General features: G+C 73.0%; 51 protein-coding genes and 7 tRNA genes (2 of these 58 only partly in view). 22 read left to right on the forward strand and 36 right to left on the reverse strand.

Features of this window, described 5'->3' with window-relative positions:
• Positions 1-206, reverse strand: partial view of an HIT family protein gene (locus tag ACWDAS_RS00530; protein WP_450386036.1) — the 5' end (the start) only. It extends 355 nt beyond the left edge of the window; only the first 206 of its 561 coding nucleotides appear in the window; its start codon is at positions 204-206; its stop codon lies beyond the left edge, outside the window.
• Positions 207-272: 66 nt separating this feature from the next.
• Between ACWDAS_RS00530 and ACWDAS_RS00535 the strand changes: the two genes are divergently transcribed.
• Complete coding sequence (locus ACWDAS_RS00535; RefSeq protein WP_450386038.1) at positions 273-950, forward strand: potassium channel family protein; 678 nt, start codon at positions 273-275, stop codon at positions 948-950.
• 33 nt (positions 951-983) lie between these two features.
• On the opposite strand, the gene thrS is transcribed toward ACWDAS_RS00535, so the two are convergent.
• From thrS to ACWDAS_RS00550, 3 genes are all read right to left on the reverse strand, one after another.
• Positions 984-2,966, reverse strand: coding sequence for a threonine--tRNA ligase (thrS, locus tag ACWDAS_RS00540; RefSeq protein WP_450386040.1), 1,983 nt, complete (start codon positions 2,964-2,966; stop codon positions 984-986).
• Between the two features lie 132 nt (positions 2,967-3,098).
• Positions 3,099-4,289 (reverse strand): hypothetical protein, encoded by a 1,191-nt coding sequence (locus tag ACWDAS_RS00545; protein WP_450386042.1) that lies wholly within the window; start codon positions 4,287-4,289, stop codon positions 3,099-3,101.
• A complete protein-coding gene (locus ACWDAS_RS00550) occupies positions 4,289-4,855 on the reverse strand; it encodes a DUF4365 domain-containing protein (RefSeq protein WP_450386044.1) in 567 nt (188 codons plus the stop codon). Before ACWDAS_RS00550 ends, ACWDAS_RS00545 begins: the two co-directional genes overlap by 1 nt.
• A 172-nt stretch (positions 4,856-5,027) precedes the next feature.
• Between ACWDAS_RS00550 and ACWDAS_RS00555 the strand changes: the two genes are divergently transcribed.
• Positions 5,028-5,771: an exonuclease domain-containing protein gene (locus ACWDAS_RS00555; RefSeq protein ID WP_450386046.1), complete on the forward strand. Its 744-nt coding sequence runs from the start codon at positions 5,028-5,030 to the stop codon at positions 5,769-5,771.
• Between the two features lie 54 nt (positions 5,772-5,825).
• On the opposite strand, the gene ACWDAS_RS00560 is transcribed toward ACWDAS_RS00555, so the two are convergent.
• Together ACWDAS_RS00560 and ACWDAS_RS00565 are read right to left on the reverse strand one after the other, a co-directional pair.
• A tRNA-Val gene (locus ACWDAS_RS00560) sits at positions 5,826-5,897 on the reverse strand.
• 39 nt (positions 5,898-5,936) lie between these two features.
• Positions 5,937-6,413, reverse strand: a complete 477-nt coding sequence (locus ACWDAS_RS00565) for an SRPBCC family protein (RefSeq protein WP_450386048.1) — start codon at positions 6,411-6,413, stop codon at positions 5,937-5,939.
• 80 nt (positions 6,414-6,493) lie between these two features.
• Between ACWDAS_RS00565 and ACWDAS_RS00570 the strand changes: the two genes are divergently transcribed.
• Positions 6,494-8,839, forward strand: a complete 2,346-nt coding sequence (locus ACWDAS_RS00570; protein ID WP_450386050.1) for an SCO7613 C-terminal domain-containing membrane protein — start codon at positions 6,494-6,496, stop codon at positions 8,837-8,839.
• A 412-nt stretch (positions 8,840-9,251) separates the two neighbouring features.
• Here the strand turns inward: ACWDAS_RS00570 and ACWDAS_RS00575 are convergent.
• A tRNA-Val gene (locus ACWDAS_RS00575) sits at positions 9,252-9,323 on the reverse strand.
• A gap of 62 nt (positions 9,324-9,385) precedes the next feature.
• Positions 9,386-9,859 carry a TIGR02611 family protein gene (locus ACWDAS_RS00580; RefSeq protein ID WP_450386052.1) on the reverse strand — a complete coding sequence of 158 codons (474 nt, stop codon included), beginning with the start codon at positions 9,857-9,859 and terminating at the stop codon, positions 9,386-9,388.
• A 190-nt stretch (positions 9,860-10,049) separates the two neighbouring features.
• On the opposite strand from ACWDAS_RS00580, the gene ACWDAS_RS00585 reads away from it, so the two are divergent.
• Together ACWDAS_RS00585 and ACWDAS_RS00590 are read left to right on the forward strand one after the other, a co-directional pair.
• On the forward strand, positions 10,050-10,463 hold the full coding sequence (locus tag ACWDAS_RS00585; protein WP_003959770.1) for an SsgA family sporulation/cell division regulator: 414 nt from the start codon (positions 10,050-10,052) through the stop codon (positions 10,461-10,463).
• A 156-nt stretch (positions 10,464-10,619) separates the two neighbouring features.
• Complete coding sequence (locus ACWDAS_RS00590; protein ID WP_450386054.1) at positions 10,620-11,204, forward strand: CGNR zinc finger domain-containing protein; 585 nt, start codon at positions 10,620-10,622, stop codon at positions 11,202-11,204.
• Here the strand turns inward: ACWDAS_RS00590 and ACWDAS_RS00595 are convergent.
• Both ACWDAS_RS00595 and ACWDAS_RS00600 read right to left on the reverse strand, forming a co-directional pair.
• A complete protein-coding gene (locus ACWDAS_RS00595) occupies positions 11,183-11,317 on the reverse strand; it encodes a hypothetical protein (RefSeq protein ID WP_450386056.1) in 135 nt (44 codons plus the stop codon). The genes ACWDAS_RS00590 and ACWDAS_RS00595 overlap by 22 nt on opposite strands.
• A 146-nt stretch (positions 11,318-11,463) precedes the next feature.
• Positions 11,464-11,910: a hypothetical protein gene (locus tag ACWDAS_RS00600; RefSeq protein ID WP_450386058.1), complete on the reverse strand. Its 447-nt coding sequence runs from the start codon at positions 11,908-11,910 to the stop codon at positions 11,464-11,466.
• Positions 11,911-12,037: 127 nt separating this feature from the next.
• Between ACWDAS_RS00600 and ACWDAS_RS00605 the strand changes: the two genes are divergently transcribed.
• Positions 12,038-12,544 carry a DsbA family protein gene (locus ACWDAS_RS00605; protein WP_450386060.1) on the forward strand — a complete coding sequence of 169 codons (507 nt, stop codon included), beginning with the start codon at positions 12,038-12,040 and terminating at the stop codon, positions 12,542-12,544.
• A gap of 74 nt (positions 12,545-12,618) precedes the next feature.
• Here the strand turns inward: ACWDAS_RS00605 and ACWDAS_RS00610 are convergent, their stop codons facing one another.
• From ACWDAS_RS00610 to ACWDAS_RS00620, 3 genes are all read right to left on the reverse strand, one after another.
• Complete coding sequence (locus ACWDAS_RS00610) at positions 12,619-13,467, reverse strand: GNAT family N-acetyltransferase (RefSeq protein WP_450386062.1); 849 nt, start codon at positions 13,465-13,467, stop codon at positions 12,619-12,621.
• 84 nt (positions 13,468-13,551) lie between these two features.
• The gene (locus tag ACWDAS_RS00615; protein ID WP_450386064.1) at positions 13,552-14,415 is read right to left on the reverse strand and encodes an aminotransferase class IV; all 864 of its coding nucleotides are present in this window, start codon (positions 14,413-14,415) and stop codon (positions 13,552-13,554) included.
• On the reverse strand, positions 14,402-15,469 hold the full coding sequence (locus tag ACWDAS_RS00620) for a chorismate-binding protein (RefSeq protein WP_450386066.1): 1,068 nt from the start codon (positions 15,467-15,469) through the stop codon (positions 14,402-14,404). Before ACWDAS_RS00620 ends, ACWDAS_RS00615 begins: the two co-directional genes overlap by 14 nt.
• Positions 15,470-15,671: 202 nt before the next feature.
• Here ACWDAS_RS00620 and ACWDAS_RS00625 point away from each other — a divergent pair.
• From ACWDAS_RS00625 to ACWDAS_RS00645, 5 genes are all read left to right on the forward strand, one after another.
• A tRNA-Gly gene (locus ACWDAS_RS00625) sits at positions 15,672-15,744 on the forward strand.
• 27 nt (positions 15,745-15,771) lie between these two features.
• Positions 15,772-15,842: transfer RNA gene (locus tag ACWDAS_RS00630), tRNA-Cys, on the forward strand.
• A gap of 4 nt (positions 15,843-15,846) precedes the next feature.
• Positions 15,847-15,918: transfer RNA gene (locus tag ACWDAS_RS00635), tRNA-Val, on the forward strand.
• 47 nt (positions 15,919-15,965) lie between these two features.
• A tRNA-Val gene (locus tag ACWDAS_RS00640) sits at positions 15,966-16,037 on the forward strand.
• 29 nt (positions 16,038-16,066) lie between these two features.
• A tRNA-Val gene (locus ACWDAS_RS00645) sits at positions 16,067-16,141 on the forward strand.
• A 41-nt stretch (positions 16,142-16,182) separates the two neighbouring features.
• Here the strand turns inward: ACWDAS_RS00645 and ACWDAS_RS00650 are convergent.
• The 4 genes from ACWDAS_RS00650 to ACWDAS_RS00665 form a co-directional block, all read right to left on the reverse strand.
• Positions 16,183-16,473 carry a zf-TFIIB domain-containing protein gene (locus ACWDAS_RS00650; RefSeq protein ID WP_450386068.1) on the reverse strand — a complete coding sequence of 97 codons (291 nt, stop codon included), beginning with the start codon at positions 16,471-16,473 and terminating at the stop codon, positions 16,183-16,185.
• A 7-nt stretch (positions 16,474-16,480) separates the two neighbouring features.
• Positions 16,481-17,464 (reverse strand): phosphotransferase enzyme family protein, encoded by a 984-nt coding sequence (locus ACWDAS_RS00655; protein WP_450386587.1) that lies wholly within the window; start codon positions 17,462-17,464, stop codon positions 16,481-16,483.
• A 196-nt stretch (positions 17,465-17,660) separates the two neighbouring features.
• Positions 17,661-17,864 carry a hypothetical protein gene (locus ACWDAS_RS00660; protein ID WP_450386070.1) on the reverse strand — a complete coding sequence of 68 codons (204 nt, stop codon included), beginning with the start codon at positions 17,862-17,864 and terminating at the stop codon, positions 17,661-17,663.
• 264 nt (positions 17,865-18,128) lie between these two features.
• Positions 18,129-18,371 carry a hypothetical protein gene (locus tag ACWDAS_RS00665; protein WP_450386072.1) on the reverse strand — a complete coding sequence of 81 codons (243 nt, stop codon included), beginning with the start codon at positions 18,369-18,371 and terminating at the stop codon, positions 18,129-18,131.
• A gap of 207 nt (positions 18,372-18,578) precedes the next feature.
• Here ACWDAS_RS00665 and ACWDAS_RS00670 point away from each other — a divergent pair, with 207 nt between their 5' ends.
• Positions 18,579-19,826 (forward strand): protein kinase domain-containing protein, encoded by a 1,248-nt coding sequence (locus ACWDAS_RS00670; protein WP_450386589.1) that lies wholly within the window; start codon positions 18,579-18,581, stop codon positions 19,824-19,826.
• Positions 19,827-19,958: 132 nt separating this feature from the next.
• Here the strand turns inward: ACWDAS_RS00670 and ACWDAS_RS00675 are convergent, their stop codons facing one another.
• On the reverse strand, positions 19,959-21,464 hold the full coding sequence (locus tag ACWDAS_RS00675) for a PE-PGRS family protein (RefSeq protein WP_450386074.1): 1,506 nt from the start codon (positions 21,462-21,464) through the stop codon (positions 19,959-19,961).
• Between the two features lie 826 nt (positions 21,465-22,290).
• Here ACWDAS_RS00675 and ACWDAS_RS00680 point away from each other — a divergent pair.
• Both ACWDAS_RS00680 and ACWDAS_RS00685 read left to right on the forward strand, forming a co-directional pair.
• Entirely contained in the window at positions 22,291-23,475 is a 1,185-nt protein-coding gene (locus tag ACWDAS_RS00680; RefSeq protein ID WP_450386075.1) for an acyl-CoA dehydrogenase family protein, read from the forward strand.
• On the forward strand, positions 23,472-24,596 hold the full coding sequence (locus ACWDAS_RS00685; RefSeq protein WP_450386077.1) for an acyl-CoA dehydrogenase family protein: 1,125 nt from the start codon (positions 23,472-23,474) through the stop codon (positions 24,594-24,596). The genes ACWDAS_RS00680 and ACWDAS_RS00685 overlap by 4 nt, the downstream gene beginning before the upstream one ends.
• Position 24,597: 1 nt before the next feature.
• On the opposite strand, the gene ACWDAS_RS00690 is transcribed toward ACWDAS_RS00685, so the two are convergent.
• From ACWDAS_RS00690 to ACWDAS_RS00710, 5 genes are all read right to left on the reverse strand, one after another.
• Positions 24,598-25,416 carry a TrmH family RNA methyltransferase gene (locus ACWDAS_RS00690; RefSeq protein WP_450386079.1) on the reverse strand — a complete coding sequence of 273 codons (819 nt, stop codon included), beginning with the start codon at positions 25,414-25,416 and terminating at the stop codon, positions 24,598-24,600.
• A 46-nt stretch (positions 25,417-25,462) separates the two neighbouring features.
• A complete protein-coding gene (cobA, locus tag ACWDAS_RS00695) occupies positions 25,463-26,710 on the reverse strand; it encodes a uroporphyrinogen-III C-methyltransferase (protein ID WP_450386081.1) in 1,248 nt (415 codons plus the stop codon).
• A gap of 470 nt (positions 26,711-27,180) precedes the next feature.
• Positions 27,181-30,369, reverse strand: a complete 3,189-nt coding sequence (gene cobT / locus ACWDAS_RS00700; RefSeq protein WP_450386083.1) for a nicotinate-nucleotide--dimethylbenzimidazole phosphoribosyltransferase — start codon at positions 30,367-30,369, stop codon at positions 27,181-27,183.
• A gap of 251 nt (positions 30,370-30,620) precedes the next feature.
• The gene (gene cbiE / locus ACWDAS_RS00705; protein WP_450386085.1) at positions 30,621-31,844 is read right to left on the reverse strand and encodes a precorrin-6y C5,15-methyltransferase (decarboxylating) subunit CbiE; all 1,224 of its coding nucleotides are present in this window, start codon (positions 31,842-31,844) and stop codon (positions 30,621-30,623) included.
• Positions 31,845-31,944: 100 nt separating this feature from the next.
• Positions 31,945-32,580: a GNAT family N-acetyltransferase gene (locus ACWDAS_RS00710; RefSeq protein ID WP_450386086.1), complete on the reverse strand. Its 636-nt coding sequence runs from the start codon at positions 32,578-32,580 to the stop codon at positions 31,945-31,947.
• A gap of 212 nt (positions 32,581-32,792) precedes the next feature.
• Between ACWDAS_RS00710 and ACWDAS_RS00715 the strand changes: the two genes are divergently transcribed.
• The 4 genes from ACWDAS_RS00715 to ACWDAS_RS00730 are packed head-to-tail and all read left to right on the forward strand — an operon-like array spanning position 32,793 to position 35,405.
• Positions 32,793-33,560, forward strand: coding sequence for a class I SAM-dependent methyltransferase (locus tag ACWDAS_RS00715; protein ID WP_450386088.1), 768 nt, complete (start codon positions 32,793-32,795; stop codon positions 33,558-33,560).
• Positions 33,561-33,600: 40 nt separating this feature from the next.
• Entirely contained in the window at positions 33,601-33,978 is a 378-nt protein-coding gene (locus tag ACWDAS_RS00720) for an MmcQ/YjbR family DNA-binding protein (RefSeq protein WP_450386090.1), read from the forward strand.
• Positions 33,979-34,002: 24 nt separating this feature from the next.
• A complete protein-coding gene (locus tag ACWDAS_RS00725; RefSeq protein ID WP_450386092.1) occupies positions 34,003-34,593 on the forward strand; it encodes an LmrA/YxaF family transcription factor in 591 nt (196 codons plus the stop codon).
• Positions 34,590-35,405, forward strand: coding sequence for an MBL fold metallo-hydrolase (locus tag ACWDAS_RS00730; RefSeq protein ID WP_450386094.1), 816 nt, complete (start codon positions 34,590-34,592; stop codon positions 35,403-35,405). The genes ACWDAS_RS00725 and ACWDAS_RS00730 overlap by 4 nt, the downstream gene beginning before the upstream one ends.
• A 63-nt stretch (positions 35,406-35,468) precedes the next feature.
• Here the strand turns inward: ACWDAS_RS00730 and ACWDAS_RS00735 are convergent, their stop codons facing one another.
• From ACWDAS_RS00735 to ACWDAS_RS00745, 3 genes are read right to left on the reverse strand one after another with little or no spacing between them, the layout of a single operon-like run.
• On the reverse strand, positions 35,469-36,299 hold the full coding sequence (locus tag ACWDAS_RS00735) for a MetQ/NlpA family ABC transporter substrate-binding protein (protein ID WP_450386096.1): 831 nt from the start codon (positions 36,297-36,299) through the stop codon (positions 35,469-35,471).
• Positions 36,300-36,336: 37 nt separating this feature from the next.
• Positions 36,337-37,056, reverse strand: coding sequence for a methionine ABC transporter permease (locus ACWDAS_RS00740; RefSeq protein WP_450386098.1), 720 nt, complete (start codon positions 37,054-37,056; stop codon positions 36,337-36,339).
• Positions 37,053-38,090, reverse strand: coding sequence for a methionine ABC transporter ATP-binding protein (locus ACWDAS_RS00745; RefSeq protein WP_450386100.1), 1,038 nt, complete (start codon positions 38,088-38,090; stop codon positions 37,053-37,055). The genes ACWDAS_RS00740 and ACWDAS_RS00745 overlap by 4 nt, the downstream gene beginning before the upstream one ends.
• A 456-nt stretch (positions 38,091-38,546) precedes the next feature.
• On the opposite strand from ACWDAS_RS00745, the gene ACWDAS_RS00750 reads away from it, so the two are divergent.
• Positions 38,547-38,915 (forward strand): hypothetical protein, encoded by a 369-nt coding sequence (locus ACWDAS_RS00750; RefSeq protein WP_450386102.1) that lies wholly within the window; start codon positions 38,547-38,549, stop codon positions 38,913-38,915.
• On the forward strand, positions 38,908-39,351 hold the full coding sequence (locus ACWDAS_RS00755) for a hypothetical protein (protein ID WP_450386104.1): 444 nt from the start codon (positions 38,908-38,910) through the stop codon (positions 39,349-39,351). Before ACWDAS_RS00750 ends, ACWDAS_RS00755 begins: the two co-directional genes overlap by 8 nt.
• Before the next feature lie 13 nt (positions 39,352-39,364).
• Here ACWDAS_RS00755 and ACWDAS_RS00760 read toward each other — a convergent pair whose 3' ends face one another.
• The 3 genes from ACWDAS_RS00760 to ACWDAS_RS00770 form a co-directional block, all read right to left on the reverse strand.
• Entirely contained in the window at positions 39,365-39,874 is a 510-nt protein-coding gene (locus ACWDAS_RS00760) for a GNAT family N-acetyltransferase (RefSeq protein ID WP_450386106.1), read from the reverse strand.
• Between the two features lie 123 nt (positions 39,875-39,997).
• Positions 39,998-40,522: a sigma-70 family RNA polymerase sigma factor gene (locus tag ACWDAS_RS00765; protein WP_450386108.1), complete on the reverse strand. Its 525-nt coding sequence runs from the start codon at positions 40,520-40,522 to the stop codon at positions 39,998-40,000.
• Positions 40,523-40,595: 73 nt separating this feature from the next.
• Positions 40,596-41,777 (reverse strand): glycerophosphodiester phosphodiesterase, encoded by a 1,182-nt coding sequence (locus tag ACWDAS_RS00770; protein ID WP_450386109.1) that lies wholly within the window; start codon positions 41,775-41,777, stop codon positions 40,596-40,598.
• A gap of 307 nt (positions 41,778-42,084) precedes the next feature.
• On the opposite strand from ACWDAS_RS00770, the gene ACWDAS_RS00775 reads away from it, so the two are divergent.
• Positions 42,085-42,741 carry a lysophospholipid acyltransferase family protein gene (locus ACWDAS_RS00775; RefSeq protein WP_450386590.1) on the forward strand — a complete coding sequence of 219 codons (657 nt, stop codon included), beginning with the start codon at positions 42,085-42,087 and terminating at the stop codon, positions 42,739-42,741.
• Positions 42,742-42,753: 12 nt separating this feature from the next.
• Here the strand turns inward: ACWDAS_RS00775 and ACWDAS_RS00780 are convergent, their stop codons facing one another.
• The 7 genes from ACWDAS_RS00780 to ACWDAS_RS00810 all read right to left on the reverse strand — a co-directional run bounded on the left by ACWDAS_RS00780 (position 42,754) and on the right by ACWDAS_RS00810 (position 54,446).
• Positions 42,754-47,187, reverse strand: a complete 4,434-nt coding sequence (locus ACWDAS_RS00780) for a tetratricopeptide repeat protein (protein WP_450386111.1) — start codon at positions 47,185-47,187, stop codon at positions 42,754-42,756.
• A gap of 71 nt (positions 47,188-47,258) precedes the next feature.
• A complete protein-coding gene (locus tag ACWDAS_RS00785; protein ID WP_450386112.1) occupies positions 47,259-48,695 on the reverse strand; it encodes an MFS transporter in 1,437 nt (478 codons plus the stop codon).
• The gene (locus ACWDAS_RS00790; RefSeq protein WP_450386114.1) at positions 48,692-49,258 is read right to left on the reverse strand and encodes a TetR/AcrR family transcriptional regulator; all 567 of its coding nucleotides are present in this window, start codon (positions 49,256-49,258) and stop codon (positions 48,692-48,694) included. Before ACWDAS_RS00790 ends, ACWDAS_RS00785 begins: the two co-directional genes overlap by 4 nt.
• A gap of 101 nt (positions 49,259-49,359) precedes the next feature.
• The gene (gene argH / locus ACWDAS_RS00795; RefSeq protein WP_450386116.1) at positions 49,360-50,796 is read right to left on the reverse strand and encodes an argininosuccinate lyase; all 1,437 of its coding nucleotides are present in this window, start codon (positions 50,794-50,796) and stop codon (positions 49,360-49,362) included.
• A 91-nt stretch (positions 50,797-50,887) separates the two neighbouring features.
• Complete coding sequence (locus ACWDAS_RS00800; RefSeq protein ID WP_450386118.1) at positions 50,888-52,081, reverse strand: argininosuccinate synthase; 1,194 nt, start codon at positions 52,079-52,081, stop codon at positions 50,888-50,890.
• A gap of 137 nt (positions 52,082-52,218) precedes the next feature.
• Positions 52,219-53,697: a sensor histidine kinase gene (locus tag ACWDAS_RS00805; protein ID WP_450386119.1), complete on the reverse strand. Its 1,479-nt coding sequence runs from the start codon at positions 53,695-53,697 to the stop codon at positions 52,219-52,221.
• A complete protein-coding gene (locus tag ACWDAS_RS00810; protein ID WP_450386121.1) occupies positions 53,694-54,446 on the reverse strand; it encodes a response regulator transcription factor in 753 nt (250 codons plus the stop codon). The genes ACWDAS_RS00805 and ACWDAS_RS00810 overlap by 4 nt, the downstream gene beginning before the upstream one ends.
• A gap of 126 nt (positions 54,447-54,572) precedes the next feature.
• On the opposite strand from ACWDAS_RS00810, the gene ACWDAS_RS00815 reads away from it, so the two are divergent.
• Positions 54,573-55,126: the start of a ferredoxin reductase family protein gene (locus ACWDAS_RS00815; RefSeq protein WP_450386122.1), read on the forward strand. 817 nt of this gene lie beyond the right edge of the window; only the first 554 of its 1,371 coding nucleotides appear in the window; the start codon lies at positions 54,573-54,575; its stop codon lies beyond the right edge, outside the window.

The following is a 55,126-nucleotide window of genomic DNA, read 5'->3' on the forward strand; positions in this document are numbered from 1 at the left end:
GCGTCGCCGCGAGCGATGACCAGCCCGTCCTCGTCGCTCATCTCCGGAATCGCGCAGAAGGGGCAGCCGTCCCCGGCCCCCGGGCCGGTCGGCTTGTTCTCACCCTGGATGTACGCCATGCGGTGCGGCGTCCACAGGCGCTGGAACGCGTCCTGCGTCCCCACTCCGTTCTGCAGTTCCGGCTCACTCGTCATGCCTTGCAGCATATGGCGTCGCCCCGGCACAGCGTGTCGCCGGGGGCGCTCCCGGCCACGGGGCACGATGCTGGCCCCATGCCCATGGATGACGAGCGGCGGCTGCGGGAGTGGGAACGCCGGGGCAGTGTGCCGCTGTCGATCGCGTCCGTGGTGTTCCTCGTCACGTACGCGGTGCGCGTACTGGTTCCGGACCTGCCCGACGGCTGGTCCGGCCTGCTCCTGTTGATCACAGTCGTGACCTGGGGATTCTTCGTGCTGGACTATGTGATCCGGGTGGCCGTCGCGCCCCACCGCTGGTCCTACGTCCGCCGCCACTGGCTCGACCTGGTAGTGGTCGTCCTGCCGCTGCTGCGCCCGCTGCGCCTGCTGCAGATCTACGGGAAGATCCAGGACCGCCACGAGCGGCCGCGGCTCTCCCTGGAGGCCCGGGTCATGTCGTACGCGGGGCTCAGCGCCCTGCTGCTCGGCTTCGCGGCGAGCCTGCAGGTCTACGCGGACGAGCGGTACGCCCCCGGCGCGCAGATCCGCACCTACGGCCAGTCGGTGTGGTGGCTCTGCTCCACGATCACCACGACCGGTTACGGCGACCTCGTCCCCGTCACCGTGCGCGGGCGGGTGATCGCCGTGGGCGTGATGTTCCTGGGCGTGGTCCTGATCGGCGCGGTCGTCGGGTCGTTCTCGTCCTGGCTGACCAAGAGTTTCCGCCGGCCCGACGAGCGGCCGGACGCACCGGGGCCCCCGGAGGGCGAGTAGCCTCCGGGGGCCCCGGGCCGTGCGAACCGGCGGTCAGACCTGGACGCGGTCCTCGACGGCCTTGGCGATCTCGGCGATCGCCTCGTCGCGCGGGATGCCGTTCTTCTGCGAGCCGTCCCGGTAGCGGAAGGAGACCGATCCCGCCGCCATGTCCTCGTCGCCGACGATGACCATGAACGGCACCTTGCTCCGCTGGGCGTTGCGGATCTTCTTCTGCATGCGGTCCGCCGAGGCGTCCACCTCGACCCGCAGACCCTTCCGCTTCGCCTCGGCGGCGAAGTCCTGCAGGTAGGACACGTGGGCGTCGCCGATCGGGATACCGACCGCCTGCACGGGGGCCAGCCACGCCGGGAAGGCGCCCGCGTAGTGCTCCAGCAGCACCGCGAAGAAGCGCTCGATGGAGCCGAACAGCGCACGGTGGATCATGACCGGACGCTGCTTGGAGCCGTCGGCCGCGGTGTACTCCAGGTCGAAGCGCTCGGGCAGGTTGAAGTCGAGCTGCACGGTGGACATCTGCCAGGTGCGGCCGATGGCGTCCTTGGCCTGGACGGAGATCTTCGGCCCGTAGAAGGCGGCGCCGCCCGGGTCGGGGACGAGCGGGAGGCCCTGCTTCTCGGCCACCTGCCGCAGCGTCTCGGTGGCCTCCTCCCAGATCTCGTCGGAGCCGACGAACTTCTCCGGGTCCTTGGTGGACAGCTCCAGGTAGAAGTCGGTCAGGCCGTAGTCGCGCAGCAGGTTGAGGACGAAGGTGAGCGTCTTGTCGAGCTCGTCCGCCATCTGCTCCTTGGTGCAGTAGATGTGCGCGTCGTCCTGGGTGAAGCCGCGGGCGCGGGTGAGGCCGTGCACGACGCCCGACTTCTCGTACCGGTACACGGTGCCGAACTCGAACAGGCGCAGCGGCAGTTCGCGGTACGACCGGCCGCGCGCGTCGAAGATCAGGTTGTGCATCGGGCAGTTCATGGGCTTGAGGTAGTAGTCCACGCCCTCGTCGAGCTGCATGGGCGGGTACATGCCGTCGGCGTACCAGTCCAGGTGGCCCGAGGTCTCGAAGAGCTTCCCCTTGGTGGCGTGCGGGGTGTAGACGAACTCGTAGCCCTCCTCCTCGTGCCGGCGGCGCGAGTAGTCCTCCATGACCCGGCGGATGATGCCGCCCTTGGGGTGGAAGACGGCCAGGCCCGAACCGATCTGCTCCGGGATGGAGAACAGGTCGAGCTCGGAGCCGAGCTTGCGGTGGTCGCGCTTCTCGGCCTCGACGAGGAAGTCCAGGTACTCCTTCAGCTCGTCCTTGGACGGCCAGGCGGTGCCGTAGATGCGCTGGAGCTGCTTGTTCTTCTCGCTGCCGCGCCAGTAGGCGGCGGCGGAGCGCATCAGCTTGAACGCCGGGACGATCCGCGTGGTGGGCAGGTGCGGACCGCGGCAGAGGTCCTTCCAGCACAGCTCCCCGGTCTTGGCGTCCAGGTTGTCGTAGATGGTGAGCTCGCCGGCACCGACCTCGGCGGAGGCGCCCTCGGCGGCCTCGGCCGCGGAGCCCTTGAGGCCGATCAGCTCCAGCTTGTAGGGCTCGTCGGCGAGTTCCTCGCGGGCCGCGTCGTCGCTGACGGCACGGCGGGAGAAGCGCTGGCCGCGCTTGACGATCTCCTGCATCTTCTTCTCGATGCGCTTGAGGTCGTCCGGGTGGAACGGCTTGTCGACGTCGAAGTCGTAGTAGAAGCCGTCCTTGATCGGCGGGCCGATGCCGAGCTTGGCCTCGGGGAAGAGCTCCTGCACCGCCTGGGCCATCACGTGCGCGGTGGAGTGGCGCAGGATGTTGAGCCCGTCCTCGCTGGCGATCCCCACGGGCTCGACCTCGTCGCCGTCGGCGACCTCGTACGCGAGGTCCTTCAGCTGACCCCCGACGCGCGCGGCGACGACGGAGCGGTCGCCGTCGAAGAGCTCGGCCGCCGTCGTGCCCGTCGTGACCAGCCGCTCTTCCTGCTCATCGGAATCGCGTTTGATGATCACACGGACGTCTGACACCGGTCTCTCCTGACGTATGTCCCACTGGGTCCGGCAGCGGAAAGCTGCACCGGTGAATCCTACCGAGCCGGGCGGGTGCCCCGCGAAGCGATGGCCCCCGGCGGCGGGGGCCGCCGCCCGGTGCGCCCCCGGTCAGCCGCCGAAGGAGTCCTCGAAGGTGTCGACGCCGCCGTGCAGGGCCTTCATCAGCCGGTCGCGGTCGGCCTCGTCGACGTGGACGGGGGTCGGCGCGGTGGGGTGGGTGAGATGGCGGAAGCCGGTACGCGTCTCCAGCCGTCCGGACAGCCGGACGGGCAGCCCGACCAGATGCGCCTGGGCGGCGATGCGGTAGCCCTCCTCCGGCAGCCGGACCCGCACATGGCGGACGTCGGCGCCGGCCAGGACGCGCAGCCGGATGGTGCCGCCCCCGGAGGGGCGCGGCCGGCGCAGCCGCGTGACGGTGCCGGTGACGCGCACGTCGACCGAGGGCTCCTCGCGCACATAGCGCTCGCTGGCGGCCTCCAGGGCCGGGAGGTCGCCGGGGGAGAACTCCACCGGCTCCGGCACGGCCGCGAATCCCCCGGGCGGCCCGCCCGCCGGTGCCCAGGCCAGGGTGACGACGACCCCCTCGGTACCGCGCACCATGCGGATCAGGGACTCGGCCAGTTCGTGGCAGACGCCGAGGCCCACGGCCGCGTCGAAGGCCTCCATGCCGCCGGTGGTGCGCTGGTAGTCCACGGCGTCCCGGGCGGCCTGCAGCGCCCGCAGCAGCGTGGCCACGGTGCGGCGGCCCTCGGGGACCGGTACGTACGCGGTGAGCTGGTGCCCGGCCGGCGCGGGACCGACCAGTACCTGCTCCAGGAACGCGTTGGCGTGCCCGGTGTGGCGCGCGCCGAAGTAGCCGAAGCGGTCGCGTTCGGCGCGGGCGGCTGACATGAGCATGGTGCGGGCGGCCGCGCGCAGCTGCTCCGCCGCCGTCCACGGCACGGCCTCGCCCGCGGCCGGCGGCAGCTCCAGGTGCCAGCGGATCTCGTCGCCGGGCACGGCGAGCGCGGTCAGCACCTCGCGCGCCGAGGGCACGCCGCAGCGGGCGAGGGCGTCGAGCGCCTCGCCCAGCAGCTCGGCATGGTCGGCGTAGCGGGCACCCGTGGTGCGCCGCTCGGGCACCAGGAGGCTGATCCGGGCGGCGGACTCCTGCCCGCCCGGAGGTGTCCAGCGCGTGTAGCGGCCCGGGGCGCCGCCGCGCAGCTGCCAGCCGTGGCGGGCGAGCAGCGTGATGAGGACGCCGGGGTCGACCCGCTCGGGGTCGGGCGGGACGAGTGCGTCGTCGGCCGTCCGGCTCATCAGGGCCTCCCTCCCGCCCCGACCCGCGTCATGATCTCGCACAGGGCCCGGTCGTCGAAGATCCGCGCGGTGGGTATCCGCACGGTGGTCTTGCGCTTGCCGGTCACGGCGTGGCCGGCGAGGTTCGTCCAGTAGCAGCAGTGCCGCAGCTCCAGCCGGTCGTGGCTGGCGCGCAGCCACTCCTCCTGGGTACGGGGCACGAGCATCACGACGAGGATCTTGTGCACCGAGACCGGGTTCCTGGCCAGCTTCACCAGGTGTTCGTTCTCGAGGGTGAAGGCGAAGGTGGGACCGGGGGGCCGCGGGGCGACCTGGTAGGTGCACTTGAGCTGCACCTTGATGGTGACCTCGTCGTCGATGCCGTGGCCGTGTGAACTGTGGCTTATGTGCCAGTCGATGCCGTTGTCCGGGAAGGGCTGAGCGAGCGAGCAGCCGGCGGCCGCCGCTACCGCGTGCAGATATCCCACTTGGAGGGTTTCCATGCAGCTGGTGGTGGCGAGCCCGCCGCGCAGCGGTGCGTTCCGCTCCGGCAGCAGCCCACCCGGACTGGGCTGCTCGAGCGCCATCGCTCTCCGTGCCTTCCGGGCGCGGGAATCCTGATGATCCCCGTTGCCATCTTCATCCCCACCAGCGATAAGTCGCAAACCGTTGCGGTTCGGTGACGTCCGGTCACGGGTACGTACCGTAAGGGCGGCCCACCGGCCTCCCAATTCCTGCGATCCGCACGGGAGGTGCGCCATGCCGCACTGGTACGACGGCCCGCTGGCCGCCTTCGACACGGAGACCACGGGGGTCGACGTGGAGCACGACCGGGTCGTCTCGGCCGCGTTGGTGGTGGAGGACGCCCCCGGCATACCGGCCCGGACGACCCGCTGGCTGGTCGACCCGGGCGTCCCGGTACCCGAGGGGGCGCGCGCGGTGCACGGGCTGGACGACGCCTATCTCCGGGCGAACGGCCGTCGCCCCGGCCCGGTGATGGAGGAGATGGCCCGGGCGCTGGCCGACCAGGCGGCGGCCGGAGTGCCGCTGGTGGTGATGAACGCGCCCTTCGATCTGACCCTGCTCGACCGGGAGTTGAAGCGCCACCGGGGCACGGCGCTGGACACGTACCTGGTCCGCGGACCGCTGCGCGTCCTCGATCCCCGGGTCCTGGACAAGCATCTCGACCGCTACCGCAAGGGCCGCCGCACGCTCACCGACCTGTGCGCGCACTACGGCGTGGCGCTGACCGACGCCCATGACGCCGCGGCGGACGCCCTCGCCGCACTCGCTCTCGTACGGGCGCTGGGGCACCGCTTCGCCGGGCGGATCGGTGCGGTGCCGCCCGCCGAGCTCCACGCCCGGCAGACCGTCTGGCACGCCGTGCAGGCCCGCGGTCTGCAGGCCTGGTTCGCGCGCAGCGGCACGGACGACCGGGTCGACCCGGCGTGGCCGCTGCGGCCCTCGCCGCCCGTACGGAAGCCGGAGGAACCGGCGGCCTAGAGCCGGGAACACGACGGAGGGCCGGTCCGTGATGGACCGGCCCTCCGTGACAAGTGGGCGATACTGGGATCGAACCAGTGACCCCTTCGGTGTGAACGAAGTGCTCTCCCGCTGAGCTAATCGCCCGGGAACGACCTGAACAATACAGGGCGCGGGCGGCTGCGTTCAAACGGCTTCCCGGCCCGGTGCCCCGTCGGCGCCCAGTCGGGCCCTCATGCCGCGCCGCCCCTGCCGCATCATCAGGGCGTGGTTGGCCCGGAACAGCGGGCGGCACGGCACGGCCAGCAACCGCATCAGCGGCTTGTTGACGACCACGTCCTCCTCGAAGAGGAGCCGGCTGCCGCCGCCCGCGCCGCCCGCGCCGACCGTCCACCGCACCCACCCCTCCAGGTCGCCGTACATGGCCGCCTCCAGGACCCGGGCCAGCGGATCGCGGCGGGTCTGGTGCGCGGTCACGAACAGGTCGTACGGCAGCACCGACCTGAAGCGCAGGGTGCCGACGGTCGCGCCGGTCTGCCGCACCTCGCGGACCTGGGGCCACCAGGCCGGGTACTCGTCCGGGCGCTCCAGGAGCCCGTAGACGGCCTCGGGCGGGGCGGCGATCTCCCAGAGACAGCGGAAGCGGTAACGGCTCCAGTCCATGGAGCCAGTGTGCGTACTCAACGCGGATCTGAGTACCGGCGCCCATGCCGGCGAACGTGGGCCGCGCCACACTCCGACGCATGGACACGATGCCCCCGCCGCACGAGCGCTGCCCCGCCTGCGGCGCCTACCTGCCCGCGACGGTGCCGCCCGCGTGCCCGCGCTGCGGGCTGACACTGGTCGGGCCGGTCGCCGGCGAACTCCGCGAGACCGACCGCGCGCTCCTGCGGCTGGACGCCGAGCGCGGCCGCCTCATCGCCCGGCGCGGGCAGTTGCTCGCGCAGTTGCTGCAGCACCGCCCGGCTCCCCCGCCGCCGACGCCGTGGGGCGCGCCGCCGCGCCGCGAGACCTCGCCGCGCGCGGTGCAGAACCTGCTGCTCTCCCTCGGCGGGGTCCTGCTGGCGGTCGCCGCGATCGCGTTCACCGTCATCAGCTGGGGGCACCTCGGCATCGGCGGCCGGGCCGCCGTCCTGGGCGCGTTGACCCTCGCGGCCACGGGCGTCCCCGCGCTGCTGCTGCGCCGCTCCCTGGTCTCGACGGCCGAGGTGGTGGCCTGCCTCGGCCTGGTACTGTTGCTGCTGGACGCGTACGCGCTCCACCGGGTGGCGCTCGACGGCACCGACGGGTTGCGCTACGCGGCCGTGTCCCTGGCCGTCGTCGGCGCCGTCTGGGCCGGGTACGGGAAGGCGCTTGCGCGGCTCGTGCTGCCGGCGCCCGCCGCCGTGGTGATCGGCCAACTCCCCTTGGCGTTGTGGGCGTCTGCGGCGGAATCCGCCTACGGGCTCGCGGCCGCCCTGCTGGCCACGGCGGCGCTGGACGCCGTGCTCGCCCTGTCCACCGGCGGGCGCGGGACGCGGATCACCGCCGCCGTCGCCGGGTCGGCCGTCGGCCCGATGGGGCTGCTGGTCGCGGGCGGGCTCTCCCTCACCGCGGACGGATTCGGCGCGGCGCTGCGCGCGGCGGCCCTGCTGCTGGGGGCCGCGGTGGTGGCGGTGGCCGTGGCGCTGCGGCGCGCGGTGGCCCCCGCCGCGGCCGGGATCCTGTCCGGGGTGGCGGCGCTCGCCGTCGTTGGCGCGGCCGGCGGGGTCGTCCGGGTCGGTGCGACCGGCGAATGGATCGTGCCGGGGTACCTCGCGTGCGCGGCGGCCGTGCTGGGTGCCGCGGTCCTCGCCGTCCCTGCCCGGCTCCGCCCGGTGGCCGCGGGGTCCGCGGCCGGTGCCGGCGCCGTGCACGTCCTCGCGCTGCTGTGGGCGCTGCCCTCGCTGACGGTCGGCATCGTCGCGCCGGGCGCCTGGCAGGGCCCGTACAGCGCGGTCGCGGTGGCGGGGCTGCTCACCGTGGTGCTGGGCGCGGCGGCGCGCCGCCACCGCGACTCGGCGTACGGCCGGGTCGCGGCATCCGGGGCGCTGGTGCTGGGCGCGGTCGCGGTGTGCGTGCCGGGGCCGCTGCCCGTACGGATCGTGGTCGTGGCCGCCCTGCTCGCGCTGTCGGCCAGGGCGCTCACCTGGACCGCCCTGGTGAGCGCGTGCGGGCTCGCCGCGACGGCGGTCGTCTGGGCGTACCCGGAGCGTTCGACGACGCTCACCGTTCTCGCCGTCCTGCTGGCCTGCTTCGGCGCGCTGTTCGCGGTGGCGCAGCGCAGCCGCGCGGTGAGCGCGATCGCCGTGGTCGCCTGTGCGGCGGGCCTCGCCTGGACCGGACTGCCCGCGCACGCCGCCGCGTTCACCGTCCTGGCGATCGCGGCGGCGGCCGAGGTGGCCGCCTCACGCGCCCCCGGCCGGCCCTTCGAGTACCCCGGCCACGCCGCGGCCCTCCTCGCGATCTGCCTCGTCGCCGACGACCCCGCGCTGCTGGCCTTGGCCCTCGCGGTGGCGGGCGTCCTCGCCGCGGGCGTCGCCGCGCTGCGGGCCGACCGGCGGTGGATGGGCTATGTCGCCACCTGCCTCATGATCGCGGCGAGTTGGGTACGGCTCGCGGCGTCCGGCGTCCACACCCCGGAGGCGTACACGCTGCCCGTCACGGCCGCGGCGCTGACGATCGGTGCCCTGCGGCGACGCCGGGACCGCTCCTTCTCCTCCTGGGCCGCGTACGCCCCCGGGCTCTCCGCGACCCTCCTCCCGAGCCTCGCCGCCGCCTGGGGCGACCCCGGGTGGGTCCGGCCCCTCTCCCTGGGCGTGGCCGCGCTCGCCGTCATGCTCCTCGGGGCCCGCCGACGCTTGGCCGCGCCGCTCCTGCTGGGGGCGGGCGTGCTCACGCTCGACGCGCTGCACGAACTCGCCCCCTACATAGCCCAGGCCCTGGGCGCGGTGCCGCGCTGGGTGCCGCTCGCCCTGGCGGGCGTGCTTCTGCTGGCGCTGGGTGCGACGTACGAACGCCGCCTGCGGGACGTCCGTCGCGTGCGGGACGCGCTGGCCCGCTTGCGGTGACGAAGCCCTGGGCGACCGACGCCCCGGCATCAACGTGGAGAGGGTGCCGGCGATCCGAACGGCCCGGCACAACGAGCCCGCAATGCTCGAATAGCTGCGCCTCTCGCATTTCCCCGGGGAGGTTACGTATGAATTGCGCCATCGGAAATAGCGAGAACGTGTCGGAGAGAGGGCAATTCCCGTGCAGCGGCGCGGCATGAGTGCCGATCAGATCGAGTTTCCGCGGTCACCGTGAGCACGGCTCCTCGTCCCGCCTCCGGTCGCCCCGGCTGCGTGACGACACCGCCGCCGGCGGCCGGGCGGGACGGGCCCGGCGTCACCGGGAGCACGCGTCACGGGGCCGGGGCCGGCCGCCGGCACAACGACGAGGGGCCCGGAAGCCGTGATCGGCTTCCGGGCCCCTCGGTCCGGGTGGGCGATACTGGGATCGAACCAGTGACCCCTTCGGTGTGAACGAAGTGCTCTCCCGCTGAGCTAATCGCCCCGGTGCGGGGACAACATTACCGCATGTCAGCGGGTGCCCCGACCATCACGGACGGCGCACCCTCAGTGAAGGTCGGCCTTCCAGGGCATCACGAAGCCGAACCGCCACAGGTAGTACCCCATAAGGGCGCCGATGATCACCAGCCCGATGGCGGTCAGCGTCAGGTTCCGCCGCCGCACCTTCGGGTCGAGCGCCCTCTGTGCAGCCTCGGTCACCTTCCGCTTCGTCCAGCGCAGCACCAGCTGGGCCCAGACGAACTCGGTCGCCCAGACCGCCATGCCGGCGAAGATCACCACCCAGCCGGGCCCCGGGAGCGGGAGCAGCACCACGCCTGTCCCGACGATCGCCAGACCCACCAGGAAGACCCCGACCTGCCAGCTCACGTGCAGGGCGCGGGAGCGCCGGATGAAACGCGGCGCCCGCGACCCCAGCGGGCGCTCAGAGCCCTCCGAACCGCCCTCCTCGCCGTCCCCGTTGTCGACGATCTCGGGACTCATGGCCACAGCCACCTCCCGCTCGTCACTCTCCGCAGTCATGACGCCAAACTTACCCGAACCTCCTTCGTCACCGGAATGGCTCGCCGGGGAGGAAAAGAACTCGGCCGGACGAGGTACCGGAACCCTCACAAACCCGTCAGAGGGGTTTACAACGTCCCCGCAGGTGGCATGTCGATTTCGCCGACGTGCGAATCCCCGAGCGCACACTGAGCGAAAGGCCCTGGCGCTTATGAACACCACGGTCAGCTGCGAGCTGCACCTGCGCCTCGTTGTGTCGAGCGAATCGTCACTGCCCGTACCCGCGGGCTTGCGGTACGACACGGCCGATCCCTACGCCGTGCACGCCACCTTCCACACCGGTGCCGAGGAGACAGTCGAATGGGTTTTCGCCCGCGACCTGCTCGCCGAAGGCCTGCACCGGCCCACCGGTACCGGCGACGTCCGGGTCTGGCCGTCCCGCAGTCACGGCCAGGGCGTCGTGTGCATCGCCCTCAGCTCTCCGGAGGGGGAGGCCCTGCTCGAGGCCCCTGCGCGGGCCCTGGAGTCGTTCCTCAAGCGGACCGACGCCGCGGTGCCCCCGGGCACCGAACACCGTCATTTCGACCTGGACACCGAGCTCTCGCACATCCTCGCCGAGAGCTGAGTCCGCCGACCGTCCGTCGCCGTACGCATCTCGGGGGTACGGCGCGGACCCGACCTGCCGGAGCCGCCGTCGGGGAGCAGCACGCTCCACGACGGCGGCTCTCGCGCTACAGTCACCGGAACGCCCGACCCACGAGGCCAGGGAGAGAGCGATTCCGTGCTGATCAACCATGACACCAGGTGCGCACTCGACTGCGTGGTGGATCTCATCAACACCACACCGGAGAGTGACGGGCGCGAGGGTCTGGCCGACCTCGCGGCGCTGCGCGCCTTCGTGGAGCGCAACCAGGTCAGCGACGTCGGCTCGCTCGACGAGGACGACCTGGTCGCGGTCCGCGCGGTGCGACAGCTCTTCGCACAGGTGTTCTCCGCCCCCGCCATGCCAGAGGCCGCGGCGCTGATCAACTCACTCGTGGCCGAGGCCGGCACCACACCCCGGCTCACCGACCACGACGGCTACGACTGGCACGTCCACTACTTCGCCCCGGGCGCCTCCCTCGCCGAGCACCTGGCCGCCGACTGCGGCATGGCCCTGGCGTTCCTCCTCGTCGCCGGGGAGCGGGAGCGGCTGCGCCGCTGCGACGCCCCGGACTGCCGGCGCGCCTTCGTCGACCTCTCCCGGAACCGCTCGCGCCGCTACTGCGACAGCCGCACCTGCGGCAACCGGCTCCATGTCGCGGCGTACCGGGCGCGCCGCCGCGAGGCCGTCGCCGTACCCGCTCAGAACGGCCAGAGGTCGTAGAGCCCGCCGAAGGCGAGCAGGCCGCCGATCACGGTCAGGAACAACATCAGGGGCGGCTGGGAGAGCGCGAACAGGCAGCCTCGGGGCTCGTTGTCGTCTGCTTCGGCTTCCATGGCCTTACGGGTGGTTCGGAGGGGGGATGCGAACTCGCACAACCGTACGCCCCCGGGCACGCCAAATCCCGCTCAGGGGGCGGTAGTTGAGGTCCGCCAGGGCGATGATGACGCACCCCCGCCGCCCCCGGCCACCAACACGCCGCTCAGATCCCTCTGCGCTTGAGGATCTCCTCGATCTCACCGAATTCGGCCAGGTCGGGATCGGTCTTCGTCGCCTTCTGGACCGGTTTCCTCTCCGGCGCCAGAGCCGGCGCTCCCGCGCCCGGCGCGACCGCACGGCCCCCGCTCCGTTCCGCGACGCCCTTGCGGCGCCCGGCGACCCGTGCGAGTACGTACAGCACCACGGACAGGGCGAGCACACCGAAGCCCGCCCACACCGACGGCTTGAACACCAGGCCCGCCGCCCAGTCGCCCACGGCACGGACCAGCGTGCCGACGAGCGAGACCAGGCCCGTCATGTACAGGCCCACGGGCAGCAGCGCCACCGCCGCGATCAGGGTCGCCCTCCGATACCTGCGCCGGTAGGCGGTGAGCAGGGCGATCGCCAGGCCCGCCGCGGACAGCGCGACACACACGGTCGAGGTCAGCATGCGGAGCTCCTCCGGAGTGGTCTACTGGCTCCATCGTGCACCTGCGGACCGCCCGGGGGCCACGGGCCGGCGGCGACCTCGGGGTGACCTCCGGGGGCGGGTCCTCCCCTGGTGGGAGACTGGCCCCATGAACGAAGCGACTCCCCGCACCGTCGTCCTCGAGTTCTGGTGCGAACTCCAGTGCCCCGACTGCGCCGCCGCCCTCACCGACCTGCACGCGCTGCGCGACCGGTACGGCGACGCCCTGGAGGTCCAGCTGCGGCACTTCCCCCTGGAGAAGCACAAGCACGCCTACGCCGCCGCCCAGGCCGCGGAGGAGGCCTTCGTCCAGGGCCGCGGCTGGGAGTACGTGGAAGCGGTCCTCGCGCGCACCGAGGAGCTGGGCGAGCGCGGCGAGGCCCTGCTGGTCGAGATCGCGGCCGAGTTGGGGCTGGACGCGGAGGAGGTCGACACGGCGCTCATCGACGGGCGGCACCTCCTGGTCGTCGACGCGGACCACGCGGAGGGCAAGGCGATCGGCGTGACCGGGACCCCCACCTACGTCGTCACCGGCGAACGCCTCGACGGCGGCAAGTCCCAGGACGGCCTGCGCGTCCGCATCGAGTCCCTCACCGACACCGCCCTGGGGCGGTAGCCCCCGAAACCGCGCCGCCTGCGCCGGGCGCACGCCCGCACACAACAACCGGCCGCAAGGGGCACCCCGGACCCTCAGACAAGCGGCTTCGCCAAATGCACCCACGTCACCGCGTAATCCAGCGAAGCGTAAAGCCCCTCCGCCGCCTCGTTCCCGGCGAAGACGTTGAGCCCGAGCCAGTGCAGCCCCTCGGCCAGGCACTCCCGCTCCGCGGCGAGCATGAGCGTGCGCCCGTGGCCCCGCCCCCGGTGCCCCGGCTCGACGTGCACATTGAAGACGTACCCCGCTGACTCCCCGTCGTCCGTGGCGACCGCGTCGGTGCGCCCCACCCACAGGTCCCCGACGACCTCGCCGCCGGCCTCCAGGACCCGCAGTATCGCCCCCGGCGTCGCGAGGCCGTCGGGGAGGGCGGTGCGGTCGTCGGCCTCGGCCTTGGCCCGGGCCTGCACCTCGGGCACCCCGCGCCGGGTCCAGTCGCGGACGTACTCGTCCTGCATGCGGGCCAGCCACCCCGGGTACTCCGCCTCCGTCATGGGGCGGACGACGCCGCCCCCGGGCAGGTCCGGCGGCACCTCGGGCAGGGCCTTGACCATGTTCCGGTTGCGCACCGCGTAACCCAGTACGCCCGCCAGCCGCAGCGCGGCCGTGTCCTCCGTCCGCACCGAGACCTCGATGCGGCGGCAGCCCCACCCCCTCAGCACCTCCTCCGCGGCCAGGGCGGCGACCGTGCCGCGCCCGCGTCGCTGCTGGTCGTGGTCGATCCGCAGGGCGGCGATGCGGCCGACCTCCGGTCCGAACCGGGCGTCGGTGCACAGCGTGATCTCCCCCACCGGCCGCCCGTTGACACAGACGTGGAACCGGCGGGCGCGTACTCCGCCGCGCCGGCGCTGCTCGGGCTCGGCCGGGCGCAGGGTGGTGGTCATGGTGTGGAGTTCTACCGGGTCGCGGCGATTACGTCACGGGTTCAACCACCCGGGACGAACACGGGACGACACGGACGGCGCGGCTCAGGGGTTGGGGTGCTCCGCGGACCGCTCCGCGAAGACCCGCATCGCCTTGGCGGTGACCGGGCCGGGGTGCGCCCCGGTGGCCAGCTCGCGGTCGTCGACGCGGTGGACGCCCTGGACGTCGCGCAGCGAGGAGGTCAGGAAGATCTCCTCGGCCTCGGCGAGGGCCTCGAACGGCAGGTCCGCCTCCTCGGCGCCCGCCCATTCCACGACCAGTTCCCGGGTGATCCCGGCGAGGCAGCCGGAGGCCAGCGGCGGGGTGAGCAGCTTGCCGCCGAGGACGACGAAGACATTGGACCCGGTGCCCTCGCACAGGCGTCCCTGCGTATTGGCGAACAGCGCCTCTGAGGCGCCGCGCTGGTGGGCGCGGGCCAGGGCGACGACGTTCTCGCCGTAGGAGGTGGTCTTGAGCCCGGCGAGTGCCCCCTTCTCGTTGCGGGTCCACGGCACGGTGACCACGGCCGTGGTGTCCGGGCGCACGGTCGCTGCACCGAGGGCGACGACCAGGGTGGGGCCGGTGGTGCCGCGCTCGGAACCCAGCGGCGAGGTGCCGCCGGTGTAGGTGACGCGGAGGCGGCCGTGGGGCACCGGGTCGGCGGCCAGGACGGCCTCGCAGGCGTGACGCACCTCGTCGAGGTCGGGCTCGGGCAGGCCGAGGCCGCGCGCGGAGCGGGCCAGCCGCCGCAGATGGCGGTCCATCGCGAAGGCGGTGCCGCCGGTGGCCTTGAGCGTCTCGAAGACGCCGTCCCCGACGGTCAGGCCGTGGTCCATGACGGACACCAACGCGTCGTCGGTCTCGCGCAGCGCGCCGTTGACCCAGATCGTGCCCGCGGTGGTCGTGCTCACGGTGTCACTCTGCCCCATGGTTCTGTTCGCCTTCGTTCGAGTCATACGTACCCGACGCTACCGCCAGCAGCCGGGAGGCCTTCAGTTCGGTCTCGTCCCACTCGCGCTCGGGATCGGAGCCCCAGGTGATCCCGGCGCCGGTCCCGAAGCGCAGCACGGGTCCGCCGGGGGCGCCGCGGTCGATCCAGAAGGTGCGGATGCCGACGGCGAGCTCGCCGGTGCCTCGGTCGGCGTCGACCCAGCCGATGCCGCCGCAGTAGGGCCCGCGGGGGGCGGTCTCCAGTTCCCCGATGATGCGCAGGGCGCTCGACTTGGGCGCGCCGGTGACGGAGCCCGGCGGGAACGCGGCGCCCAGCAGCTCGGGCCAGCCGGCGCCCTCGCGCAGTTCCCCGCGGACGGTGGAGACGAGGTGGACCAGCCCCGGGTGCTTCTCCACGACGCAGAGGTCGGGGACGGTGACCGTGCCGGTGGCGCAGACCTGGCCGAGGTCGTTGCGGACCAGGTCGACGATCATGACGTTCTCGGCGTGGTCCTTGGGCAGCAGGTCGTCCTCGGTGCGGCCGGTGCCCTTGATGGGGCCGGACTCGATCACGGCGCCCCGGCGGCGCAGGAAGAGTTCGGGGGAGGCGCTGGCCACCTCGATGCCGTGCCCGGGCAGCCGGATCGTTCCTGCGTAGGGGGCCGGGTTGCCGCGGGCGAGGGCGGCCCCCAGGGCGTCTATGTCCGCGTCCGGATCGGGCAGGCGCGCGGTGAGCACCCGGCACAGGTTCGCCTGGTAGACCTCGCCGGCCGCGATGTACTCGCGGACGCGGTGGACTCCGGCGATGTAGCCGGCGCGGTCCAGCGAGGACGTCCAGGCGGTGCGGGCGGGGCCGCGCCAGGGCCGGCGCGGAGCCGGCGCCAGGGGATCCGGGCGTACGTTCCCGAAGCGCGCGCAGACCGTCCCGCCCTCGAAGCCGGCGACCACCGCCCAGAAGCCCGAGGAGTCCAGCGCGGCGGGGTCGGTGGTGACATCCCGCAGGTCGGAGGCGAGAAGGCCACCGAATCTGGCGAGGGGCGCGAGGTCGGGCACGAGGCTTCCCAGGTCGGTCCGGAGGGGCGAGTGCGAGTCTAAGTCGGCGGCGACGGCCGAGATGCGCTGGTCACCGACCCGGCACGCTGCGGAAACGCGTTTTGGTGGCGGAGCCGTAATCCGCTAGAGTTCAACTCGTCGCCGGGACGCGGAAGCGCCCCGGCGGAGGTCCCGCCCGGGTGCGAGCTCCGGGGGAGACACTGCGGACGTGGCTCAGTTGGTAGAGCATCACCTTGCCAAGGTGAGGGTCGCGAGTTCGAATCTCGTCGTCCGCTCGAAGTGGGGGTTCCCGCCCCCGCGCTGGTGGAGTGGCCGAGAGGCGAGGCAACGGCCTGCAAAGCCGTCTACACGGGTTCAAATCCCGTCTCCACCTCTGAGGACGATTAGCTCAGCGGGAGAGCGCTTCCCTGACACGGAAGAGGTCACTGGTTCAATCCCAGTATCGTCCACTGGGCCCGGGAGGGCCTTCCCCAGGGCTTCGGCACGGGGGACCCGAGCGCGATTAGCTCAGCGGGAGAGCGCTTCCCTGACACGGAAGAGGTCACTGGTTCAATCCCAGTATCGCGCACGCCTTACCAGCACCACCCGTAGTACCGAGGACGATTAGCTCAGCGGGAGAGCGCTTCCCTGACACGGAAGAGGTCACTGGTTCAATCCCAGTATCGTCCACCAGCACCCGAGGGCCGGAGCATTCGCTCCGGCCCTCGGTCGTGTCACGACGAGAAGAGCATGTGCGCCCAGCTCTGGTGCTTGTGGTGGCCGTGGTGGCCCCCGTGGTGACCGCCGTGCGGGGCGCCCCAGGCCGGGGCGGCGTGCTGCTGCGGGTAGGCCTGCGGGTAACCGGCCGGCGGCGGGGCGGGCTGGGCGTACTGCGACTCCATGCGGGTCAGCGCCTCGAGCTCCCCGTAGTCCAGGAAGATCCCCCGGCAGTTGCCGCACTGCTCGATCTGGACGCCGCTGCGGGTGAACGTCTGCATCGGGCCATGACACTTGGGACAGAGCATCGTCGGCTCATCTCCTCGTTCGCGCCGGCCGGGGATCGTCCCCCGGCGTAGGACTACTGCACCTTACTTCCGCGATTCGGCGGCACGTATCGAGGACGGCTTGTTCCGTTCCGTCGAGTACGCGGCCCTCCTGCGCGGCCTTGGCGACCGCGATCGCCGCGGTCTGTACCGCCAACGCCCGTGCCGCCACGTCGAGATGCGGCCACGGGTCGCCGTCGGTGGGGACGGCGGGGCCGCCGGCGGCGCGGTACGCGCCGAGGAAGCGGCCCCAGTCGTCGGGGTCGAGCAGCCCGGCGGCGAACCACATGGCCGGCCGGGCCAGATCCCAGGCGGGCTCGCCGAGCCCGAGGTCGTCGATGTCGATGAGGCGCCACGGGCCGTCGGGCACCGGGTGGCGCACCAGTTGGCCGAGGTGCAGATCGCCGTGGCACAGCACCAGGGTGGACGGCTGCGGGGCCTCGCCGCGCGCCCAGGGCGGCAGACCGCGCCAGGCGGCCAGCACGGCCGGGTCGCCGTCGCCCGCCGCCAGCATCCTGGCGACCGCCTGGGCCGCCCGGACCGGACCCCGCATCGCCGGCAGCGGGCCGGGCAGGCCGGCCACCGGCACGGCGTGCAGCCGGGCCAGCAGTGTGCCCGCCGCCGCCCAGGGCGCGGAGTCCGGATCGTCCCGGTCGACCGGCTCGCCGAGCGGCCACAGGCTGACCGGGCGGCCGAGGAGCACGGTGCTGAGCGCGCCCTCGCGGCCCGGCAGGGGCGCCGGGGGCAGCAGGACTCCCTCCAGCAGCGCGTGGGCGGCCACACGCAGCCGCACGGCGAGCTCGCCGGGATCGGTGGCCGGTGCGTGGGCCTTGGCGACCAGGCGGCCGCTGCGGACGACGGTGACGTCCGGCCGCTCGGCGAGCACCGTCGTCCGCACCTGGCCGGGAATGCGCGCGGCCGCGGCCACGACCGCCCCCAGGGCGCGCGTCAGCGGTGGTCCGCTGCTGGTCACCTTCTCCCCCACTGCCCGTCTCACCGGCCCACTGTGCGGCAGCGCGCGGCGCGCTGGCAATGCCGGGTGTGATGCCCGGGTACCGCCACAGGTACCCGGGCATTCATGCCGTCCGCCGGACCCCCGTCCCCACGGGGTTACTTCACCGGCTGTCGCGGACCCGGACCGCTCTTCCGGGCCCGCGGAGAGCGATCTGTCAGCGCCCCATCAGACCGGCTACGGACGACGCCTGTGCGACCACCGCGTCCCAGGCCCCGAAAGCCACCGCGAGCAGCACCGCGAGCGGCAGCACCATCGCCACCGCCACCAGTGGGTGCCGGGTGCCGGACGGGCGTATGCCGAAGGCGGCGATCCTGCTGCCACGCTCCGGCCGCACCGTACGGCTCACCGTGTTCGCCATGGCCCTCTCCTGGGTCGTGGTCGTGATCATTCACAGTTCTCCGGGGCGGCGGGCGTTTGACCTCGGGGGACGAGTGCTCCGCCCGCCGCTTGACCTCAACACTAGGCGCGCCGCCCGCACCGGTCGTCATGCCTTCGTACCGCTTCACTGGCCTCCCCGAGGATGACTCCGCGACCGGCGGCGTACTCCCCTGGGTGGAGGGACCCGGCCGCGTCCCCGGGACATCCCCGAGGGGATCTCCCGGGCGGACGCGGACGGGGCCCGTCACCCCCGCTCGTCGTCCTCCGCGTCGCCCCTCGGTATGGGCTGCTCGACCAGGGCGAGGACCCGGGTGGCCATGAAGCGGGCGGTGCGCACGACCGAGCCGGAACGCGTGACTTCGCTCACTTCCACCACCCCTCGTCGCACTGCCGTTTCGACCCTGCGGCCGGCCCTGGTGGCGACCACTTCATATGTCCTCGTCGTGTCGCCGGCGTCCACGACGATCTCCACACGATCACCCTTCATGGCGTCAATCCCCCTTGTCCGATGGACTGTTGACGGCATGACGACGTTCCGGGCCGTCAGTGGCCGGAACGTTCCCCACTCTTCAAGGATCCCATCAGGCACTGACAATCGGCCGCCCCGCGCGGGCGCGGCCTCGCGGCACGGCGGGCGGTCAGTCCGTAAGCTGTCGGCGTCAGACTGGCCAGGCAGGCAGCGGGGATGGACGAGATGGCGATGATGCGGCTCCGGCGCGAGGACCCGCGTGTCGTCGGCTCGTTCCGGCTGCACCGGCGACTGGGCGCGGGCGGCATGGGCGTGGTCTACCTGGGCGCCGACAAGCGCGGCCAGCGGGTGGCGCTGAAGGTGATCCGCCCCGAGCTGGCCGAGGACCAGGAGTTCCGCTCCCGCTTCGCCCGCGAGGTGTCCGCGGCGAGACGCATCCGCGGCGGCTGCACGGCCCGGCTGGTCGCCGCCGACCTGGAGGCGGACCGGCCGTGGTTCGCCACCCAGTACGTCCCCGGCCCCTCCCTGCACGACAAGGTCGCCCGCGACGGCACGCTCTCGGCCGCCGAGGTCGCCTCGATCGGCGCCGCCCTCGCGGAGGGCCTGGTCGCCGTCCACGAGGCCGGTGTCGTCCACCGCGACCTCAAGCCGTCCAACATCCTGCTGTCGCCCAAGGGCCCCCGGATCATCGACTTCGGCATCGCCTGGTCCACCGGCGCGAGCACCCTCACGCACGTGGGCACCGCGGTCGGCTCCCCGGGCTTCCTCGCCCCGGAGCAGGTGCGCGGGGCCGCGGTGACCCCGGCCACCGACGTCTTCGCCTTCGGGGCCACGCTGGCATACGCGGCGATGGGCGACTCGCCCTTCGGGCAGGGCAGTTCCGAGGTCATGCTCTACCGCGTCGTCCACGAGGAGCCGGATCTCACCGGCGTCCCGGACTCCCTGGCCCCGCTGGCCTTCGCGTGCCTCGCCAAGGACCCGGAGCAGCGGCCCAGCACGGTCCAACTCTCCGAGCGGCTCGCCGAGATCGCCGCCCGAGAGGCGCGGGGGCTCGGCTCGGCGCCGGGCCGGCGGGACATCGTGCCCAAGGCCTCGGGACCGCGCCCCGAGCGGCCCACGGGGCCGCGGACGCAGGCGTACGCGGAGCAGCAGACCGAGCGGCGCACGGCGCCCGGGACGCCGGTGTCGCCGCGCACCCCGGCGTCCCCCCGTACCCCCGCGTCGCCGCGCACCCCGACCCGGACGCCGGCCCGGACCCCCTCCGGGCGCACCCCGGCTCCGCGCACGCCCGCCGGCCGGCGCCCCGCGGGTGCCGACCGCAGGATGCTGCGGCAGCGGCTCATCGTCTTCGTCACCGTGACCCTCCTCGTCGCCCTCGGCATCGCCGCGGCGCAGGGCTGCCAGGGCCCCAGCCGGGGCCTCGGCCTGCTGCCCGGGGTCGCCGCCCACGCGACGGCGCCGCACTCGCCGTAGGCCCTGCCCTCGGGCCCCCGGGCCGACCGCCGGCCCCGGTCCACGTCCGGCCGCCCGGACTCGCGCGAACGCCCAACGCGCCCTTCCTCGACTCCGTCTTCGCTCCCCCGCGGACGGCGCCGGCGACCGGCGTCAGGCTAGGCCTGCCTCGTCGATCATGCGGTGCATGACGGCGACGGGGATCGCGGGGTTCTGGGCCGCCCACTCCGCCGTCACCGGTTCGCACAGCAGGCGGACGATGTCCCGCGCGGGCAGGCTCGGGTGCCGGGCCGCGCGGTACCACACGGGCGCGGAAGGGTCGTCGGCCAGCCGCGCCGCCGCGGCGGCCGTCAGCCGCGGATCCTCGGCGGCCCGCATCCGTACCTCCTCGTCCGGGTCGCGGCTGAAGAGGTCCACGAGTTCCGGCGCGGACTCCGGGTCCTCCAGCGCGAGGCGGCGCATCCGGGGATCGGGATCGTCCGCGAAGCGCAGGAGCCCCGCGCGCGGGAAGTTCGGGTGGCCGCGCGGCCGGTCCGGGACCGAGAAGCTGCCGGTCCACCAGCCCCACACCTCGAGCAGCATGTCCGGTGGTGCGTCGTCGCACGACTCGGCGAGGAAGAGCCGGACCACCCTGTCCTCGTCCCGGGCCAGCAGCTCGGCCGCGTCGGCGGGCAGCCGCGGGGCGCGGGCCACGCTGCGGCGCAGGAGCACGTGGCCCGAGCGGGCGAGGCGGCGCATCGCCTCCGGGTCGTCGTGGAGCGCCACGACCCAGGGCAGTTCGTGGAAGATGCGGTGGGTGTCGATCTCGGCCCGGACGGCGGCCCTTTGGGACTCGGTGAGTTCGGGACGGACGGAGACGGCGACGCGGACGTCGTTGTCGTCGTCGGCGGCGAGGCGGGTGACCAGGTCGGGATCCAGGTGCGGGTTGCCGGCGAGGGCGCGGCGCACGGCGGGGTCCTCGCCGGCGGCGAGGCGGGCGGCGAGGTCGTGGTCGAGGCGGCAGGCGCCGACCGCGTACGCGGGGCGGTCCAGGGCCTCGAAGACGTCCGCGGGCATGGGGTGGTCCTCGTGGTGCCGCAGCGAGGCGGCGGCACGCACGCGGGGGGAGGGGTCCGCGAGCAGTGCCTCCCGGGCGGGGGTCGGGAGGCGGGTCCAGGCGAGGGGGCCTGCGGCGGCCCGCACGTCCGGGTCGGGGTCACCCGCGAGCGGGACGGCGAGGGCGTCCGGGAACCCGGGCAGGGCGGTGGCGGCCGCCCGGACCGGGGGCGAGGGATCGGCGGCCAGGCGCGCGTAGCCGTCCGGGGTGAGGCGCGCCCCGCGGTACCCGGCGTGGTGGACGACGGTCTTGCGCCGGGCCGCGTCGGGCTCCCCGAGGGCGAGCCGGGTCCACTGCTCGGGCGTCATGCCTCGTTGGTGCTCCAGCAGGCCGCGGCGGACCTCCCAGTCGGGGTGCGCGATGGCGGCGTCCACGGTGGAGGGGGGCAGGTCACGGCTGAGCAGGTACGAGGTGATGCCGAGCAGGCGGGTCAACACGGCAGGCGTGGCGGCGGGGTTGAGGCCGAGGGCCTCGACGCGTATGCGGCGCAGGCGGCGGGGGGCATCCGGGGGGTTGAAGAGGGGGGCCCATTCGTCTTCCCCGGGGGCGGTTGCGGATGTCATAGGCGGCCAGGGTGTCATGTGGGCGGGTCGGCGTGTGCGGGTGCGTTGTGGTTGCGGTTGGGGTGCCCCTTGCGGCCGGTTGTCGTGTGCGGGTTGTCTGCGCCTGCGGCGGGATCCCCCGCCCTCCCCCAGCCTCCGGCCGGGGGTGCCCCCATCCGGCGCGTCAGTTGCCGCCTCGCTGCGTACGTACGGGGTCGGCGCCGCGCCGGGGCACCCCCCGCCTTCGGCCCGGGGGTGCCCCCACCTCGGCGCTCGCGGCGGTGCGCCACATCATTCGGCACCGCGCGCACCGCTCGTCTCCCCGGCTACCGCTGGGGGAGCACCCCGCCACACCCCCTCCCTCCCCCAGAAACCGCTGGGAGGTGCCCCCAGCCTCCGGCGAGCGGCCGACCCGCAATCTTCGAGGTGACCAGTGGGCGACCCGTACCGGGCTGCGGTGATCGGGGCGGAGGGGGCTACCCCCTCACCCCCACCCACCGGCGATCAGTCGCCGACGAGACGCAGGGGGCGGGGGAGTTGGGGGCACGCCCAGCCTTCGGCCGGGGGAGGGCGGGCGTTCTGGACGCTGCCGCATATGTGTGTGCGGCATCCGGGACAGATCGAGGTGGTGCCCGCATGCACGTGAATATGCGGTCCGGAATGGCCGGCCCCGAAGGCCCCGATCCCGGCCCACCACCAGCGGCGCGCCACGGTCACCGACCACACCGGAACACTCCCACCCCCAACAGAAACCACGACGCACGCGCAGGGGGGTGACGAACAGGCATCCCGTGGGTTAGTTTCTAAGCGCTTGCTTAGGTTACGCACTCGCGGAGGGACGCATCGCATGACGGTCACACCGGAGGAGCTGGGCGAGCGCGTGCGCGCGCTGCTCTCCTCTCACGATCCGGCGGCGACGGACCGCCTGGACTTCCTGCGGGCCCGGTTCGACGCCGGCCTGGCGTGGGTGCACTACCCGGAGGGCCTCGGCGGCCTGGGCGCACCCCGACCGCTGCAGGGGGTCGTGGACTCGGGGCTGGCCGCCGCCGGGGCGCCGGACAACGAACCACGGCGCATCGGCATCGGCCTCGGCATGGCCGCGCCCACGATCCTCCGCTACGGCACCGAGGACCAGAAGTCCCGCTTCCTGCGCCCGCTGTGGACCGGCGAGGAGGTCTGGTGCCAGCTGTTCAGCGAGCCCGGTGCCGGCTCCGACCTGGCCGGCCTGCGCACCCGCGCGGTGCGGGACGGCGACGACTGGATCGTCACCGGCCAGAAGGTGTGGACGTCCAACGCCCACAACGCGCGCTGGGCGATCCTGATCGCCCGTACGGACCCGGACGTCCCCAAGCACCAGGGCATCACGTACTTCGTGTGCGACATGACGGACCCGGGCGTCGAGGTGCGGCCGCTGCGCCAGATCACGGGCGAGGCGGAGTTCAACGAGGTCTTCCTCACCGATGTGCGGATTCCCGACGCGCACCGCCTCGGGGAGATCGGCGACGGCTGGCGGGTGGCGCAGACGACGCTGATGAACGAGAGGGTCGCGATCGGCGGCACCGCACTGCCCCGCGAGGGCGGCATGATCGGGACGGTCGCCGCGACCTGGCGCGAGCGCCCCGCGCTGCGTACGCCGGATCTGCACGACCGGCTGCTGCGGCTGTGGGTGGACGCCGAGGTCACCCGCCTCACCGGCGAACGGCTGCGCCAGCAGCTCGCGGTGGGGGCGCCGGGCCCCGAGGGCTCGGGCATGAAGCTGGCGTTCGCCTCGCTGAACCAGCGCATCAGCGGCCTGGAGGTGGAGCTGCTGGGCGAGGACGGCCTGCGCTACGGCGACTGGACGATGACCCGCCCGGAGATCGTCGACTTCTACGGCCGTGACGCCGGTTACCGCTATCTGCGGGCGAAGGGCAACTCGATCGAGGGCGGTACGTCCGAGATCCTCCGCAACATCATCTCCGAGCGGGTCCTCGGCCTGCCCTCCGAGCCCCGTACGGACAAGGACGTCCCCTGGAAGGACCTGCCGCGATGAGCTCCGATCTGCTCTACTCCGACGTCGAGAACGATCTGCGCGCCGCGGTGCGCGGGCTGCTGACCGACCGGTGCGCGCCGGCGGACGTCCTGGCCCGCTGTGAGAGCGACACACCCTACGACGCGGCGCTGTGGCGGACCCTCGCCCAGGAGGTCGGGCTCGCCGGGCTGCTGGTGCCGGAGAAGCTGGGCGGCCAGGGGGCCTCCGCGCGGGAGGCCGCGGTCGTGCTGGAGGAGCTGGGGGCCTTCGTGGCGCCGGTGCCCTTCCTGGGCAGCGCCGTGCTCGCCACCGCGGCCCTGCTGGCGGCCGGCACCGAGGAGGCCGACGCCGTCGTTGCGCGGCTCGCGGCGGGCGAGGAGACGGCCGCCCTGGCCGTGCCGCTCCCCACGGCGCCGGACGCGGACGTGCCCCAGGGGGTGCGGGCGGACGCGGACGGCTCGCTCGGCGGGCGGGTGACCAGCGTGGCCGACGCGACCGCCGCCGGCGTGCTGATCGTGCCGGCGACGGGTCCGGACGGGCTCGGGCTGTACGAGGTCCGCATGGACGCGCCCGGTGTCGCGCTGTCCGTACCGGTGCCGCTCGACCTGACCCGGCCGATCGCGGACGTCTCCTTCGACGGGGCGGCGGCGCGCAGGCTCGCCGGACCGGGGACGGCCGCAGCCGCCGTCACGCGGGCCCTGCTGACGGGGGCGGGCCTGCTGGCATCGGAGCAACTGGGCCTGGCCCAGTGGTGCCTGGACGAGACGGTGGCGTATCTCAAGGACCGCCACCAGTTCGGCCGGGTCGTGGGCTCCTTCCAGTCCCTCAAGCACCGGCTCGCGGACCTGTGGCTGGAGGTCGTCCAGTCCCGGGCCGCGGCACGCAACGCCGCCGACGCGCTCGCCGGCGGCAGCGCGGACGCCCCCGTCGCCGTCGCCGTGGCGCAGGCGTTCTGCGCGCCGGTCGCGGTGCGGGCCGCCGAGGAGTGCGTCCAACTGCACGGCGGCATCGGCATGACGTGGGAGCACCCGGTCCACCTCCGGCTGAAGCGCGCCAAGGCCGACGAGATCGCCCTGGGCACGCCCGGCCGCCACCGTGCGGCGCTCGCCGGTCTCGTGGACCTGCCCGCCGCGGCGGGCTGAGTCAGTCCCGGGGGCGGCCGGTCGCCACCGCGTAGAACGCGACCGCGGCGGCCGCCCCCACGTTCAGCGAGTCCACCCCGTGCGCCATCGGGATGCGCACCCACTCGTCGGCGGCGACCAGGGCGCGGGTGGACAGGCCTTCGCCCTCGGCGCCGAGCATCAGGGCCGCCCGCTCCAGACGGTGCGGGGCGGCGGCGTCGATGTCGGTGGCCTTCTCGTCGGGGGTCAGCGCGAGCAGCTTGAAGCCCGCCTCCCGCACTGTCTCCAGATCCCGGGGCCAGCTCTCCAGCCGGGCGTACGGGACCGAGAAGACGGCGCCCATGGAGACCTTGACCGACCTGCGGTACAGAGGGTCGGCGCAGTCCGGGGAGAGCAGGACGGCGTCCATGCCGAGGGCGGCCGCACTGCGGAAGATCGCGCCGATGTTGGTGTGGTCGTTGACCGACTCCATGACGACGATCCGCCGCGCGTCGCCCAGCAGGGCCGCGGCGTCGGGCAGTTGCCTGCGCTGCATCGAGGCGAGGGCACCGCGGTGCACGTGGTAGCCGGTCACCTGCTCGGCCAGCTCCGGGCTCACCGCGTAGACCGGCGCCGGCACCTCGTCGATGACGTCGCGCATGACGTCGACCCACTTGGCCGACAACAGCATCGAGCGCATCCGGTAACCGGCCTGCCGGGCACGCCGGATCACCTTCTCGCCCTCCGCGATGAACAGCCCCTCGGCGGGTTCGCGGCGGCGGCGCAACTCCACGTCGGTCAGGGACGTGTAGTCGTGCAGGCGCGGGTCATCGGGGTCGTCGATGGTGATGAGCTCAGCCACAGGGTGATACTGCCTTGTCCGAAGTGCGGTGCCAACGGCACCGACGTCACTTGTTACCGCCGGTTACGCGACCGCGCACGGCGACGACCTCGCCGATGACGATCACCGCGGGCGGGCGGATGTCCTCCTCCGCCACCCGCTCCCCCACCGTCGCGAGGGTCGCGTCGACCCGCCGCTGGGCCGCGGTCGTACCCTCCTGGATCACCGCGACGGGCGTGTCCCCACCGCGCCCGTGCTCCACGAGCGCCGCGGCGATCGAGCCGATCCGCTCCACGGCCATCAGCAGCACCAGTGTGCCGCGCAGCCGGGCGAGGGCCGCCCAGTCCACGAGCGACCGGGGGTCGTCCGGCGCCACGTGACCGCTGACCACGGTGAACTCGTGAGCCACACCCCGGTGCGTGACCGGGATGCCGGCGGCGGCCGGGACGCTGATGGAGCTGGAGATGCCGGGCACGACCGTGCACGGGATGCCCGCCTCCGCGAGTGCCTCCGCCTCCTCCATGCCGCGCCCGAACACGTACGGGTCCCCACCCTTGAGCCGCACCACCGCCTTGCCGGCCTTGGCGTGCTCGATCAGCGCCGCGTTGATGGCCTCCTGGGCCATCGCCCGGCCGTACGGGATCTTCGCGGCATCGATGACCTCGACGTGCGGCGGCAGTTCGTCCAGCAGGTCGCGCGGGCCGAGGCGGTCGGCGATGACGACGTCCGCCTCCGCGAGCAGTCTGCGGCCCCGCACCGTGATCAGGTCCGGGTCGCCGGGGCCGCCGCCGACCAGCGCCACGCCCGGGGTCCTCCCCCGGTGCTGGGGCGCCGCCAGCGAGCCGTCCCGCAGGCCCTCCACGATCGCGTCCCGCACGGCGGCGGAGCGCCGCGGGTCCCGGCCCGTCAGCACGGCCACGGTCACGCCCTCCGTACGGCCCGTCGCGGGCGTCCACGCGGTCGCCGCGTCGGCGTCGTCACTGCGGACGCACCACACCCGCCGCTCCTCCGCCTCCGCGGATGCGGCCGCGTTGGCCTCGGGGTCGGTGGTGGCGATCAGGGCGTACCAGGCGTCCGCGAGGTCGCCGGGCCGGTAACGGCGGCGCTCCCAGCGGATCTCGCCTGCGGCGACCATGGCGTCCACGGAGGGCGTCGCCGACGGCGAGATCAGCACGACGTCGGCACCGGCCGCGACCAGCGGGGGCAGCCGGCGCTGGGCGACCTGGCCCCCGCCGAGTACGACGACGCGCCGGCCCGCGAGGCGCAGTCCGACGGGGTAGGCGGGCGCGTCGTTACGGTCCTCGGCGGCAGTCATGGCGTGCGGCTCCTAGCGGTTTGCCTCGCGGCGGTGCCTCTCGGCGCGACGGGGTGGGGATGCGGGGGTGCGGGGCGACCCTGCCCCGGTCCAACCCTACGGTGCGGGGTGGCTGCGCCGCAGCGCCCAAGATCACACCTGCGGTGCGCTTGCCCGTGTTGTTGTGTGCGGGTTGTTTGCGCCTGCGGCAGGCATCCCCCGCCCGCTCCCCCTCCCCCGGTCTTCGGCCGGGGGTGCCCCATCCGGCGCGGTCAGTGACCGCCTCGCGCGTGTGGGGGCGGGCCGGGTGCGGGGCCTCCGGGGCTGGGCATTCTGGACGCATATTTACGTGCGTGACGGACACTTGCTCTTCTCGTCCCGGGTGCCGCACACAAATACGCCCAGTGCCCAGAACGGCCGCCCTCCCCCAGCCTTCGGCTGGGGGAGGGCGGGAGGGCGGGGAAACCGCCCCCTCGCCACGACCGCCCGCGTCAGGACTTCTCGGTCACCCCGGCGGAGTCGAACGTCGCCACCTCGTGCATCGCCCGCGCAGCACTCTGCACCAGCGGCAGCGCCAACAGCGCGCCCGTGCCCTCGCCGAGCCGCAGGTCGAGGTCGACCAGCGGGCGCAGCCCCAGCTTCGTCAGGGCCGCGCGGTGGCCCGGTTCCGCGCTGCGGTGGCCGGCGATGCAGGCCGCGAGCACCTCCGGTGCGATGGCGCGGGCGACGAGGGCCGCCGCGCCGGCGCTGACGCCGTCGAGGATGACCGGGGTCCGCAGGGACGCGGCGCCGAGCAACAGGCCGACCATGGCCGCGTGCTCGAGGCCGCCGATCGCCGCGAGGACCTCGATCGGGTCGGACGGGTCCGGCCGGTGGAGTTCGAGGGCCCGGCGTACGACGTCGATCTTGCGGGCGTGCATCTCGTCGTTGATACCGGTGCCGCGCCCGGTGACCTCCGCCGGGTCGACCCCGGTGTAGACGGAGATCAGGGCCGCGGAGACGGTCGTGTTGGCGACGCCCATCTCACCGGTCAGCAGCGCCTTGTTGCCCGCGGCGACGAGGTCGCGGGCGGTCTCGATGCCGACCTCGATCGCGCGCAGTGCCTCCTCGCGCGACATGGCGGGCCCTGCGGTGAAGTCGGCCGTGCCGGGGCGGACCTTGCGCGGCAGCAGACCGGGCGTGCTGGGCAGGTCGACGGCGACGCCGACGTCGACCACGCACACCTCGGCGCCGACCTGGTTGGCGAAGGCGTTGCAAACGGCCCCGCCGCCCAGGAAGTTGGCGACCATCTGGCCGGTGACCTCCTGGGGCCAGGCGGTGACGCCCTGGGCGTGCACCCCGTGGTCCCCGGCGAAGATGGCGACGGCCGCGGGCTCGGGGATCGGCGGCGGGCACTGCCGGGACAGGCCGCTGAGCTGCGCGGAGATGATCTCCAGCATGCCGAGCGCGCCGGCCGGCTTGGTCATCCGCTTCTGCCGCTCCCAGGCCTCGCCGAGCGCCTTGGCGTCGAGCGGGCGGATGCCGCGGAGGGTCTCCTCGAGGAGGTTGTGCGGCTCCTCGCCGGGCAGGGCCCGGTTGCCGTACTCCTCCTCGTGGACGACCCAGGCCAGCGGGCGCCGCTTGGACCAGCCGGACTGCACGAGTTCGGGGTCCTCGGGGAACTCGTCGACGTAGCCGACGCAAAGGTACGCGACGACCTCGAGGTGCTCGGGCAGGCCGAGTTCGCGGACCATCTCGCGCTCGTCGAAGAAGCTGACCCAGCCGACGCCGAGGCCTTCGGCGCGGGCGGCGAGCCAGAGGTTCTCCACGGCGAGCGCCGACGAGTACGGCGCCATCTGCGGCTGCGTGTAGCGGCCGAGGGTGTGGCGGCCGCCGCGGGTCGGGTCGGCGGTCACGACGATGTTGACCGGGGTGTCGAGGATCGCCTCGATCTTCAGCTCGCGGAACTGCTTGGCGCGGCCCTTGGGAAGGGACTTGGCGTACGCCTCGCGCTGCTGCATGGCGAGTTCGTGCATGCGCTGCCGGGTCTTGGCGGAGCGGATGACGACGAAGTCCCACGGCTGGGAGTGGCCGACGCTGGGCGCGGTGTGCGCCGCTTCCAGGACGCGGATCAGCACCTCGTGCGGGATCGGGTCCTTGCGGAAGCCGTTGCGGATGTCGCGGCGCTCGCGGATGACGCGGTGGACGGCGTCCCGTACGGACGGGTCGTAGCCCTCGGCGGCGGGGATCCGCAGCTCCGGGACGTCCTCCTCGGCGGCCGGCGCCTCGGCTTCGGGCACGACCGGCACCTCGGCCTCCGGCTCCGTCTCCGGCTCGGCGGCAACGGGCGCGGCAGCAGCGGCCGGCGCGGGGGCGGGCTCCTCCGTCACGACCGGTGCCTCGGGCCCGGGCTCGGCGACGGGCGGCTCGGGCTGGGGCTCCGCCACAGCCTCGACGACCGGCTCAGGGGCGGGCTCGGGCACGACGGGCTGCGGGGCCTCCACGGCCACCGGCACGACGACGGGCTCCGGCGTCTCCGGAACCACCGGCACCACGACGGGCTCCGGGGCCTCCGGCGCGACCGGCACCACGACGGGCTCGGACGCCACCGGCGCCTCCGCGGCGGGCTCCATGCCGAACGGCAGGGGCTCGTCGTGGGTTTCCAGCGGGGTCACGACCTCGGCGACCGGCTCGGGTTCGGGCGCAGGCGCGGGCACCACGGCCTCGTGCACGGGCACTTCCGCCGGGACGGCCCAGCCGGCGCCGGAGTCGGCCACCGGGGCCGGGGTCTCGTCGCGGGGGATGTCCAGGTACTCCGGTCCGGTGGTGGGCGGCCCGGAGTGACGCATCGGCATGGGGACCGGGGGCGGGGTGGCGGGGCCGCGGTCGGCCAGGGACCGCACGATGCCGCCGCCGTTGGACGGGTCCGGGATCGGCGGGCCCATGTGCAGCGGGCGCCGCGGCGGTACGGGAGCGACCTGGACCGGCTCCTGCGCCTGCTGCTGCGCGGGCACATGGGGCTGCGGAGCCGGCTCCGCGGCCGGGACCTGGGCCTCCGTGGTCATGGCGGCGTCCTCGGCGGGCGCGGGCTGCGCGACCGGCTCCACCGGCACGGGCACGGCCTGCTCCGGCACGACGTGCTCCGGTGCGAACGGCGCGGGCTGCTCGGCCAGCACCGGCTCCGGCACCGGGACCGCGATCGGCAGGTCCGCGCGGACCGCGGAGTAGTCGAGGGACACGGAGTCGCGGCCGCCGCTCTCGTGGGCGCCGTGCTCGGCGACTTCGTGTGCCCCGGGGACCGCCGCCGGGATGTGCTCGCCGACCGGCGCCGGCGCGGGGGCCGGGGTCGCCAGGGCGGCCTGCGCCGGAACCGGCGCGGGCGCCGGCGCGGGTACGGGCGCCGGGATCGGGGTGGCGACCGGGGTGGGCTGCGGCGGCACGGGCTGCGGGTCCGCCCAGGACCCCTGCAGACCGGGCATCAGCAGCATCTCCTCGTCCTCGTCGGCCACCACGGGGCCTGACGGCTGGTCGAGGTAGTGGTACTCGGGAGGAACCGGCGCGGTGAGCGGATCGACGTCCCACGAGGGGACGGCCTGCTGCTGCGCGCCACTGCCGGGAAGGTCGGCGTGCGGCTGCAGAACCGCTTCTTCGCCTGCGTTCTCCGGCAGTCCCTCACCCGGGACCTGGCCGGTGTCAGTCATGCGTGCCCCTCGCCCATCGGTTTCGCTCCTTCCATCGCTGCGCCGAGCACACTGCCCACTGAGAGAACGAGCGTGGGCGGCAACCGGCACGACGACACCGATTGACCGGTACTGACCATTGCTGATCAGCCCTCACTCGACGTCAATGTGCGACGACGGCACAGCGGTCCGTCAGCCTACCGTGCGTGTGCCCGCGCGCGCTCGGGGGGGTTCACCGCAAACCGGTCGCAATACGGGCGCAACCTACTGGCTCACCTGCGGTGTCCGAGGAGCGCGAAGACCACCGCGCGCTCCCGCTCGGACCACTCCTCGTCCAGCTCGACTACCTGCAACAACGCGCGTTCGACGGCGTATCCGCCCTCGTCGAGGGCACGGCTGACGGCTTCGGCCTCGTCCCGGTTCGCCGCGCTCGCGGCGATTCGCTCCGGCCGCCGCGCGGCGCAGGCGGCGACGACCTCCGGCCCCCCGCCGCCGATGCGCACGATGTCCGGTTCCGGAAGGTCCTCCAGGACGTGCGGGGCCTCCCCGTGGACGACGCGCACCTGCACCCCGAAGTCCCGTGCGGTGTCCTCGATCCGGGCGCACGCGTCCGCTTCCGCCTCCACCGCGATGACGGCCGCGCCGAAGCGCGCCGCCTCCACGGCGACGGCGCCGCCGCCCGCGCCGATGTCCCAGAGCAGGTCGCCGGCCCGCGGTCCGAGACGGGCCAGCTGGAGGGCGCGCAGCTGCGCCGAACCGTCCCCGGGCAGGTACCGCTCGGCCGGCAGCGCCCAGCCCCGCACGCGGTCTGCGGCGGCCGGGTCGCCGCCCGCCAGCCAGCCCGCCTGCGCGGCGGCGGCCGGCACGGCCACGGCGGCGGGGGCGACGGCCGGGGCGGCGCCGACGACGAGGACGACATTGGGGTCCCGCCAGGTGTGGTCGGCGACCTTGTCGGAGGTGAGGACGGTGACCTGCTCGTGCTCGGTGCCGAGGGCCTCGCAGATCACGAAGGTGCGGTGCTCGTCGCCGAGCAGCAGGGCGAGTTCGGCCGGCCCCGCGCCGGGCGCGGTCAGCACCGCGACCTTGGGATGGGCCCGGCAGACGTTCACGGCGCGCCGCAGGGTGCGGGTGTGCGCGACGACCACCCGGGCGTCGTCCCAGGGCATCCCGGCCCGCGCGAAGGCCTGGGCGACCGAGGAGACGCCGGGGACGACCTCGACCTCCAGCCCGTACTCGGGGGCCCGCAGCGCCCGGACGACGCCGAAGAAGCCCGGATCGCCGTCGGCGAGCACGACCGCGGTGCCGCGGTGCCGCGCGATGCGGCGCGCCGCGAGGTCGATGCTGCCCAGCACGATCCGCTCGGCATCCTCCGGCACGAAGGGCAGTGCCAGGTGGTGCCGGGTTCCGGCCACCAGGGTGGCGGCCGACAGCGCGGAGCGCGCTGCCTCGCCCGGTGGTGAGCCGTCCCACCCGATCACCGTGACACGGTCGGCCATCGTCGTCCTGCCTCCTGGGCACGTCGCGCTGTGGGGCCCGGGGTCAGGTGATCCCCGGGTGTGCACAGTACCCCGGCCGGGATCTTGCGCCAGCGGGTGCTCACTGCCAGTCGGCGTAGGCGGCGTAGTCCGATCCGTCGGCGGACTCCTCCGCGAGGCCGTCGAGGTCCTCCGGGAGCAGGCTCCAGACGATCAGGTCGGTGCGGATCTCCTCCCAGCGGCCGCCCTCCGTCTGCGTGCGGACCAGGCCTGCGTTGCGGAGCACGCCCTCGCTGATGCAGCCGATCTTCTGCGCGACCTGCTGCGAGGCGGCGTTGTCGGCGGCGGTCCGCAGCTCCAGGCGCTCGAACTTCTGGTCGTCGAAGAGCCACTGGGCGGTGGCCTGGACGGCCTCCGCCGCGTAGCCCTCGCCGCGCGCCCAGGGGGCGATCACGTAGCCGGCCTCGCTGCTGCGGATGCGCCAGTCGGTGCGCTGCAGGTGGACGATGCCGACCAGCCGCTGGGTGAGGAACTCGGTGACGGCGAGCACGATGCCGCGCCCCTCCGCCCGCTCGGCGGGGGCGAACTCGGCGATGAAGGCGCGGGCGTCCGCCTCGGTGTACGGATGCGGCACGGAGGTCCAGGCGATCACGGACTCGTCGTTCATCATCTCCGCCAGGGCGGGGATGTCGGACTCCTCGTACGTGCGCAGCACCAGCCGCTCCGTACTGATGGAGATCTCCGGGAAGCTGGTCATTCGACGCTCCGTAGCCAGGGCATGTGTGAAGTGCACAGCATGCAGCATCCACCGGGTCACCGCAGGACCGGGTCGCCGCGGGGGCCTGCGCGGCCGTCGCCCCAGGGTACGTCCAACCATCCGCACGACGGGAGCAGTTGGTGTGCTGTTCCCCGGCTTTTCCGCAGGTCCGCTCCCCCTGTGGCCATAGGGTCCTGCTACCGTCTGCCCGCGTGACGGTGCACCACGCAGCAGGAGTCGGATATCAGCGGGCCGCGGGTGTGTACGAGCGGTCGCGGCCCTCGTACCCCATGGCGGCCCTGGCCGAGTTGGCGGACGCGCTGCCCCTCGAGGCGGGCCGCACGGTGGTCGACCTGGGGGCCGGCACCGGCAAGTTCACCCGTCTGCTGGCGCTGACGGGCGCGGAGGTGATCGCGGTCGAGCCGGTGACGGAGATGCGGGAGCGGCTCGCGGAGCTGCTGCCGGGAGTGCGGGTCTCCGCGGGAACGGCGGAGGCGACGGGCCTGCCGGACGGGTGCGCGGACGCGGTCGTGGCCGCGCAGTCCTGGCACTGGTTCCAGGAGGAGGACGCGCTGGCCGAGGTGGAGCGGCTGCTGCGGCCGGGCGGTTCGCTGGCACTGGTGTGGAACACGTACGACACCTCGGTCCCCTGGGTGCGGGACTACCAGGACATCGTCTTCCGGCTGGCGCCGCGCGATCTGCCGAGTCCGCTGGACGACGGCTGGCGCAAGGCGTTCACCGACCGCGAGGGCTGGTCGCGGGTGCACGAGCGGCACTGGCCGAATCCGCATTCGACGACGGTCTCGGACGTGGTGGAGCGGATGACGTCCTCGAGCCACATCGCGGTGATGGACCCCACCGAGCAGGAGCGGGTGCGGGCCGAGGTGGAGGCGGTGCTCGCCGGGCACGACGCGACGCGGGGCAGGGGTGCCATCGAGATGCCGTACACGACGGACGTGTACTGGGTGCGGCGGCGCTGAGACGGCGCGGTCTGTCGGCGGGGCCCTGTTGAATGGGCGGATGGACGCGGACCGGCTCAAGGGCTTCTGCCTCGGTTTCAACGGCGCGACGGAGGAGAACCCCTTCCCGCGCGACACCGAGGTGACCGTCTTCAAGGTCGGCGGGAAGATCTTCGCCATCAGCGCGCTGGGGGGCGAGCCGCTGAAGGTGAGCCTGAAGTGCGACCCCGACCTGGCGGTGCGGCTGCGGGCGGAACACGCGGCGATCGTGCCCGGCCGGCATCTGAACAAGCGGCACTGGAACACCGTCACGCTGGACGGTTCGCTGCCCGAGGCGATGGTGCGCGAGATGATCGAGGACTCCTACGACCTGATCGTGGCCCGGCTGCCGCGCGCCGAGCGGCTGAGGCTGGACTGGCCGGGGGCCTTGCCTATGTAGACCGGTCGGTCTAGCGTCACCGTCATGACGCGCCCCCTGAACGAGACGCGCTTACGCATGCTGCACACCGCTGCGGGCCTCTTCCAGCGGCAGGGCTACGCCGGCACGGGCCTGAAGCAGCTGCTGGACGAGAGCGGGGCCCCGAAGGGCTCCCTGTACTTCCACTTCCCCGAGGGCAAGGAACAACTGGCCGCCGAAGCGGTGGCGCTGGCCGGCGCGGAGCTCGGCACCCGCATGGCCGAGGCCCTGGCCGCCGCACCCGGTGCGGGCGAAGGCGTCTTGGCACTGGCCGGGCTCCTCGCCCGGGACCTGGAGGACTCCGGCTACCGCGACGGCTGCCCGGTGGCCACCGTGGCGCTGGACGCGGCCAGCGACAGCGAACCCATCCGCGGCGCCTGCGCAGGCACGTACGACGCCTGGCAGTCCGGCCTCGCGGCCTTCCTGACCGGGCACGGGGTCGATGGACGTGAGGCGGAGGGCCTTGCCGGGCTCGTGCTCTCCGCGCTGCAGGGCGGGCTGCTGCTGGCCCGGGTCCGGCGCGACGCGGGCGTGGTCCGCGAGGTCGGCGCCCGCATGGCGGGCGTCGTCGCCCCGGCGGCGAGGGGGCGGGCGTGAAGGTCCATCACCTCAACTGCGGCTCCATGCGCGAGCTCGACGCGACGTACGACGGGCCGCCGCCGCTGAACGCCGTCTGCCACTGCCTGCTGGTGGAGACCGACCGGGACGGCCTGCTGCTGGTCGAGACCGGGCTCGGCCTGGCCGACGTACGGGACCCGGGCGGTTGTCTGGCCGCCGACTGGGTGGAGCTGGTGGGGCCCGTGCTGGACCCCGCCGAGACGCCGATCCGCCAGGTCGAGCGGCTGGCGCACTCCCCCGCCGACATCCGCGCCGTCGTGCTCACGCACCTCGACGTCGACCACAGCGGCGGCCTGCCGGACTTCCCGGGCGCGACGGTCCATGTGGTGGAGGAGGAGCTGCGCGCCGCGCTCGCCGAGGCGCCGAGCCGTCGCTACCGGCCCGCGCACTGGGCGCACGGGCCCCGCTGGGAGACGTACGCGCCGAGCGGCGGCGACTCCTGGCTCGGCTTCGAGGGAGTGCGGCGACTGACCGGGATCACCGCCGAGGTACTGCTGGTGCCGCTGGGCGGGCACACCGCGGGACACGCCGCGGTGGCCGTCCGCGACGGCGGTCGCTGGCTGCTGCACGCCGGCGACGGCTACTTCCACCACCGGGAACTGGAGGCCGCGGAGCCGCAGCCCCATCCCCTGCTGGACTTCGTGCAGCTCGACTCGGAGGTGGACCACGCGTTGCGGGTCCGCAACCGCGAGCGGCTGCGGGAACTGGCGGCGTCCCACCGGGGCGAGGTCGAGATCTTCTCGGCGCACGATCCCTGGGAGCTGCGGCGCCTGGCGGGCGGGGAGCGGTGACCACGGCCCCGGCGGGGCGGGGCGCGGTGAACGCACGCCCGCCCTCGCCGGGGGCCCGGTGGGTCAGAAGGTCGGGATGACGGATCCGGCGTACTTGTCCTCGATGAACTTCTTCACCTCGGGCGAGGTGAGCAGCTTCTTGAGCTTCAGCACGCGCGGGTCCTTCTCGTTGCCCTCCTTGACGGCGAGGAAGTTGCCGTAGGGGTTGTTCTCGGCGGACTCCAGCACCAGGGCGTCGTCGGCGGGCTTGAGACCGGCGGAGATGGCGTAGTTGCCGTTGATGACGGCGGCGTCGACGTCCTGCAGGGAGCGCGGCAGCTGGGCGGCCTCGAGCTCCTTGAACTTCAGGTCCTTGGGGTTGTCGGTGATGTCGGCCGGGGTGGCCTCGTTGCCGACGCCCTCCTTGAGGCTGATCAGGCCGTTGGCGGCGAGCAGTTCGAGGCCGCGGGCCTCGTTCACCGCGTCGTTGGCCAGGGCTATCGTGGCACCGTTCTTGATCGCGTCGGCGGACTTCAGCTTGTCGGAGTACAGGCCGAGCGGCTCCAGGTGGACCGTGACGACGGGCACGATGTGGGTGCCCTTCTTCTTGTTGAAGTCGTCCAGGTAGGGCTGGTTCTGGAAGTAGTTCGCGTCGACGGAGCCGTCCTCGGTGGCGGTGTTCGGCGTCACGTAGTCGCTGAACTCCTTGACCTCGAGCTTGAGCCCGGCCTTGGCCGCCAGCTTGTCCTTGACGAAGTCGAGGATCTCGGCGTGCGGGACGGGGCTCGCGGCGACGACGAGCGGGTCGCTCGCGCTGTCCTTCGTGGAGCCGGAGTCCGCGCCGCAGGCGGTCAGGCCGAGGGTGAGGCCCGAGGCGGCGAGGACGGCAGTCGTGATCTTGACGGTGGTACGCACGAAAAGTGCCTTTCTGGAACGGTGTTGCCTTGCGGTGTCAGGAGGCTTCAGGGGTGGCGGCCGGGCGCAGCAGGCGCAGCCGCGGGGCGGCCGAGGCGCGGCCGCGGTGCGATACACCGCGGGCGGCGAGGTCTCCGGCGAGCTGGACGACGGTCACGATGACGATCAGCACGCCGATGGTGACGAGCATCAGGACGGTCTCGAAGCGCTGGTAGCCGTAGCGGATGGCGAGGTCGCCCAGGCCGCCGCCGGCGATGGTGCCGGCCATCGCCGAGTAGCCGATGAGCGCGATCACGGTGGTGGTGAGCCCCGCGATCAGGGAGGGCAGCGATTCGGGCAGCAGGGCTTTGCGGACGACGGTCCAGGTGCTGCCGCCCATGGCCTGCACGGCCTCGACGAGTCCGCCGTCGACCTCGCGCACCGAGGTCTCCACCAGCCGCGCGAAGAACGGGATGGCGCCGATGGACAGCGGGACGACCATGGCCTCGGCGCCGATGGTCGTACCGACCACCCAGCGGGTGAACGGCAGCACGGCGATCATCAGGATGAGGAAGGGCAGCGAGCGTCCCAGGTTCACGATCACGCCGACTGCCTTGTTGACCGTGGCGTTGCGCAGCAGGCCGCCGCAGTCGGTCAGCACCAGCAGGACGCCCAGCGGCAGACCGCCGGCCACCGCGATGAGGGTGGACCAGCCGACCATGACCAGGGTTTCCCAACAGGCCTGCGACAGCAGGGGCTGCATCTCGGACCAGGTCACTTCACGCCCTCCTTGACCGGCTCGTCGTCGGCGACCGGCGCGACGTCGACCTGCAGGCCCTTCTCGCGGAGAAAGCCGATCGGCACGACGTTGTCCTCGAAGGCGCCGGGGAGTTCGATCCGCATCCGGCCGACCTGGCGGCCGCCGATGGTCTCCAGCGCGGCGCCGAGCACCGAGATGTCGATGTTGTACGTGCGCGAGATCTGGGAGATGACGGGCTCGGTGGCGGCCTCGCCGTGGAAGGTGAGGTCGACGACGGTGCGGCCCTGACCGGACGGCTCGCCGCCGACCGGGAACAGTTCGTGGGCGAGTTCGGAGCCGGGCGTGGCGAGCAGGTCGGTGACCTTGCCGGATTCCACGATGCGGCCTCCCTTCATCAGCGCGGCGGAGTCGCAGATGGCCTTGACCACGTCCATCTCGTGGGTGATGAGCAGGATGGTCAGGCCGAGCTGCTGGTTGAGGTCGCGCAGCAGGCGCAGGATCGAGCGGGTGGTCTCCGGGTCGAGGGCCGAGGTGGCCTCGTCGGAGAGCAGCACCTTGGGGTCGCCGGCCAGGGCGCGGGCGATGCCGACGCGCTGCTTCTGGCCGCCGGACAGCTGCGCGGGGTAGGCGCGGGCCTTGTCGGCGAGGCCGACCACATCGAGCAGTTCGAGGGCCTTGCGGCCGCGCTCGCGTCCCGGGACGCCGAGGATCTCCAGCGGCAGCTCGACGTTCTCCCGGACGGTGCGCGAGGACAGCAGGTTGAAGTGCTGGAAGACCATGCCGATGCCGGTGCGGGCGGCCCGGAGGGCGGCGCCCGCGCGGTCGGACCGGCCGGCCAGCGCGGTCAGGTCCCGGCCGGCGACCTCGACGGTGCCCGACGTGGGTCGCTCCAGCAGGTTGACGCAGCGGATGAGCGTGCTCTTGCCGGCACCGCTGCGTCCGACGACGCCGTACACCTCACCCTCGCGGACGTGCAGATCGACGCCGTCGAGGGCCACCGTCTCCCGGTCGCGGGAACGGTAGACCTTGGTCAGGCCCGTTGTGGTGATCACTGGGAAATCCGTCACTGTCGAGTGCGCGGCGGACGAAAGCCGCACACGGGGGCGTATGTACCGCGGTCATGGCATGGCTCCGCCCCGGAGAGGGCGCGGACGGAAGTCAGCAGCGGATGCCGGGCGGCTGGGGGTCGCGCGCCGGCCGGCAGCGGCGAATGGCCTGCTGCAGCGATTCCGTTTTCATGCGGGGGTGCGGTTCGTGGCAGGAGGGGCGGGTCTCGCTTCGGGGCGCGAGACGCGGATGGCGTGGACCCTCAGCGTGCACACATTCGACACATACGACGAACACCGGGCGTCATCGCCTCGGTCGCGCGGCAGCGGCGGTTCGTCGTGGTCATGCGCACCAGTAAAGCAGACACCCGTGCGGCGTACCAATATCCGGTCCCCCAGTCCGGAATGTGGACAGCGAGGGGGCCGGGATCCGGTGGTTCCCGCCCGTAATAGAGTCGCGCCATGCTCGACGCGCTCACGATCGTGGTCTCGGCCGCGGCGCTGCTTCTCGCCGCCTGGTGCGGTTTCGCGGCCTTCCGGGACCAGCCGACCAAGGACTGGCACTTCATCGGCATGGCCGCGGTGGCGGTGCTGGCGCTCGTCCAGCTGGCCATAGCCGTAATCAAGCTCGCCGGCGGTGAGAAGCCGGTGGACGGCACGACGATCTTCGTCGCGTATCTGATCGGCGCGGCCTGCACCGTCCCGGCGGCGGGCTTCATGTCGCTGACCGAGCGCACCCGCTGGGGCTCGGCGATCGTGGCCGCGGGCGGGGTGATCCTGGCCGTGCTCGAGGTGCGGCTCTACGACATCTGGGGAGGCATCAGTGCCTGAGACCGCGAAGGGCACCACCCCGGCGGCCGCGCCGGAGCGCGGGATCGGCCGCGGACCGGGCCGGCTGCTGCTCTCCCTGTACGGGGTGTTCACCGTCGCCGCGCTCTCCCGCGCGATCGTCCAGATCGGCATGCAGTTCGACGAGGCGCCGCTGGCCTATCTGCTCTCCCTGCTGGCGGGCATCGTCTACGCGGTGATCACGGTGGCGCTGTGGCGGGGTGGCGAGGGCGCGCGGAAGGTGGCGCTGGTCAGCTGCACCCTGGAACTGGTCGGCGTGCTGACGGTGGGCACGCTGACGCTGGTGGACGCCGGGGCCTTCCCCGACCAGACGGTGTGGTCCGACTACGGCATGGGCTATCTGTTCCTGCCCGTCGTCGTGCCGGTGACCGGCCTGCTGTGGCTGCGCCGGCAGGCGCGGCCACAGCAGGACTCCTGACCCTGACGCGCGCTCAGGCGCTGGCGGCGTACGTCTCGGGCCGGGCGGCGGGCTTCTCCATGTGCACCAGGCTCAGCCGGCGGGTGACCGGCTCGACGTTGCCCACCTGCGCATAGCCCAGCTTGCGGTAGAGCCGCAGGTTGACCTCGCTGCGGTGGCCCGTGAAGAGCCGGTAGCGCTTGGCCTCGCTCTCCGCCGCCAGGCGCTCCTCGATCGCCCGCAGCAGGCGGCCGCCGAGTCCGTGCCGCTGCATCCGGGGGTGGACGATCAGCTTGGCGATCCGCGCGGTGCCGTCCTCGTCCACGGATCCGCGCACCGAGCCGACCACCTCCTCGCCGAGCCGGGCCACCAGCACGATCCCCGCCCCGAGTTCCGCCCGCAGTGCGTCGAGGGTCTGGGTGAGGGGTTCTATGCCGTAGTCCCCGTACAACGCGGCTTCGCTCTGGTAGCAGAGGTACTGCAGTTTGAGGATCTTCTCGGCGTCGTCGCCGGTCGCCTCAGAGATGGTCACGCTCATGCCCATGTGCGCTGGCCTCTCCTTCGAGTCCGCCCGGGCCGCGGGGGGTGAGGGTGCGGCGCGGGACGTTGCCCTGAATCGTTTCCGGAAGGCGGCGCGGCCGTGCACAAGCGTCCATACGCCGACTGTTTACGGTGCATTACCCCGTCGTACGGGTGATGCAACCCCGGTTCCGAGGATCGTACGCAGGCAACTCAGGCAGCGGGAACGCAAAGGTCCAAGGCTGCCCTGTGAGATACCCAACTCCCGGGAGATTTCCCGGTAAGTGGGGTCGGACCGGGAGATCAGGGCGGATACCAGCTCGGGGCAGCGCCCGGGCAGACGGTGCGCGGCGGCCAGCAGCGCGCGGCGCTGCTCGGCGGCGAGCACCTGCTGTTCGGCGCTGGGGAGGGCCGCGGCGACCGGGTGCCCGCCCGGGTCGTACGGCGTCTCGCGGCGGGCTTGCCGGACGGCTAGGCGCGCCTCGGCCCGCACCGCGCGGCGCAGCCAGCGGGCGGGGTCGGCGGGCGGCTCGGGGAGTTCCAGCAGCCGCAGCCACACGGACTGTTCGAGGTCGGCCGCCTCGACGCCGGCGGGGACGGACTCGGCCGCGGCCTCGGCGGCGAGCAGCGGGCGGATGGCGGTCAGTTCTTCGTGCCGTACGCGCGGGGTCATGCCCGCCGGGACACCCGCGCCGCGCCGGGTGGTTGCCCCGAGGCGGGGGAACCACCCGTGCGCGGGAGGGGGATCACTTCTTGTTGACGAAGTCCGCGCGGGCCAGGAGCGCGGTGTCGCAGTTGTCCGAGAAGATGCCGTCGATGCCCTGCTCGAAGTAGACCTTGAAGGCGCCGAAGGCGTCGCCGTAGGCGTTGGGGTCCGTGCCGACGCGGAAGTCGGCGGGCAGGAAGCTGTTCTCGTTGCGCATCGTGTAGGGGTGCAGGATCAGCCCGGCCTTGTGGGCGTCGCGCACCAGCGTGGTGGGCGTGCCGAGCTTGCCGGCCGCGTCGCGCGGGATGATCAGGTTGAGGGTGGGGCCGATGCCCTGCGCGAAGGCGGCGATCCACTTCAGGCCGGCCGGGGTGACCAGGTCGGCGACGGTGCGCGGGTCGCCGGCGACCACGAAGTCGTAGGGGCGGGTGGTCGCCGCGTCCATCAGGAAGACCTTGGGGTTGCGCAGGCCGAGGGCGCCGAGCCGCTGGAGGCTGCCGGGCTCGAACGACTGCAGGAACAGCGGGGAGTTCCGCTTGTCCCGGCCGTAGCGGCGCAGCAGCTCGGCCAGCCGCTCCTCCAGGCCGAGGCCGATGCCGCGGAAGTAGGTGGGGTGCTTGGTCTCGACGTGCAGCCACACCGCCTGGCCGCGCTCGCGGCCCTGCTCGTCGGCCCAGCGCAGCACCTCCTCGAAGGTGGGCACCTCCCAGTGGCCGTTGTAGAGGGTGTTGCGCTGCCGCTGTGCGGGCAGCCGCTCGACCGCGCGCAGCGTCTTGAGCTCGGCGAGGGTGAAGTCCTCGGTGAACCAGCCGGTGGTGGCGATCCCGTCGATGGTCTTGGTCGTCCTGCGGGAGGCGAACTCGGGGTGGTCGGCGACGTCCGTGGTGCCGCCGATCTCGGGCTCGTGGCGGCAGACGAGGTGGCCGTCCTTGGTGGGGACGACGTCCTGCTCGATGACATCGGCGCCGAGGTCCAGGGCGAGCTGGTACGAGCCCAGGGTGTGCTCGGGGCGGTAGCCGCTCGCGCCGCGGTGGCCGACGACGGTCGGAACGGGGAGCGGGCGGACCGGGACGTAGCCGTGCGAGGAGGTCCGCTCCCCGGCCACGGCGGTGCCCGCGCCGCCGAACACGGTCACGCCGGCGCCGAGCGCCGCGGCTCCGATCAGTGCCCGGCGTCCGGGTCCCCTGCCCTGCTCCCGGCCGCCCTGCTGCTCGTGCGTCATGTCCGCTCCGTAAGTTGTTAGGCGGCCGAACACGTGTCCGGTCCCTGCCAAGCGACGCGGGCATCGTAGGCGGGTGGGTGTTGCCTTCGAGAGGCATGGAACGGAACGTGGCGGAAACGCAGATCAACAATGCGTACCGGTCGTGTGAACCCGGTGTGCGTGTCGCGACGCGGCGGAAGTATCGTCCTCACCGGGGGAGGCGCACACTGGTGAGCGAACCCCGCGGAAGTCCCGGCCGGACTCCCGCCGACCACGACCGGAGGACCCGTTGTTCCGCATCATCCTCAAGGCACTGCTCGGAGTACTGATGCGCGTTCTGTTCCGCCCCAGGGTCGAGGGAGCGGAGCACATTCCGGGCAGCGGCCCGGTGATCCTCGCCGGCAATCACGTCACGTTCATCGACTCGATGTTCCTGTCGCTGGTCGTGAAGCGCCAGGTGTTCTTCATCGGCAAGGACGAGTACGTCACCACCCCCGGGATCAAGGGCCGGCTGATGGCGGCCTTCTTCACCTCCGTCGGCATGATCCCCGTGGACCGCGACGGCGGTCACGGCGGCGTCGCCGCGCTCATGACCGGCCGTCGCATCCTGGACGAGGGCAGGGTCTTCGGCATCTACCCCGAGGGCACCCGCTCCCCCGACGGCCGGCTGTACCGGGGCCGCACGGGCGTGTCGCGGCTCGCGCTGATGACCGGGGCGCCGGTCGTGCCGTTCGCGATGGTCGGCACCGACCGCATCCAGCCGGGCGGCGCGGGCGTCCCGCGGCTGCACCGCTTCACCGTCCGCTTCGGCGAGGCCCTGGAGTTCTCCCGCTACGAGGGCATGGACCGCGACCGCTACGTGCTGCGCGCCGTCACCGACGAGGTGATGAGCCACGTGATGCGGCTGTCCGGCCAGGAGTACGTGGACATCTACGCCACGAAGGCGAAGGCGGCCAAGGCCACTGACCACGCGAAGGCCGCGTAGCGCCGGGCCCGCTCACAGCCGCGGCATCCGCCCGACCGGGCCGTTGCCGGTCGGCATCCGGGCCGGGGTGAGGACGACCTCGCCGCGCGGGCCCCGCGAGATCTGGCCGATGCTCGCGGACAGATCCGCCTCCATGCCACCGGGCAGCTTCAGCCGGATGAGCACCGGCAGCAGGAAGCCGACCGCGATGAGCCCGGCCAGCACCGGGGTCAGGGTCGTCAGCATGACGGCGGTGACGTGGTGCTTCCACAGGAAGTCCACCCATGCCGCGGCGAGGACGGCGGTCGCCACCAGCACCAGCACGGCGCTGCTCAGCCGGCTCCCCCGCGCGGCCCGGGCGTCCTCCTCCAGCAGCCGCAGCGCCCGCTCCGCGTCCTGGTGCGCGGGGTCCAGACGGCGGCAGCGCTTCAGGAAGTGCTGGGCCCGGCGCCGGTGGAGCAGTTTCAGCCGGACGTCGACGGTCTGCGTGCCGAGGCGCTGCTCCACGACGCCCGCCACGAAGTGCGGTTCGGCCTCCCGCTCGGCGAGCCGGATCGCGGCGCGGGCCTCCTGGCCGGCGTCCCGGTAGCGGTCCGCGCTCTGCTCGGCGTCGCCGGCCTGCACCAGCAGCCGTGCGAGCGCGAGCCGCAGCTGCCACTGCGGCTGGTCCCGCACCCCGGGCCGGCCCAGCACGCGCCGCAGTTCCTCCTCGGCGCCGCCCAGGTCCCCCGCGCCCTCCGCCAGCGCCACGGCGAGCCCGAGGGCCGCACTGCCGCTGTCGGGGTCGACCGCGACGGCCCGGCGGAACTCGCCCGCCGCCTGCGCCGTCGTCCCGTCGCCCGCGCCCTCACGGGCCCGGTGCAGGGCGAGGCTGCCCAGCTCCACGTGGGCCTGTGCGTCGTACCAGTCCAGCTCGACGGCCCGGCGCAGCACGGCCTCGGCCTCCTCGTACCGTCCGAGCTGCACATAGAGGGAGCCCAGGTCGGTGTGGCAGCGGCCGTACGGGTCCAGTTCCACCGCCCGGGCGAAGTGCCGCTCGGCGGCGGCCGTCTCGCCGCGCCGGTGGGCGATCAGCCCGAGGCAGGTGTGGGCGGCGGCGTTGCGGGGGTCCTCGCGGCTGACGGCGCGGCAGTGGGCGGCGGCCTCGGTGAGACGGCTGTCGATTTCTCGAGCGGCATCCCCGAGCTCGGCTCGGCGAATCAGTGCCCATGCTTGGCCCAGCCGCGCCTCGTGGTCAGTCGGCCTGAGCCTCATCGCCTCATCGAACGAATCTGCGGCGTCGAGCGGGCGCCGGTCCAGCAGAGCCACCCAGCCGGTCGCAACAAGAACATCGGCCCGCTTGTGAGGGCCTGGTGCGGAGCGCCGCTGCTCGTCAAGGAGCGCCAGAGCCGTGCCGTAGTCACGGCGTTCGGCGTGCACATAGGCCAGTGCCACACGGGCGTAGGATAGATGAGGACGATTGCCGAGGAATTCCTCAAGGATGCCTTCTGCCTCGTCCAGGCTGCCCGATGCCCGCAGGGTGGTGGCCCACTGCGTGTGCGCGGCGGCGCTGCACGGGTCGTCCGCCACGGCCCGCTCGCACTGCGTCAGTGACTCGGCGAGCCGACGCTGCTCGCGCAGAGCGTACGCGAGCCGGCATCTCACCGAGACTGCACGCGGCGCCCGTCCGAGCAGCGCCTCGGCGGCGCGCTCAGCCTCCTCGAACCTGCCGAGCTCAACAAGGGTGTCGATCAGCAGTCGACAGGCCCACTCATGTTCTGGGTCCAATTGCAGAGCCCGCCTCAGGTGCGGCAGGGCGTCCTCGTGTCGGTGGCGTTCGGCCAGCACGTAGGCGGTAGCCACGTGTGCAGGCGGTTTCCCGGGGTGCTGACGGCGGGCCTTGAGGGCCGCCGCCTCTGCCTCGGGCCAGCGATGCAGCGTGCAGAGGATTTCGACATGGTAGGTCAAGACGCGCAGGCGATCCGGGTCGCAGGCCAGCGCCTGCTCAACACTGAGCAGGGCATCATCGAAGCGGTCCTGATCCGCCTGTAGGTAGGCCATTGCCATGTGCGCCTCGGCCTCCTCAGGATGTGCCTCGAGGTACTTACGAAGCACCTGTTCAGCCTCGTCCCACTCGCAGGACCTCCTCAGCAGTGCCACGAGCCATTCGACGCCGCTCCACGCGTCGTCCGTCAACTCCGCCGCTCGCAACGCGTACGGTCGGCCCCTGTCGGGGCGCTCCATGGTCCAGTAAAGCCAAGCTGCCCATACCAGCACAGTCGGGTCGTCCGGGCGGATATCAAGCGCCCGCTGCGCCCACCGCTCCGCCTCGTCATAGCGGCCCAGCCTACCCAGAATGGAAATTCCACTGCACAAGGACCCCCGAGAGGCGGGATCGCGCTCCAGGCCCCTTTGGAAGGCCTCCATCGCTTCCGTCAGACGGCCCTGCCGCTCCAGTGCCGATCCGATCCGGTTGTCACCGAAGGCCGAGTGCGGCCAGACCTCGATGAGACGCGCCGCCGCGCTTTTAGCGGCCTCCCAGTCCTCACGCTCCTCGTGGACATCACAGAGGACGCTCAGGGCCCATTTGCCGTCTGGTTCGAGTCGCAGAAGATCCTCAACGGCATCCAGTGCTGCTGGGTAGTCCTCTCGGGAGAGCAGCAGTTGCACGCGTTCCCGCATCAGCCACACCGGATCCCCGCCATGCCGACCCCCAGCCTGGAGAGCATCCTCCGCCTCGTCCCAACGCCGGGCATCCCGCAGGATCTGCGCGCGAACCGCGTAAGCCGCGCTCCACCAGGAGTGCACCGCCAGCGCCTGCTCCGCCGCATCAAGGGCTTCCTGAGTACGGTGCGCAGCATTCAGCACCCGGGCGAGTGCCACATGCGGTTCGGGGTTCGACGGCATGTCGGCTATCCAGCTACGCGCGGCCGACTCCGCCTCGTGCAGGCGTCCGAGGTTCTCCAGTGAGAGGAGACGGAGAATACGCGCCCGCTCCCGGCGGGGCTCCGCGTGCAATGCGTTCTCCGCGGCTACGAGTGCCTCGCGGTCGAACTCCCGGCCATTGAGAAGTTCGGCCTGCCGTTCCCACAGGAATCCCTCCCAGGAGCCACAGCGGTCCGTGGTGCGGGCCTCCGCGATGGTGGTCATGGCGGTGTTCCAGCATTGCATGGACTCAAGCACGTCCAGGAGCTGCCCGAAAATCTCCTTGTCCATGGGTGCTAGCGCACGAGCCCTGTGCAGCTGCTCCAAAGCCTCCTCGTTGCGCGCGAAACAGGCGAAAACCGCTGCCCGCATCGCCAAGATGTCCGCGTTGGCGGGAAAGACGCCTACAGCGTTCTCCGATTCCACCAGTGCCTGGTCATATCGGCTCCGTCGCAACAACAGCGATAGCCTGGCCTCTCTTGACCGGGCCGAGAAGGGGCGAATACGCAGCGCCTCGTCCACCAAGGCAAGAGCCTGCTCCTCCCGGGATTGCGTCAACTCTGCCCACGCAGTCTCGACTCGGATCCTCGACGAGTAGGGACACAGCTCCATGGCCTCTCGCCCGGTCGCGGTCGCCGTGTGGAGGTCTCCCCGCGAACGAAGCGCCCTCACCTTCAGTCGAAGCGCATCGGCCCAGCGGGGTTCGTAGCGAAGGGCTTCGTCGCACGCGGATATTGCCTCGTCCCAGTCCGAGGCATCCAGGAGGTCCACGGCGCGCTGCGCGTGCAAGTCGGGCCGTCGCGGTTGACGTTCCGAGGCACGACCGCCCGCCCGCAAAGCGCTTTCGACAGTGCCGAAGTGGCGCTCGAAGCGGATCTCCGCCCTGAGCAGGCGTCCGGAGCCGGAGTCAAGTGCGCGCGCGACGCTCAGATGGCGGCGGGCCTCGTCCTTCTCACCAGCGAGGCAATGCATTTTGGCCGCCGCGCAGCTGATCCTGACGGAATCGGGGAGGCGGTTCGCGGCGTCGGCGAGGCAGCGGATCGCTTCCTGTCGCTCACCGTTGTCCCAGAGCGCCCAGCCCAGTTCGGTCCAAGCAACATCCCATCGCGAGTCGGCCCGGGTAGCGGAACGCAAGACGTCACATGCCTGCTCCCACAGGGCGCAGCCGCGATGAAGCCGGCCGAGCGAGACCAGCAAATCTGCCGACTCGGGCAGGAGTGCGAGGGCCGCGGTCCCCTCCACCATCGCCTCGTCGAGGCGGCCCATGCGGTCGAGGGTGGCGACACGCCATCCCGCCGCTGGGCCGTATTCCGGTTCATGGCGCAGGGCGGCGGCGAACTCCTCCAGCGCGGAACCGTGTGCGTACTGCTGCAGCCGCAGTCGCCCGCGTGCGACATGCAGTCGGGCCATCCGCGCCGGATCACCGGCTGAGCGGGCGAGTTCGGCATCAATGAGGGTGTCGGCCTCGTCGTAACGGCAGTCGAGGCGGTGCGCCCGCAGGACGGCGAGGACGTTCGCGACCCCCGAGTCCTGTCCGGGCTGTGCGTCCGCGTCTGTGCTCACCGTGCTCCCTCCCCCGCGGCGGGTACCGGCAGCATACGGACAACACCGCATTCACGTCAGGGGAGTTGGTGTCAGTGCACACGGCCCTCCGCGAGCCGCTGCCCGCGCAGCAGGCGCCAGGCGGCGGCGGCCGCCAGCAGCAGGACGGCGCCGCCGACGCCGGAGGCGGCTCGCAGGCCGTCGGTGAAGGCGGCGGGGTCGGCCGAGGCCGGGCCCCCGGCGATGCCGGTGACGATGGAGCCGAGGAGCGCGATGCCGAGGGCGGCCCCGAGTTCGTACGCGGTCTCCGAGACGCCGGACGCGGCACCGGCCTGCTGCGGCGGCACGCTGGAGAGGATGACGTCGGCCGTGACCGTGAACGACAGTCCGGCACCGGCGCCGACCACCAGCAGGGCCGCTCCCAGGAAGAGGTAACCCGTGCCGGGCCGCAGCGCGACGAGCGCGAGCAGGGCCAGGCCGGTGGCGGCGAGGCCGCCCGCGACGGCGCCGGGGACCGACCAGCGGCGCGCGACGGCGCCGGCGACGAGCCCGGTGGCGGCGGCACCGAGGGTCGCGGGGAGTTCGCACAGGCCGGCCTGGAGCGGGGAGCGGCCCTGCACGAGCTGGAGGAACTGGGAGAGGAAGAAGACGCTGCCGGCGAGCCCGAGCACGGTGAGCAGGTCCGCCAGCACCGCACCGGAGAAGCCCCGGTGCCGGAAGAGCCGCATGTCCAGCAGCGGTCCGGGCAGCGCGAGTTGCCTGCGGACGAAGGCGAACAGGCAGGCCGCGCCGACGATCCCGGTGCCGAGGGCGACGGGACCGGGGCCGTGGACGGCGAGCTGCTTGACGGCGTAGACGACGCCGAACATGCCGATCAGCGAGAGCAGGACGCTCACCGGGTCCCACGGGCCGGGCGCGGGGTCGCGGGACTCGGGCAGCAGCCGGGCGCCGACGACGAGCAGCACGGCCATGACGGGCAGGTTGATGAGGAAGACCGAGCCCCACCAGAAGTGCTCGAGGAGGATCCCGCCGACGACGGGGCCGAGGGCGGCGCCCGCGGTCGAGATGGCGCCCCAGACGCCGATGGCGAAACTGCGCTCGCGCGGCTCGGGGAAGAGGGTGCGGATCAGGGCGAGCGTGGACGGCATGAGGGTGGCGCCCGCCACGCCCATGAGGGCGCGGGCGGTGATGAGCATGCCCGGTGTGGTGGCGTACGCGGCGAGCACGGAGAGCGCGCCGAAGGCGGCGGTGCCGGTGAGCAGCAGCCGCTTGCGGCCGACGCGGTCGCCGAGGCCGCCCATGGAGACGAGCAGGCCCGCGATGACGAAGGAGTAGACGTCGCCGATCCACAGCAGCTCGGTGGAGGTGGGCCGCAGGTCCTCGCTGAGGAAGGGCACGGCGAGGCCGAGCACGGTGGCGTCGACGGCGATGAGCAGCAGGGCGAGGGTGAGGACGCCGAGGGCGAGCCAGCGGGCGGGGTGGCCGCGGTGGTCCTGGCGCGGGGTCGTGACGGGCGCGGCGGTGGTCATGAGCTGCTCCCGGTGTCACGGGGCGCGCGCAGCATGCCGCCGAGCAGCAGCTCGGTGACCATGCGGGCGGAGTCGAGGCGGGCCATGCGGCCGTCCTGGACGGACCAGGCCGAGGCGGCGATGAGTGCGTAGAGCGCCTCGACGAGCCAGGCCGGGGTCAGGTCGTAGCGGAAGGCCCCGGCTTCCTGGCCGCGCCGGAAGAGCGCGGCGACGCGGGCGTCGATGCGGGCCCAGCCCTCGTTGATCTCGACGAAGTCGTAGAGCTGGTTCTCGCCGTAGAGAAAGGCAAGGAAGCCGGAGACGGGCACGGCCTCGGTGATCAGCCGGCGTACGGCCTCGACCGGGTCGCCCTCCTCGATGCGCGCGGCGTCCAGGCGCTCCTCGGTCTGCGCGATGCCGAGCACGCCGAGGGCGCGCACCAGCGCGTCCCGGCCGGGGAAGTGCCGGTGGAGGGTGGCGCGGCTGATGCCCGCGGCCTTGGCGATCTCGTCCATGGAGGCGGTGGCCCGCCGCGACAGCAGGTCGGCGGCGTCACGCAGGACCTGCTCACGATCCAAGCTCATGAGACAAGGCTAACCCGGATGAGACATTGATGTCTCACATGAGAGGACGGAGTAGCCCGGCCGAGGTCGACGACCCGGCCGGGTTCCCGGAGGACGAAGGGTCAGCCCCTGGCCTGCTTGGCCTGCGCCCACGCCAGCTGGACGACGAGGTCCCGCTTGACCTCGGCGAGCTGCACGACGACCGCCGACGGCGCGGTCCCGCCACGCCCGTCACGGGCCGCCAGCGCGCCGGGGACGTTGAGCACCGTGCGCACCTCGGGGGTGAGGTGGGGGGAGATCTTGGCGAACTGCTCGTCGCTCAGCTGGTCCAGCTCGATCCCCTCGGCCTCGCAGACCTTGACGCACTCGCCGGCGACCTCGTGCGCGACGCGGAAGGGGACACCCTGCTTCACCAGCCACTCGGCGATGTCCGTGGCGAGCGAGAAGCCGGCCGGGGCGAGCTCCTCCATCCGCTCCCGGTTGACCGTGAGGGTGGCCATCATGCCGGTGAAGGCGGGCAGCAGGACCTCCAGAGTGTCGCAGGAGTCGAAGACCGGCTCCTTGTCCTCCTGCAGGTCGCGGTTGTACGCCAGCGGCAGCGCCTTCAGCGTGGCGAGCAGCCCGGTCAGATTGCCGATGAGGCGCCCGGACTTGCCGCGGGCGAGCTCCGCGATGTCCGGGTTCTTCTTCTGCGGCATGATCGACGAACCGGTCGAGAAGGCGTCGTGGAGCGTGACGAAGGAGAACTCCTTCGTGTTCCAGATGATGACCTCCTCGGCGATCCGCGAGAGGTCGACGCCGATCATGGCGGTGATGAAGGCGAACTCGGCGGCGAAGTCCCTGGAGGCCGTGCCGTCGATGGAGTTGCCCACCGAGCCGTGCTCGAACCCCAGGTCCCGGGCGACGGCCTCCGGGTCCAGCCCCAGCGAGGAGCCGGCCAGGGCGCCGGAACCGTACGGGGACACCGCGGTGCGCTCGTCCCACTGCCGCAGCCGCTCGGCGTCCCGGGACAGCGCCTGGACGTGGGCGAGCACGTGGTGGGCGAAGAGCACCGGCTGGGCGTGCTGCAGATGGGTGCGGCCGGGCATGGCGACGTCGATGTGCGCCTCGGCGAGGCGGACCAGGGCCTGCTGCAGCTCGGCGACGAGCCCGCCGATGATCCGGGCGTGGTCGCGCAGGTACATCCGGAAGAGCGTGGCGACCTGGTCGTTGCGGGACCGGCCGGCCCGCAGCTTGCCGCCGAGGTCGGGGCCGAGCCGCTCCAGCAGGCCGCGCTCCAGGGCGGTGTGGACGTCCTCGTCCGCGATGGTCCCGGTGAAGGAGCCGTCGGCGACGTCGGCCTCCAGCTGGTCGAGGCCGGCGAGCATGCGGGTCAGCTCGATGTCGCTGAGCAGGCCCGCCTTGTGGAGCGCGCGCGCGTGGGCGCGGGAGCCGGCGATGTCGTACGGCGCGAGCCGCCAGTCGAAGTGGACGGACGCGGAGAGTTTGGCCAGCGCCTCCGCGGGACCGTCGGCGAAACGGCCGCCCCAGAGCCGGACGTCGCCACTGTTGGTGCTCACTGCTCTGCTCGCTTCCCTCGGGGGTCGATGTGCGGCCGCCTCCCCGCCGTGGAGGGGCGGGGAGGCGGGCTGCCGTGGTCGAGGCTACTGACTAGGCAAGGTCGCGCTTGGCGGCGATCTTCGACGACATGCCGAAGATCTCGATGAAGCCCTTGGAGAGGGACTGGTCGAACGTGTCACCGGTGTCGTAGGTCGCCAGGTTGAAGTCGTACAGCGACTGGGCCGACCTGCGGCCGGTGACGACGGCGCGGCCGCCGTGCAGGGTCATCCGGATGTCGCCGGAGACGTGCTGGTTGGCCTCGTTGATGAAGCCGTCCAAAGCCCGCTTGAGCGGGGAGAACCACAGGCCGTCGTAGACCAGCTCGCCCCAGCGCTGCTCGACCTGCCGCTTGTAGCGGGCCAGTTCGCGCTCGACGGTGACGTTCTCCAGCTCCTGGTGGGCGGTGATCAGGGCGATGGCGCCCGGGGCCTCGTACACCTCGCGGGACTTGATGCCGACGAGGCGGTCCTCGACCATGTCGATCCGGCCGACGCCCTGGGCGCCCGCGCGCTCGTTGAGCTGCTGGACGGCCTGCAGGACGGTGACCGGCTTGCCGTCGATGGCGACCGGGACGCCCTGCTCGAAGGTGATGATCACCTCGTCGGCCTCGCGGGGCGTGGCCGGGTTCTGGGTGTACTCGTAGACGTCCTCGATCGGGGCGTTCCAGATGTCCTCGAGGAAGCCGGTCTCGACGGCGCGGCCGAAGACGTTCTGGTCGATCGAGTAGGGGGACTTCTTGGTGGTGGCGATCGGGAGGTTCTTCTCCTCGCAGAAGGCGATCGCCTTGTCCCGGGTCATCGCGTAGTCGCGGACCGGGGCGATGCAGGTCAGCTCGGGGGCGAGCGAGGAGATGCCGGCCTCGAAGCGGACCTGGTCGTTGCCCTTGCCGGTGCAGCCGTGGGCGACGATCGAGGCGCCGTGCTTCTTGGCGGCGGCCACCAGGTGCTTGACGATGGTCGGCCGGGAGAGCGCGGAGACCAGCGGGTAGCGGTCCATGTAGAGGGCGTTGGCCTTGATCGCCGGGAGGCAGTACTCGTCGGCGAACTCGTCCTTGGCGTCCGCGACCTCGGCCTCGACGGCGCCGCAGGCCAGCGCCCGCTTGCGGATGACGTCGAGGTCCTCGCCGCCCTGGCCGACGTCCACGGCCACGGCGATGACCTCGGCGCCGGTCTCCTCGGCGATCCATCCGATGGCGACGGAGGTGTCCAGTCCGCCCGAGTAGGCGAGTACGACGCGCTCGGTCACGGGTCTCTCCTTTGGTGCGCGAGGTCGAGTGCGTATGGCGGGGGCTGATGATGCATACGCTGTTGGGTATAAGTATGCACTGCTCTGCATGCTTCGTCAATCGGCCGTGTCGCCGCAGGTCAGAGGGGGCGCGTGGGTCAGGCCGCCGCGGTGCGCGGCAGCCGCACCGTGAACTCGGTCGCTCCCGGCCGGCTCTCCGCCGCGACCGTGCCGCCGTGCGCCGCGACGACGGCGGCGACGATCGACAGCCCGAGGCCGGCCCCGCCGCCCGCCCCGGGACGGCGGCGGTCGGCGCGCGTGAAGCGCTCGAACAGCGTGTCGCGGAGGTCGCCCGGGATGCCCGGGCCGTCGTCGGCGACGGTCAGCACCGCGTCCGCGCCCCACTGCTCCAGCCGTACGGTGACCTTCGTGCCGTCCGGGGTGTGCAGCCGGGCGTTGGCCAGAAGGTTCGCGATGACCTGGTGGAGCCGGTGGGCGTCACCGGTCACGGTGACCGGGTCCTCGGGCAGGTCGAGCAGCCAGCGGTGACCGGGCCCCGCGGCCCGGGCGTCGTCGACCCCGTCCAGCACGAGCCGCGTCAGGTCCACCGTGTCGCTCTCCAGGGGACGCCCCGCATCGAGCCGGGCGAGGAGCAGCAGGTCGTCGACCATCTCGCCCATGCGCCCCGACTCCGCCGCCACCCGCTCCAGCGCCCGGGTCACCTCGGCCGGTACCGGACCGGGGTGGCGCAGCGCCAGCTCGGCGTGGCCGCGGATCGAGGCGACCGGGGTGCGCAGTTCGTGGCTGGCGTCGGCGGCGAAGCGGCGCAGCCGCTCCTGGCTGGTGTGCCGCCGGGACAGGGCGTCCTCGACATGGCCCAGCATGCGGTTGAGGGCGGTGGCGACCCGGCCCACCTCGCTGCGCGGGTCGGCGTCCGGGGCGCGGGCGGGCAGCGCGACCTCGCCGCTGGCGAGCGGCAGTTCCGTGACGGCGGCCGCGGTGGCCGCCACCCGGCTCAGCGGCCGCAGCGACCAGCGCACCCACAGCGCCCCGGCGACCCCGGCCACGGCCAGGGCCCCGCTGAAGACGGCCGCCCCCACCAGTTCCAGGCGGTGCACGGCCTGGTCCACCCCGTCCAGCGGCAGCCCGGTCACCAGGATGTCGCCGTCGTCTCCGTGGCTCGCGTAGACCCGGTAGTCGCCGAGCTCCGACAGCTCGGCGTCATGGGCCCGCCCGTCGACGGGCAGGGCCAACAGTGCCGCCCGGTCGCCGGCGCTGAGCCGCACCGAGGTGTCGGTGCCCGAGCGCACCACCGCCGCGTCGGTGACCCGCGCGCCCAACAGGCGGGCGCCGAAGGTCCCGGGCGCCTGGCGCCGGGTGTCGGCGTGCTCGTCCCCGTCGGGCCTGATCTCGTCTGCCCGGTGCTCCAGGCTCGCCGGGAAGCGTCCGCCCGCCTCCACCAGCTGCTGGTCGAGCCGTTCGGTGAGGACGCCGCGCAGCGCCAGCACAGCCGCCACCCCGACCGCCGCGCAGCTGATCGCCAGCAGCACCACCAGGCCCCAGGTGAGCCGGGAGCGCAGCGTGTGCGGCCGCAGACGTCCGGCGACCCGGCGCAGGGCGGCGGTGGCGCGGTTCACGGGGAGGCCGGTTTGAGGACGTAGCCGGCGCCGCGCACGGTGTGGATCATCGGTGGGCGGCCGGCGTCGATCTTCTTGCGCAGGTAGGAGATGTAGAGCTCCACCACATGGGCCTGCCCGCCGAAGTCGTAGCTCCAGACCCGGTCCAGGATCTGCGCCTTGCTGAGCACGCGGCGCGGGTTGCGCATGAGGAAGCGGAGCAGCTCGAACTCGGTCGGGGACAGCTCCACTGCCGTGCCGTCGCGGGTGACCTCGTGCGCCTCCTCGTCCATGACCAGGTCGCCGACGGTGAGCAGGGTGTCCTCGGCGCGCTCGCGGCTCATCCCCGCGCGCCGCAGCAGCCCGCGCAGCCGGGCCAGCACCTCCTCGAGGCTGAAAGGCTTGGTGACGTAGTCGTCGCCGCCCGCCGTGATGCCGGCGACGCGGTCCTCTACGGAGTCGCGCGCGGTGAGGAACAGCACGCAGACGTCCGGCCGCTCCGCGCGCAGGCCCCGCAGTACGGAGAGCCCGTCGGTGTCCGGGAGCATGATGTCGAGGACGACCGCGTCCGGCTGGAACACGCGGGCCTCGGCCAGCGCGGAGGCGCCGTCACCGGCCGCGCGCACCTGCCAGCCCTCGTAGCGCAGGACACCGCAGAGCACCTCGGCGAGGTCGGGCTCGTCGTCGACGACGAGCACCCGCACCGGGCTGCCGTCCGGGCGGGTCAGTACCGGCAGGGGGCGGGCCGGTGCCGCTCGTCGTGACTCCATGACGTTTCCAGCATCTCTCCACTTCCTCTGAATTCTCTCTGAGTCCTGCGCGGGGACGGGCGGCTCAGAGCGCCCTCACAGGTACGCCGCGCACAGTGGGCCTCCCCCGACCCGGAGGTCCTGACCGTGACGACCGTCCACCGCTCCGCCGGCCCCCGCCACGGCGCCGCGGCGCCGGGCGCCGCGCGGCGCTCGCCCGCACCGTACGTGCTCGCGGCCCTCTGGGCCGGCGCGGCGGGCGTCCTGGCGCTGTGGTGGCGGGACACGCCCTCGGTCGTCGGCGCCGCGGGCTGGCTGACCGGCGCGGGCCGCATCACGGGGCTGCTGTGCGGCTACGCGTGCGCGGTGCTGGTCGCCCTGATGGCGCGCGTCCCCCTGCTGGAGCGAGGGGTGGGCAGCGACCGGGTGGCCCGGTGGCACGCCGTCGCCGGCCGCTGGACGCTCAGCCTGCTCGTCGCGCACGTCGTGTGCACGGTCTGGGGCTACGCCGCCCAGGACGGCGCCCCGGTGCTGCGCGAGGCGGCGGGCATCGTGCTGGACTACCCCGAGATGCTCAAGGCGACCGCGGGCACGGTGACCCTGTGCACCGTGGGCGTCGTCTCCGTCCGCGCGGTGCGGCGCCGGGTCCGCTACGAGACCTGGTACCACATCCACCTGCTCACCTACGCCGCGGTCTTCCT

This window comes from Streptomyces sp. NPDC001070 (assembly GCF_053598835.1).

Bases quoted from the DNA above. Each gene is read 5' to 3' on its own strand.
- ACWDAS_RS00535 (WP_450386038.1), top strand. From the start codon at position 273: ATGCCCATGGATGACGAGCGGCGGCTGCGGGAGTGGGAACGCCGGGGC.
- ACWDAS_RS00545 (WP_450386042.1), bottom strand. From the start codon at position 4,289: ATGAGCCGGACGGCCGACGACGCACTCGTCCCGCCCGACCCCGAGCGG.
- ACWDAS_RS00550 (WP_450386044.1), bottom strand. From the start codon at position 4,855: ATGGCGCTCGAGCAGCCCAGTCCGGGTGGGCTGCTGCCGGAGCGGAAC.
- ACWDAS_RS00555 (WP_450386046.1), top strand. From the start codon at position 5,028: ATGCCGCACTGGTACGACGGCCCGCTGGCCGCCTTCGACACGGAGACC.
- ACWDAS_RS00565 (WP_450386048.1), bottom strand. From the start codon at position 6,413: ATGGACTGGAGCCGTTACCGCTTCCGCTGTCTCTGGGAGATCGCCGCC.
- ACWDAS_RS00570 (WP_450386050.1), top strand. From the start codon at position 6,494: ATGGACACGATGCCCCCGCCGCACGAGCGCTGCCCCGCCTGCGGCGCC.
- ACWDAS_RS00580 (WP_450386052.1), bottom strand. From the start codon at position 9,859: ATGACTGCGGAGAGTGACGAGCGGGAGGTGGCTGTGGCCATGAGTCCC.
- ACWDAS_RS00585 (WP_003959770.1), top strand. From the start codon at position 10,050: ATGAACACCACGGTCAGCTGCGAGCTGCACCTGCGCCTCGTTGTGTCG.
- ACWDAS_RS00595 (WP_450386056.1), bottom strand. From the start codon at position 11,317: ATGGAAGCCGAAGCAGACGACAACGAGCCCCGAGGCTGCCTGTTCGCG.
- ACWDAS_RS00600 (WP_450386058.1), bottom strand. From the start codon at position 11,910: ATGCTGACCTCGACCGTGTGTGTCGCGCTGTCCGCGGCGGGCCTGGCG.
- ACWDAS_RS00605 (WP_450386060.1), top strand. From the start codon at position 12,038: ATGAACGAAGCGACTCCCCGCACCGTCGTCCTCGAGTTCTGGTGCGAA.
- ACWDAS_RS00610 (WP_450386062.1), bottom strand. From the start codon at position 13,467: ATGACCACCACCCTGCGCCCGGCCGAGCCCGAGCAGCGCCGGCGCGGC.
- ACWDAS_RS00615 (WP_450386064.1), bottom strand. From the start codon at position 14,415: ATGGGGCAGAGTGACACCGTGAGCACGACCACCGCGGGCACGATCTGG.
- ACWDAS_RS00650 (WP_450386068.1), bottom strand. From the start codon at position 16,473: ATGCTCTGTCCCAAGTGTCATGGCCCGATGCAGACGTTCACCCGCAGC.
- ACWDAS_RS00660 (WP_450386070.1), bottom strand. From the start codon at position 17,864: ATGGCGAACACGGTGAGCCGTACGGTGCGGCCGGAGCGTGGCAGCAGG.
- ACWDAS_RS00665 (WP_450386072.1), bottom strand. From the start codon at position 18,371: ATGAAGGGTGATCGTGTGGAGATCGTCGTGGACGCCGGCGACACGACG.
- ACWDAS_RS00670 (WP_450386589.1), top strand. From the start codon at position 18,579: ATGGCGATGATGCGGCTCCGGCGCGAGGACCCGCGTGTCGTCGGCTCG.
- ACWDAS_RS00675 (WP_450386074.1), bottom strand. From the start codon at position 21,464: ATGACATCCGCAACCGCCCCCGGGGAAGACGAATGGGCCCCCCTCTTC.
- ACWDAS_RS00680 (WP_450386075.1), top strand. From the start codon at position 22,291: ATGACGGTCACACCGGAGGAGCTGGGCGAGCGCGTGCGCGCGCTGCTC.
- ACWDAS_RS00685 (WP_450386077.1), top strand. From the start codon at position 23,472: ATGAGCTCCGATCTGCTCTACTCCGACGTCGAGAACGATCTGCGCGCC.
- cobA (WP_450386081.1), bottom strand. From the start codon at position 26,710: ATGACTGCCGCCGAGGACCGTAACGACGCGCCCGCCTACCCCGTCGGA.
- cobT (WP_450386083.1), bottom strand. From the start codon at position 30,369: ATGACTGACACCGGCCAGGTCCCGGGTGAGGGACTGCCGGAGAACGCA.
- cbiE (WP_450386085.1), bottom strand. From the start codon at position 31,844: ATGGCCGACCGTGTCACGGTGATCGGGTGGGACGGCTCACCACCGGGC.
- ACWDAS_RS00710 (WP_450386086.1), bottom strand. From the start codon at position 32,580: ATGACCAGCTTCCCGGAGATCTCCATCAGTACGGAGCGGCTGGTGCTG.
- ACWDAS_RS00720 (WP_450386090.1), top strand. From the start codon at position 33,601: ATGGACGCGGACCGGCTCAAGGGCTTCTGCCTCGGTTTCAACGGCGCG.
- ACWDAS_RS00725 (WP_450386092.1), top strand. From the start codon at position 34,003: ATGACGCGCCCCCTGAACGAGACGCGCTTACGCATGCTGCACACCGCT.
- ACWDAS_RS00750 (WP_450386102.1), top strand. From the start codon at position 38,547: ATGCTCGACGCGCTCACGATCGTGGTCTCGGCCGCGGCGCTGCTTCTC.
- ACWDAS_RS00760 (WP_450386106.1), bottom strand. From the start codon at position 39,874: ATGGGCATGAGCGTGACCATCTCTGAGGCGACCGGCGACGACGCCGAG.
- ACWDAS_RS00765 (WP_450386108.1), bottom strand. From the start codon at position 40,522: ATGACCCCGCGCGTACGGCACGAAGAACTGACCGCCATCCGCCCGCTG.
- ACWDAS_RS00770 (WP_450386109.1), bottom strand. From the start codon at position 41,777: ATGACGCACGAGCAGCAGGGCGGCCGGGAGCAGGGCAGGGGACCCGGA.
- ACWDAS_RS00775 (WP_450386590.1), top strand. From the start codon at position 42,085: ATGCGCGTTCTGTTCCGCCCCAGGGTCGAGGGAGCGGAGCACATTCCG.
- ACWDAS_RS00785 (WP_450386112.1), bottom strand. From the start codon at position 48,695: ATGACCACCGCCGCGCCCGTCACGACCCCGCGCCAGGACCACCGCGGC.
- ACWDAS_RS00790 (WP_450386114.1), bottom strand. From the start codon at position 49,258: ATGAGCTTGGATCGTGAGCAGGTCCTGCGTGACGCCGCCGACCTGCTG.
- ACWDAS_RS00810 (WP_450386121.1), bottom strand. From the start codon at position 54,446: ATGGAGTCACGACGAGCGGCACCGGCCCGCCCCCTGCCGGTACTGACC.